The following is a 57671-nucleotide window of genomic DNA, read 5'->3' as shown; positions in this document are numbered from 1 at the left end:
GGGTTTCAGATAAAGGACTATAGGGAATAACGTTACTGAATGATTAGAAAAGGAAATGAGGGATTTATATGACAGATAATGGCAAGCTTTCCTACATAGATACCGGGAAAGGAAATGAAACATTGTTGTTTATTCATGGATTTTGCGGAAGTCATGAATATTGGAGTGACATCATTGCTGAATTAAAGGCTGAATTCAGGGTTATTGCCGTTGATTTACGGGGGCATGGTGCAAGTGAGGAAATAGGGGAATCTTTCTCGATTGAAGATATGGCTGCTGATATTGCGTCATTACTGGACGAACTGGAAATCGGAAAGGTAAATATGTTTGGTCATTCGCTTGGGGGATATATCACCTTGGCGTTTGCAGAAAGGTTTCCTGGGAAATTGTCTGGTTTTTCATTGGTACATTCTACAGCTTTGCCGGATGATGAAACTGGAAAGGCTGGGCGCTTAAAATCTGTCGAGAAAATCAAAAGTGAGGGAATTCCTGCTTTCATTGACGGACTTATACCAAAGCTTTTCGCTAATCCCGAAGATTCCAATATTGAACAAACTAAGGAAATCGGATATAAAACAAGTGAAAGCGGTGCGATAGGGTCTTTACATGCCATGAGGAACAGAATAGACAGAAATCATGTACTCAAAGATACAAAGTTGCCTGTCTTATTGGTTGCAGGTGAAGAGGATAAGCTAATTCCCGTTGAAAAAACCTTTTCTGTAAAAGGAAGCCATATCCATGAAGTTATACTCAAGGGCAGCGGCCATATGGGAATGCTTGAAGCTCCAAGCAGATTACTCGAAGAAATCATTCGCTTTGTCGAAAAGAATTAATTGATAAAAGACCGAGCTGGAGACGGGATGTTGCCGTTTCCAGCTTTTTTTTTGAATAGGAAATAGTTTCCCTTTTGCATAGAACGTTCATTCGGTAGAATAGGAGTATGAGGTGGTTATATGAAACTGCGAAAAAATTTACAAGAAGTTATTAAGGATTTAAAAACTAATGAGGATTTTAAAGATAACATCGTACATTGGCAAGTAATTGATGCGAAAGAGGCAAAACATGTCCCTTTTCCTGCTGCAATGAATGATAAGATCAAGCATGCTCTTGAAATACGGGGGATAAATGGATTGTACACCCATCAGGCAACTGCATTTGATACTGCTGTCAGTGGCAATAGCCTTGTAGCGGTCACACCAACAGCTTCTGGTAAAACATTATGCTATAATTTGCCGGTCCTTCAAAAAATACTGGAAAATGAAAAAACCAGGGCGCTTTATATATTTCCGACAAAAGCGCTGAGCTATGATCAAAAAAGCGAATTGAATGAAATGATTGATGAAATGGATGCTAAGATAAATAGTTATACATACGACGGGGACACACCTTCAAACATCAGGCAAAAAATCCGCCAGGCCGGGCATATCGTTATCACCAATCCTGATATGCTCCACTCCGGAATCCTGCCCCATCACACGAAATGGGTCTCTTTGTTTGAAAACTTGAAGTTTGTGGTCATTGATGAACTTCATATTTACCGCGGCGTTTTCGGAAGTCATACAGCCAACGTCATAAGAAGGTTAAAAAGGATCTGCAAGTTTTATGGAAGCGACCCTGTATTCATCTGTACTTCCGCTACGATCAATAACCCAAAAGAGTTAGCAGAAGAGCTTACGGAAAAACAAATGGTCCTTATCGATAATAACGGAGCACCAAGTGGGAAAAAGCATTTTGTATTTTATAATCCCCCAATAGTCAATAAACCGCTCAACATACGAAGGAGTGCGGTGTTGGAAGTCAGGAAGCTGGCAAATGAATTTTTGAAAAATAAAATACAAACCATCGTTTTTGCGCGAAGCAGGGTTCGAGTGGAAATTCTATTGACGTATTTACAGGAACTTGTGTCAAAGCAATTGGGGCCAAAATCGATCAGGGGCTATCGCGGCGGATATCTGCCAACACAGCGTAGGGAAATTGAACAAGGCCTCAGGGATGGTTCCATTTATGGGGTGGTTTCCACAAATGCACTTGAGTTGGGTGTCGATATCGGCCAGCTTCAGGTTTGCATAATGACCGGTTACCCTGGATCCATATCGAGTGCCTGGCAACAGGCTGGTCGAGCAGGAAGAAGGCATGGTGAAGCATTGATCATCATGGTCGGCAGTTCCAGTGCCCTTGATCAATATATCGTACAGCATCCCGATTATTTCTTTACCAGAAATCCAGAAACTGCAAGAATCAATCCAGATAATCTTTTGATCTTGGTTGACCATGTAAAATGTGCAGCATACGAGCTGCCATTTAAAAAAGGCGATACATTTGGGAAAACAGAGATTATGGACGTTTTGGAATTTCTTACGGAAGAAAGGGTCTTACACTTAAATGGTGACAAATGGCATTGGATGAATGATGCTTTTCCAGCAAGCAATATCAGCCTGCGTTCAGCGGCACAGGAAAATGTCGTGATCATCGACCAAACGAATGCACCGGTTAATCGGGTCATAGGGGAAATGGATACATTCAGTGCAATGACCCTTCTTCACGATGAAGCCATTTATTTGCACCAGGGAATTCAATTTCAGGTGGAAGAACTTGATTGGGATGAAAAGAAAGCATATGTACGTGAAGTCAATGTGGACTATTATACGGATGCTAACCTTGCCGTTCAGCTGTCTGTATTGGAAGTCGATAAACAGCGCACTTTCGCTTCCACAGCAGCTGCTTTTGGTGATGTCGCAATCCGGGCGATGCCTACGATATTCAAAAAAATCAAATTCGAAACTCATGAAAATATTGGTTCAGGTCCAATCAGTCTCCCTGAGATGGAACTGCACACGAGTTCGGCCATGCTTTCCATGGATCCTGATATATTTAAGTGGGACGAAAATCGAATAGAACAAGGAATGATAGGTGCGTCGCATGCGCTTAATTACATGATTCCGCTATATGTTATGTGCGATCCGCATGATATTCATGTTTATCCGCAGGTTAAGGCAGCGCATAATGAAAAACCGACCATTTTTATCTATGATAGTTATCCGGGAGGCATAGGGTTAAGCGATAAAGTATATGAAAACTCTGAAGTCATTCTGCTGGAAACAATATCAATGATCGAAAATTGCACTTGTGAAAGCGGCTGTCCTTCCTGTATCGGGACGGAATCCGCAACGAAAACAGCCAAGAGTGATGCCAAACAATTATTAGGTCAATTTTGTAAGCAAAAACATTAATAGATTGCATTGATAGGTGAAAAGAGGTGTAATTTCATGTCTTTAAAAAATAAATTGAACCGTATGAAAACGCATATGAACCTAGGGAAACAACCTTCTCCTGTAGAAGAAAATGACCAGACAGTGAATGAAGAAATTCCTTACTTTGAAAAGTGGCTGGAGAACGATACCGATTCCTTTCATTTCGACGGTGACTATTGTTTCATTAGGGAAGTCCGCTACCCTATAAATCACAAACACGGGTTATATGAATTTTCCGAGCTGAAAAAGGTCGTCAAAGAATGGAATCAAACTTCATTGGAGCATCCACTTTCCGCCAAGGGCGTTAAAAGTGAAGATCTGTTTTTCTTCGATACGGAAACGACAGGGCTAGGAGGCGGAGCCGGCAATACCATTTTTTTACTAGGGTATGCCTATTTAGAAGGTGAAGAAGTAGTCGTGAAGCAACATATCCTTCCGCAGCCTGGAAGTGAAATACCGCTTTATCAAAGCTTTCTGGAAAACATCAATTACGAAACGCTTGTCACATATAATGGTAAATCCTTTGATTGGCCCCAGCTAAAAACGAGACATACCTTGATAAAGGAACATGTACCAAAACTACCGGAATTCGGACATTTCGATTTGTATCATGCTTCAAGACGCCTATGGAGAAACAAATTGGAACGAGTGAAATTATCAGCTGTCGAAACAGATATTCTAGGTGTACATAGGGAGGATGATATTCCTGGATATTTGGCACCGATGATTTATTTTGATTTTGTTGAGAGGAAGAATCCGGAAATACTGTTTGGAATCATGAAGCATAATGAATTGGATATCTTATCATTGATCACTTTGTATATTCATTTGTCCCGAAAAATCCTCCAAATCGATGGATATACGGAAGAGTCCATGGAAATTGCACGATGGCTTGCTTATTTGGGGAAAAAAGAGGAGTCAGTTGAGACATATCAAAAAATATTGGAAGCGGGTAATGAGGAAGATCGGATAATAGCTGGCCATGCATTAGCCTTCCAGAAAAAGAAGCAAAAACAATTCGATGAAGCTTTGGAAATTTGGAAGGAAGTCGCCTTAAAAGGGAATGTGCAAATTAGGATACAGGCACAGATTGAATGTGCAAAATTATACGAACATCAATTTAAGGACATCGGTCATGCTCTAAAATGTTCGATAATCGCGCATCAAGAGATGGTTAGGGAAGGGACCGCCCTGGGGAAAAAACAGTTGGAATTGGAAAAGAGGATCCGGCGGCTCGAAAAGAAAGAGGAATCAAAGGATATTTCTGTATAAGATAAGGGACCGAGAATCTTCTTTTAGTGCAAAAGGCCGAAAATAAAAAATATGTATACAATTATTGTAGCCTTCAACTATTGTGTGTAAAATGGAAAGAGTTGAGGGTGAAATTCCGAAGCGTTATTTCAGGCCTTTACATCATATAAAATTAAGGTGAAAGCGGAGCGGAGAAATGTATAAAACGACTTTATTTCTATTTTTTGTAGTCCTTTGTTTAACGATAGTTTTGTTTACTTCATTAAAAGACAGTCTCTATTCCTTTTTATAGAACCCTCATTTCATTTGAAGGTTAGCCAGATATAATAATGATAGTGTACTTATTGACACCATACATCGTTTTATACTTATTCTGTATAAATAGGTCATTTCATCAGTACACGTATCCCCTTTTTCTCATAGTCTGTAATGGTAAGACTAAACTTATCATGATGAAAGGGGACGTATTATAAATGTATTTTCGTAATTGTGGAGGAAATAACCCCCATGTAATGGGCGCATCCAACAATGTAATGGGCGCATCCAATAACGTAATGGGCGCATCCAATGTAATGGGAGCATACGGGAACGCACCAGGAGTAATGGGCGCATCAACTGGTAAAAACTCCAACGTAATGGGAGCGTCAACTGGTAAAAACTCCAACAATGTAATGGGGGCGTACTCTAATCCAATGCCAACTGCTGTGTCTCCAGCGCAATATGGTCCAACACAAACATCTCCATCTCAAGTTGCCCCAGCGCAAGTCTCTCCAACACAGCAATATGTCAATACGAATGTATCGAACACAGTGATTCCTGTCGTTCATCCATCACATACTACAAATGTGAATAAACATGTGAACACGTTTAAGCATTACTTCCCGCATACTCAATCCGTGGTGAATGAGTGCTATAATCAACACTTGATTTGTGGAAGGCCGCCGCAAAACCCATGCTGTCCGCCTAGGCATTTCGGATACTGAAAAATAAGGGCTATTAAGCCCTTGTTTTCTTACATAATCATGTTAAAAGGAGATTAGTCTAGCGATGAAGGTTTTGTATATGACGGGCTACAAAGCTTTTGAATTCGGGATATTCAAAAATGACCATGAAGCCGTAAAATATATAAAGAAAGCGATGAAGGAGCGTCTCCTGCCATTGGTGGAAGACGGGCTCGAATGGGTGATCATCTCAGGTCAGTTGGGTACGGAACTATGGGGTGCCGAAGTGGTGTTCGAATTACAGGAAGAATATCATCAGCTTAAATTAGGGGTGCTTACCCCTTTCCTGAAACAGGAAGAGTCATGGAACGAGACGAATCAAGATTATTACCGATCCATATTGGCCCGTGCCGATTTTGTTGAGTCCATTTTCAACAAACCATATGAAGGGCCACAACAGCTGAAAATCAAAAATAGGTATATGGTCCATAAAAGCGATGCCATGCTCATCATTTTCGAAGCTGAAAAAGAAGGATCAGCCCGATATCCTTATTTCGAGGCGATGAAAAAGGCGGAAACACAGCCATACCCCATCTTTCAGATAAACTTTGATGATCTGCAACTGGCTGCGGAAGAAGCCAGCTGGTCCGAAGAATGATGGAGTGAAAATAATTATGGATTAAAAGTTGTTTCTAAAGCATAATCATATTATGATGAAATTTAGATACAGATTTAATGGTAATACATACCGTTCTCTGAAACAGTAAGCTTACAAAATGGTGTTTCGTTGACAAACCCAAGCAGATTTGAAAAAATAATAAAAAGTCGATTGTATTGGCGAAAGTATTGAGGTGAAGTCTTATGCTATCCGATAAGATAAAATTAACGGCTAAAGATATTCTTGAAAAAGATTTTAAAACAGCCATGCGCGGTTATAAACCTGAAGATGTGGATCAATTCCTGGATCTGATCATTAAAGATTATGAAGTGTTCCATCAGGAAATTGAAGATCTAAAACAAGAAAATCTTAAATTGAAAAAACAAGCCGAAGAGAGTACAAAACGTCCAAATCAACCTGCTCCAAGTGCCACTCCGGGAACCACTAACTTTGACATCCTTAAACGGTTATCCAACTTGGAAAAGCACGTTTTTGGTAACAAGCTTTTTGACTGAGATTTTGCATTGTAAAAGTGAAAATGATTTTGGTATTGTGTTTTCGTGAATAATGGAGTATAATCAATTGTGTTATGTTAACGTTTGGGTAATTGCTGCTGCATTTATGCAGTAGAGGAAAGTCCATGCTCGCACGGACTGCGATGTCCGTAGTGTTCGTGCCTGGCGAAAAAATAAGCTTGGGCAGCAATCTTGGATTGCTGACGGCTGGGAAAATGCCTAAGTCCTTTTGGATATGGCATGAATACCTATAAAAGTGCCACAGTGACGGAGCCTTTACAGAAATGTAAAGGGTGGAACGAGGTAAACCCCACGAGCGAGAAACCCAAATTAATGGTAGGGGCGCTTTCTTCCTTGGAATTGAACGAGGAGAAGGACAGAAGCACTTGCTTCTGTAGATAGATGATTACCGCCGAAGTACGAGACGCGAGTCGCTTGCAGTACTGAGGAACAAAACATGGCTTACAGAACGTTATCATATAACACCAAAAGCACAACTCTCCTTTTAAAAGGGGAGTTTTTGTTTATGGAGAATGCCCTATTATAAAAAGATTGGGCATTTCCATTTATTTTTCGTTTTCTGAAACGCGGCTGTGTTAAACTTAAAACTTGGCAAGTTTTTCATTGCGTTCGAATGATTAGGAAAATGACTTAAATGAAGTCTGTCGGTAACGTTTTTAAAAATAGTGTTGGAATGTTAAGCATTTCTTTGATTCTGGGTATCCTATTTATAAAGGTTCCTTAACTCTTCTGTTAGCCCTAAAATGAAGGTATCAAGACAGAATTTCAAACTTCAGGATAATGGATGGGAAGCATACATAATTGGTTGGATGATTTAATTGCAGCGTGTATCCTAAGGTACATGGATAATTGAGAAAAGCTTTAGTTCACGGTGATTAATACGCAACATGATCATGATATAAGCTAGGCAAACAATGGCTAACTGAAATATAAAAACGCGGTGGACCATAAGGTTTACATGTAAAAAATCAATGCCTGATTCTAAATACATAAATAAAAGAAATTCGGGAAAAGGTGCCATTGATTTGGATTAATGGAAAGAAGGTGCAGGATTAATGAAACAATTCGATATAATTGCAACATCAGCAATGGGATTGGAATCAATTGTTGCCAAGGAGGTGCGGGATCTTGGTTACGATTGCCAAGTAGAAAATGGTAAAATCACCTATAAAGGGGATCAATCCGCCATTGCCCGCTCTAATTTATGGCTGCGCAGTGCCGATAGGGTAAAAATTAAAGTCGCGGAATTCAAAGCATATTCATTTGATGAGTTGTTTGAAAAAACTAAGGCCTTGAATTGGGAGGATTACTTATCAGCCGATGTCGAGTTCCCCGTGAGTGGAAAATCCGTTAAGTCAAAGCTATACAGTGTCCCTGATTGTCAGGCTATTGTAAAAAAGGCGATTGTTGATAGATTGAAAAGTAAATATAAGCAAGTATCTTGGTTTGCAGAGACAGGCCCTTTGTTTAAAATTGAAGTGTCTATTTTAAAAGATGTAGTGACACTTACCATAGACACTTCAGGTGCAGGTTTGCATAAAAGGGGTTATCGGACAGGGCAGGGAGAGGCGCCCCTAAAAGAAACATTGGCTGCTGCGTTAATCATGCTGACCAATTGGAAACCGGATAAACCTTTCATAGATCCATTTTGTGGATCTGGAACGATTCCCATCGAGGCGGCCTTAATTGGGCAGAATATAGCACCTGGGTTTAACAGGGAATTCGTTTCTGAAACCTGGTCATGGATGGACAGCAAGGTTTGGGATGAAGCGCGGATTGAGGCTGAAGATTTAGCTGACTATGATCAATATTTGGACATAACCGGTTGTGATATTGACCATCGAATGGTCGATATAGCTAAAGCGAATAGTTTTGAAGCCGGTCTTGGTGATCTGATTGAATTCAAACAAATGCAGGTAAGGGATATCTCGACCAAGAAAGAGTATGGTGTCATTGTCGGGAACCCGCCTTATGGAGAACGTCTTGGTGAGAAAAAAGCGGTAGAGCAGATGTATAGGGAAATGGGCCAAGCCTTCAAGAAGCTTGATACATGGTCGGTATACATGATTACCTCCAATCCTGACTTCGAACAGCATTACGGTAAGCCTGCAACGAAAAAAAGGAAATTGTTCAATGGTTTCATCCGTGCTGACCTTTATCAATATTGGGGGAAAAGGCCGCCAAGGCAGCCTCAAGGTGAATGAGTAGGTAGAATATAATGGAGGATTTTGCTAGTCAGGACGATTTATTCATAATAGGTTCCAGTCTTGCTTATCATTTCCTTTTCTGTTATTCTAATAATGAATTATTTTTGTTCAGATTTAAGGAATACCTTAATATTATTTTGAGCAAGGATAGTAATATAATGTGTGGAGAACACACTAGGAGGCAACAAAAATGGAACAAGGTAAAGTAAAATGGTTTAACGCAGAAAAAGGTTTTGGATTCATCGAACGTGAAGGTGGAGACGATGTATTCGTACATTTCTCAGCTATCCAAGGCGAAGGTTTCAAAACACTTGAAGAAGGCCAAGACGTTACATTTGATGTAGAACAAGGTCAACGTGGACCACAAGCATCAAACGTAAACAAAGCTTAATTCAACCCTATATTATTTACAGACAGGCTCTCTTGGAGCCTGTCTTTTATTTTACGAATCGGGCAACCAGATAGCATACATACATATTACCTTTCATTCTGATAATAGGTAAATATCTTGACTACTAATGTGAAATAAAGGATAATATACTTTTGCCTAAGATAATAATGATTCGGATTCTATATAATGATGATAGATAAAAGGGGAGACCATGATGCTTAAAACACTGCCTTTTTCGGTAACAAAGGAAGATTCTTTTTACGATAAGCTTTCAGAATGGATCGGTGATGTTTTTTACGATATTCTTCCCGAAAAAGGATTTGAGCTGCGTGACGAACAAATCTTCATGGCTTTTCAGTTAGAAAAGGCCTTTAAAGAAAAAAATGTAAGTTTTGCTGAAGCAGGGGTAGGGACCGGTAAGACTTTGGTCTATTTACTATATGCGATTTGTTATGCGAGATATACGAATAAACCGGCAATTATTTCATGTGCAGATGAAACGTTGATTGAACAGCTTGTCAAAGAGGAAGGCGACATCCAGAAAATCAAGAATGCTTTAGGTATTGAAGTGGATGTTCGGCTTGCCAAATATCACGATCAATATGTATGTCTTAAGAAATTGGATTATGCTGTGAATCATGAGGATTCAGAGGGGATAGATCAGCTCTATGATGAACTTCCCAAGTTTGTTCATGATAACTCATCCATGAACGCCTATACAGCATATGGGGACCGTAAACAGTATCCATATTTAAATGATGAAGACTGGTCTAAAGTTGGCTGGGATCAGCTTCAAAACTGTTTTACTTGTGATAAACGCCATCGTTGTGGGCAAACCCTATCACGGGACCACTATCGTAAATCAAGTGATTTAATCATTTGTTCACATGACTTCTTCATGGAGCATGTATGGACTAAGGAAAAGCGTAAGCGTGAAGGACAGTTACCATTACTGCCTGATCATAGCTGCGTTGTCTTTGATGAAGGTCATCTTTTGGAATTTGCTGCTCAAAAGGCTTTAACTTATAAAGTTGGGGAACAAACCCTTGCTTCGGTTCTGGAATTGCTTACAGCAAATCAGGTTCGTGAAGAAACCTTATACATCATCGAGGACTTAATTGATATCAATGAAGAATTTTTTGATTTGTTGGATGAAAAAGCGATACATGTCAGCGGATCTAATCGTTATGAAATCCCGATGTCAAAAGAAATAACAAGCTTTGCCCAAAAGCTTCATAAAAAGGTTGAAGAGTTAGAGGAGAACCTTGTTTTTGAAGCGGAAATGTACACGATTAATGATTATGATTTAAAAGTGACGGAAGAGTATTTAGAGCAGCTGGGCTACTCCCTTTCTCTATTTGTGAAGGATGAACAGGCCGTTTCCTGGTTTGAAGAAAATGAAATGACCAAAACATTGGTGATCATGCCAAGGCTAGTGCAGGATATCTTGTCTGAACAGGTATTCTCGAAAAAAATCCCTTACATTTTTTCATCGGCAACATTATCGGATAATAAATCCTTCCAATATATTGCAGATAGTTTAGGGATAGAAAAGTATGACAGCTTTTCCGTTGAATCACCATTTGATTACGATGAAGTCATGAAAATGAACATGCCGGTCTTCGAAAATGGAGATCAATTGGCAAAACTACAATATACAATGAAGACAATTGAGGAAAATGAAGGTCGAACACTAGTGTTATTCCATTCAAAAGAAGAATTGCAATGGTTCAAGGAAAACTGCCCAATATCATCCTATCCATTTTATTTTGAAGGGGAAGCGGAAATCAGCGAGCTTGTTAAGAAGTTCCAAGAGGATGAGCAATCTGTCCTTTTCTCCTATCATTTATGGGAAGGTCTTGATGTTCCAGGACCTTCATTACAAAATGTAGTGATACACTCGCTTCCATTCCCGCCTCGCGATCCGGTTTTCGAAGCCAAACGTAACTCGGTTACCGATGCATTCGAAGAAGTGGATCTTCCATACATGCTTCTTCGATTGCGCCAGGGAATAGGGCGTTTGATCAGGACGAGCAATGATTCGGGAACCGTCCAGATTTTGATTGAAAAGGATCTTTCGGAACATGTGAAAGAGAAGATTGTATCCATTCTTCCTGTAACGATTTAAATAAAACCCAATCCAAAATGAGAGCCAAGGGAACCCCTTGGCTCTTATTTATTTGAATTTATTAACCGGAGTGGTTCTGATATGAAAGACTTTTGTATAATATGGTAAAGTGTAGTTGGAAGGAGCAGTGAATATGAAAAAAAAGGGTATAGATCTGATAGAAAAAGAGTTTAAAGAATATGTAAAGAAAATCTCGGCTTATAATGAAGCTCTCGCGTTAATTTTTTGGGATTTGCGTACAGGTGCACCTAAAAAGGGAGTTGAGCAGCGTTCCGAAGTTATCGGTATGCTTTCCTCCGAAGTGTTTAATATGAGCACAAGTAAGGAAATGGAATCCTTCATTGCAGAACTTTCGATGGATAAAGCCATTCTTAGTGAATCGACGAATAAAATGGTACAAGAGTGTAAAAAAGAGTTTGAAAGGAATAAGAAAATTCCTGCGAACGAATATAAGGAATTCGTCATTTTACAATCGCGTTCTGAAAGTGCATGGGAAGAGGCAAGGGAAAAAGCTGATTTTTCTTTATTTCAACCTTATCTGGAGCAAATTGTAGCATATACCCGCAGGTTCGTAGAGTACTGGGGATATGAAGGGACGAAATATAATACCCTTTTAGACATATATGAACCAGGCATGACTGTGGATATACTCGATGGCGTATTCAGTGAGCTTCGGTCGAGGATCGTTCCCTTGGTAAAACAGATTGCAAAAAGCGAACATAGACCGGAAACAGCGTTCCTATATAAAGAATTTCCAAAAGAAAAACAGCATCAACTCAACTTGGAGATTTTAAAACAGCTAGGATACGATTTCAAGGCTGGCAGGCTTGATGAAACAGTTCACCCTTTTGAAATTAGAATAAATAGGGGTGATGTCCGGGTGACGACCCGATACGATGAAAATGATTTTAGGGGGGCAATCTTTGGTACCATTCATGAATGTGGACATGCCATTTATGAGCAGAATATCGCCGAAGAGTTAACCGGAACACTTCTCGATAGCGGGACATCAATGGGGATCCATGAATCACAATCTTTGTTTTTCGAAAACTTCATTGGACGGAACCATAGCTTTTGGAAAAATAAATTTTCCTTATTAAAAGAATATGCTCCCGAACAATTCCAAGATGTGACGCTGGATGAATTTTACCGGGGCATTAACGAATCAAAACCATCGTTCATCCGTATTGACGCAGATGAACTTACGTATCCTCTACATATTATGATTCGGTATGAACTGGAAAAGGCCCTCTTTAATGGGGAACTTGAAGTGAAGGATTTACCGGAAGTCTGGAATGAAAAATACAAGGATTATTTGGGAATTGTGCCTGAAAATGATGCAATGGGCGTGTTGCAAGATGTACACTGGGCAGATGGCAGCTTTGGTTATTTCCCTTCTTATGCATTGGGATATATGTATGCAGCCCAAATCAAGCAATCGATGCTTAAAGATTTGCCTGATTTTGATGAACTATTGGAAGCGGGTGATATTGAACCAATCAGGAAATGGCTTAATGAAAAAATACATAAATACGGAAAAACAAAAAAGCCTCTGGAGATTTTGAAAGAAACGACAGGGGAAGGCCTGAATGTTCAGTATTTAATAAAGTATCTTGAAAATAAATATAAAGAAGTTTATAAAATCAAATGAATCAAAGAAGAAGGACTTGGATTAAATCTCAAGGCCTTCTCAGTTTGTGAGGGTTCGGAATTAAAAAATTCCGGACCCCTTTTTAAATTCCATTTAAATTTCCGCTTAAAGTTATGAGATTAGGGCTCAGTGGCTCAAAGATATGACTGTTAGCTGTATTCCCAGGTGTTACAATCGTATCCCAACACAAAATCGATGCGGTCTGCAGCCGCGTGAAATGCAAACTGTTTTATTCGTTCATCTTTCTCATAGTAGTCACTCTCAGAATCAGTTGTACTTTCTTTAATTTCTTTGGTTTCTCCCTTATCAATTTTTTCAGGTGGAAAAAGCTTCTTCCCAAGGTTTGTCCGATCTTGATTTATTTTATCTTGAAGGCGTCCTTGATACACTCGTGTTTCCTTAAGAACGATTTTCTTTTTAAATTTCTGCTTATTCGCGCTAGCTTTCACATGTGTGGAATCGACGAATACGTGCTCTTAATAACTTTCTTTCACAGCTGTCATCAAGATACGATAAAAAATCTGTTCAAACAGGTCTGTATCTTTAAAGCGTCGTTCATAATTCTTCCCGAATGTTGAGAAATGAGGCACTCATAGAATCCATTGCCTAATAACCAACGGTAAGCCATATTTGTTTCAACTTCTTCAATTGTTTTACGCATGGAACGAATTCCGAAGATATATTGAATGAAAGTCAGTTTAACTAATATAACTGGATCAATACTTGGGCGCCTACCTCTGAATACATATCTTTCACCAAATCATAAATGAAAAAGAAGTCAATGGCAGCCTCAATTTTATGAACCAAATGGTTCGCTGGGACCAGTTATTTAAAGTAATCATTTCCAGTGGATCTCGCTGAATAGAATCATGTTTAGAAAGCATCCTCATCCCCTCAAGTTTTATTAATTTATTATCTAAAAGGTAAAACAAAGTTGATTGGAGCGGGTGTGCGAGACTCCTGCGGGAAAAGCGAGTCCAGGGGAGACCCCGCAGACGCAGGCGCCGAGGAGGCTCCCGGACCGCCCGCGGAAAGCGAGTGCCTGAAGAGGAAATCAACGGTCAAATTGACAAACCATAAAAAAGAAGAAGGACTTGGATTAAATCTCAAGCCCTTCTTCTTTTTTATGGGTCGCTACAAAAACGCATGGTATAATACCAGTAAAATGGAATATGATGTTTTTTTGATAGGAAATCCAAGTTATTTAGGTTTGGTGATTTCGCAATTTTCTAATAATACGAATAATAATTTATTTTTTTAATTTAAAGTTCGGTTTTTTATGGAAAATTACTTTTCAAAAAGAGCCAGCGTTGGTATAATTCATATATTAATAAAATATAATGTTTCACTCGTATAATAGCAGGGATAAGGCCTGCAAGTTTCTACCGGATTACCGTAAATAATTCGACTATGGGTGAGTAATAGATCTTGTTGCGTAAATGAAGGCTTTTGCTGATTCATTTTTCATTCATGCCCAAGAAGTATTGCTTCACTCCAAAAAAGTGCCGCAATGTTTCTTGGGCTTTTTTATATGCCGGGAAATAATAGTGTGGTTTATGGATCAATAAACATCCAAGATTGGGAGGAACCTTCATGCAACTTTTAAAGGAAAAAATCTTGTCCGAGGGTCAAGCTTTATCAGAAGATATTTTAAAAGTAGATTCATTCTTAAATCATCAAATGGATCCTATGCTAATGAAAGAAATTGGTAAAGAATTCGTTAAACGTTTCGAAAACAAGGAAATCACGAAAGTGCTGACAATTGAATCATCAGGCATTGGTCCTGGTTTGATGGCTGCTTTGGAATTGGAAGTTCCGCTTATTTTTGCCCGTAAACGTAAATCACTTACTTTAACAAATGATTTAGTGACGGCGTCCGTTCATTCCTTTACAAAAAAAGAAACGAATACCATTACGGTTTCCAATAAATATATTGAAGCTGGAGATAAGGTCTTGATCATCGATGACTTCCTTGCGGTCGGACAGGCAGCCAGGGGCTTGGTGGAAATCTGTAAGCAGGTTGGAGCAGAAGTGGCCGGAATTGGGATCGTGATTGAAAAAGCATTTCAAAGTGGTGGTAAGGATCTTAGGGAACAAGGTTTCCAAGTGGAATCACTTGCACGAATTGCTGAGTTGAAATTCGGTGAGATAACGTTCGCTGAGGAAAAGGAAGGAGCAGCCGTCAATGTCTAATCAATCACCATTAAAAGTTGCTTCGTTAGGATTACAACATGTTCTCGCCATGTATGCCGGTGCAGTCGTCATTCCATTGATTGTCGGTGGGGCGCTGGGATTGACTGCAGCGCAGTTAACTTATTTAGTTTCGATAGACATTTTGATGTGCGGGATAGCGACTTTATTGCAAGTGTGGAAAAATAAATTCTTTGGAATTGGGCTTCCGGTCGTCCTAGGCTGCACATTTACAGCAGTTAGCCCGATGATTGCAATTGGTACGCAATATGGAATCAACTCCATTTATGGATCTATTTTGGCGTCGGGATTGATCGTCATTATCATTAGTAAGTTCTTCGGAAAACTGGCAAGGTTCTTCCCGCCCATTGTCACTGGATCGGTCGTATTGATTATTGGCATTACGCTTATTCCTGTTGCCATCAACAACCTTGGTGGAGGCCAGGGAGCTGCTGATTTCGGAGACTTGAATAATGTAGCTCTTGGTTTTGGAACTTTGTTATTCATCATATTCATGTATAAATTCTCGACGGGATTCGTACGCTCCATTTCTATTTTATTGGGGCTGTTAGTCGGAACCTTTGCGGCTTCCTTCCTTGGAAAAGTCGATTTTAGCTCAGTGGTCAGTGCCAATTGGCTGCATATGCCACATTTTTTCTACTTTGGAACTCCGACATTTAACGTCACGGCAATCATTACAATGACATTGGTGGCGATCGTCAGCTTGGTGGAATCGACTGGTGTTTATTATGCCCTTGGTGAAATCACGGACAAAGAGATTTCAGAAGACGATCTAGCTCGCGGATATCGTTCTGAAGGACTTGCCATCATGATTGGCGGTTTGTTCAATGCGTTTCCGTATACAGCTTTTTCACAAAATGTCGGCTTGATTCAATTGTCAGGCATTAAAACAAGAAATGTCATATACACAACAGCCGGCATTCTCATTTTCATCGGTTTTGTTCCGAAAATTGGTGCATTCACGACAATTATCCCTTCATCCGTGCTTGGCGGTGCAATGGTTGCGATGTTCGGGATGGTAATTGCCGCTGGAATTAAGATGTTGAGCAAAGTGGATTTTGCCTCTCAAGAAAATTTATTGATCATCGCTTGTTCAGTAGGTATGGGACTTGGAGTGACGGTCGTTCCTGAGTTATTTGCGCAAATTCCGGAAAGCTTTCAAATCTTAACGGAAAACGGTATTGTAGCCGGAAGTTTGACAGCCATTTTCTTGAATATCGTCTTTAACATCGTCCCTACAAAAGGCAAAGTGAAGGAATCGCGTATTGAAGGGCAAAATGTAGCCTGATTAAAAATAGTTTCGGTAAACTTGATAGATTCACCCATTAAATGCCCAAATTTCTCAGGTGATGAGGATTTTGGGCATTTTTTCATTTAGGCCGAATAATATTATTGATAATGAAATTGGCGTTTTGTCAGATAAAAGGAAACTCTCTTCACTTTTTGAATATATTGATAGTATATGTTCAGGAAAGTAGTGATAGGGATGGAGAAAAAATATTGTATTCATTGTCGGACCATTCTAAGCCAGGAGTATAGGTGCAGTGTGTGTGGAAAAGAGGAGTTTCAAAATATCATTATACAAGTGCAAAATCAATCTTCAGTAAAGAAGGAAGAATGAAAGTGCCCCCTTACCGATTATAGGTAAGGGGGTTTTATTGTTTCGTGATTAAATTTCGATCATTAAGATGATCTGAAGAGTTCCTACGCCTTCCAATGAAATGGGTAAATGGATTGCTTCATGAAACCCATACATTTTGGTATTGTCCACAATGACGGTAGGCAGTATCCATGCTCTCCTGCTAAAGAGGTGGCAATATTACCGGCAAGCATGTTACCGAATGCTGCTGCAAAAGATTCAAGCATTTCACCTTCTAACGGCATGCCAAACATGCTTTCACCTATATTACTCATGCATCCGTTAATCCCCTCAATCATTATTCTCCCACGGATATCCCCTGCCATGTCAATAAGGACGCTAATGGATTCCTGTTCGAAAGGCTGTCTTATGAGGTAAGGCTTTTGAATGTCCAAAGTGAAAGGAATAACGGACTTAACGGCCAGGATGGTTCCATTTAACAATTTTGTGATTATAGTGTTGATTTCCACTCGTTCCTCCACTTGTCTGGTTATGTTCTCTATATTTATCAAATTTATAGTCTTTTTTACTTATTTTTTAAGAAAAAAAGAAAAAATATTATAAAATCCCGATAAATATAACCATTTAGCTATAAAGCATAATTGATATCCTGGTGGGTATATTAACCATATCATGAATAATCAGGGGTGGAATCATGCCATATTTATTATCTGCATCACATATAAAGCTGCCATATTTACTCTCACAGGAAAAGATCATGGAATTTTCGAGAGAAATATTTGGAGCATCATTTAAAAATATAGAACGGTTACTAAAAGCCTTTAAGAATGGGCAAGTGGAAAATCGATATTTTTCAAATGATCTTGATTGGTTTAAAGAGGATCATTCTTTTGCCGATCGTAATGATTTATATATTGAACAGGCAGTCAAGTTTGGGAAAGAAGCTATAGAAAAATGCTTAGCCAACAGAGAATTTTTAAAAGAAGAACTGCAGGCAAACGAGCTAGATGCTTTCTTCTTTATTTCAAGCACGGGGATTGCTACCCCGACCATTGATGCCAGGATAATGAATGAAATTCCATTTAACCCGCATACTAAAAGGATTCCGATTTGGGGGCTTGGCTGTGCAGGGGGAGCGAGTGGCCTATCACGTGCTTTTGAATATTGCCAAGCATACCCGACGGCGAAGGTCATTGTTTTAAGTGTGGAGTTATGCAGTCTGACATTTCAAAGGAACGATATCTCCAAAAGTAATTTAATTGGAACTTCCTTATTTTCTGATGGAGTAAGCTGTATTTTGGTTTGCGGTGATGAAGTGCCGAATGAACAGTTTTCAAAAAAAGTAAGACATTTGCAATTTTTGGATTCTCAATCTACGCTTATGCCGAATTCATTGGATGTAATGGGTTGGGATGTTAAAAATCAAGGATTATACGTCATTTTTTCGAAGGATATCCCTACAATCATCAAGGATTGGCTTAAACCGAATGTTCAAGAGTTCTTAATGGAGAATGGATTTGATCTAAGTGACATAAAAGATTTCATCGCTCATCCTGGAGGCAAAAAAGTAATCGATTCTTATCACGAAGCCCTCGGATTCGATGAAAGCATGACGGCAGAGTCAATGAGCGTATTGAGGGAATTTGGAAATATGTCCTCAGCAACTATTTTGTACGTCTTGGAGAGGTTTATGCAGCGGGGCGGGAATAAAGGTGAGGTGGGCTTGGCTGCTGCATTAGGGCCTGGGTTTTCATCTGAACTTGTGTTAATGAGGTGGAAGTGATGATCTTTGCCATTTTCATTATCTTGATCGCTATACAGCGCCTGGGTGAATTATATATCGCCAAACAAAATGAAAAACAGCTGAAAGCTGCAGGAGCAGTGGAATACGGTGAGTCCCATTACAGATGGATGGTTCTAATGCATCTTAGTTTTTTTATTGTTCTCATTATTGAAGTGGTCGTGCTTGAAAGGAATATGTCAGGACTTTGGCCAATTTGGCTGACCCTTTTTCTAATTGCGCAGTCAGGCAGGATTTGGGCAATCCGTTCATTGGGAAAACATTGGAATACAAAAATCATAGTGGTTCCTGATGCCGATGTAGTCATTAAAGGTCCTTATAAATATTTCAAACATCCGAACTATATCATAGTCGCAACTGAGATTTTAGTTATTTCCTTATTATTCAATGCATATTATACTGCTATCATCTTTAGTTTATTGAATGTTTGGATGATGACGGTAAGAATCCCGCTGGAAGAGAAGGCATTAAAGGAACATACGGAATATTCTACGGTTTTTAAGGGAAAATAATAAAAAAAATTAATTTCTTATTGAAAATGATTATCGTTCGTGATAAGATTCTAAATGAAGATGAAAATTATTCTCATTCGGATCTCGATAATTTTGTTTAAATAACTAATAACTAATAACTAATAACTAAAAGCTAAACAATATAAGAGGATGGTGTTGGTAATGGTTTGGGTATTCATTTTATTGACAATCGCTACATATGGTTTTGTGATGAAACATGTATTGAATAATATTCAAAAACCGGAAAAGGCAGTAAAACCTTATACCGAGTCACCAATTGAAAACCGAGCTGCTTTTAACCCCACCCCTACAACCAGGTAAACATCCTGGTTTTTTTTTCATTCCAAGCCAATATGAATCAAACTGCAGAATCCACCAATCGGTGGTTTTTTTTTTGAACATGGACTGTAATGAATCATATAGTAAAAATAAAGCTGATGGTATGAATAACAAACGAAATCGTTTACAATAAGAATATCAAAATGACGATAGATTAAGGGGTATGGATTCATGATTCAAGAAACATTAAAGCAACAGTCCCAATTGGGGATTTTGACTGCCATGTATGAGAAATTTCAATCGGCAGGTGATACAGGCAATGCCGATAAACTGAAACAGTTAATCATGAAAGTGAATAATGAGGAGTTCATCATTGCTTTTTGCGGGCATTTTTCAGCGGGGAAATCCAGTATGATCAATTTTTTCCTTGGTGATCAAGTACTGCCTTCAAGTCCGATTCCAACGAGTGCAAATACGGTAAAAGTCCAAAAAGGGGAAGACTATGCCAAGGTCTTTTACCATCATCAGCCACCAGTATTATTTCCTGCACCTTATGATTTTAAAGAGGTCAAGAAATTTGCCAAGGATGGAGACTCAGTATCGGCAATAACGATAAGTTCGAATGATTTTTCACTGCCGGATTCATGTGCGATCATGGATACGCCAGGAATTGATTCAACAGATGATGCACATAGAGTTTCTACGGAATCTGCTTTGCATCTAGCTGATGTCGTCTTCTATGTCATGGACTACAATCACGTCCAATCAGAGGTGAACTTCCTATTCACGAAAGAATTGTTAGAGGCTGAAAAACCGACATACTTAATTATCAATATGATTGATAAGCATGATGAGAACGAGCTTAGCTTTCAAGACTTCAAGCTTTCCGTTTCTGAAGCATTTGCAAACTGGAATGTTTATCCTGATGGGATTTTTTATACTTCCGTAAGAGACTTGAACAATAGTGAAAATGAAATAGAAGTGGTCAAGCAATTCATATATGAAATGGCTGGCAAAGGTTTAAATGATGGGAAAGATGCCATCATGCAATCGGCTAATGCCCTTGTCGAAAGGCATCTTAATTGGCTGAAGGAGCAGTATGAAGAGGACCATGCCGATGATTTTGAAGTATTGTCAGAACTTCCTCATGAAGAACGAGTACACCTGACGAATCAAGTGGACAGCCTATTGAAAGAAAAAAAATCATTAACGGGACGCATAGAGGACATCAAGGTCCAATATGCTGATGCATTAGAAACGATTTTGAAAGGTGCGTACATCATGCCCGCGGCAACACGGGACCTAGGTAAATCTTTCTTGGAATCCGCTCAGCCTGACTTTAAAATGGGATTATTATTTGCCAAGAAAAAAACGGATGCCGAACGTGAGGCACGTATCAAGGCGTTCTTGAACGATTTACAAGAAAAGGTGAAAACCCAGCTTGAATGGCATCTTAAAGAATTAGCCGTTAAAATGCTTAATCAAGCGGAGATCCATGATTCAACACTTGAAGGTAAGGCTCAGGCACTTCAGATCGAGGTAACGGAATCTTACATAAAAAATTCTTTGAGGCCTCAAGTCGATATTACGGGTGAATACGTTTTAAACTATACGAATGATTTGGCATCAGCCATCAAAAAGAAAGCACGTGATGTATCTGAAGGATTTTTGAATGAAATGGTTACCGTTATGGAAGGAATAGTGGAACAGCAGTCCATATCCATCGATAAGGAGCTAGAAGGTTATTCTGAATTTGCGGAAGCCCTTAAAGTTACTGCTGCGATGAACGCGGAAATCGTTTACCAAACGGAGCGTTTAGAGGCCATTGCAAATCAAACTGAATCATTAGTCGATGAACGCGATATTGATATGCTTTTAACTCAATGGAATGAAGAGGAAAAGAATATTACAGTCGAAATCATGAAAACCGATAAAGGAAGTAATTCAAGGTACGTCAACGAACAACCTGAAAGTAATCATGATAAAGAAAACAAGGAAGCTGTACCTTCCGTGACAGTTTCTTCATCTGATGCTGCTGATTTACGCGGAAAAGAAAAGCTGATGGAGACTGCAGCGAGTTTACAACAGGCGGCCAAGCTTATCCAACCTTTGAGAGGATTTCAATCACTTTATAAGGAATTGAAAGAGAAGGCAAATCGCTTGGAACAGCAGACGTTCACGGTTGCCCTCTTCGGTGCATTCAGTGCGGGCAAATCTTCCTTCGCCAATGCGTTGATGGGAGAAAGCGTCCTTCCTGTTTCACCAAATCCGACAACTGCGGCAATCAACAAAATCATGTCTTCGGACGCTGAGCATCCACATGGAACGGCAACCGTCAAATTAAAGACCGAAGCGATGCTGCTGGAAGATGTAAGCCTGGCCTTGGCAGCTTTTGATAAATCGGCAAAGACTCTAGATGAAGCCCTCCAACTAGCAGGGCAAATCATTGCGAAGGCGGGAGAAGTCGATAAGGGGAAGACTCATTTATCTTTTCTAAGGGCTTTTCATCAAGGGCTGCCTGAGTACCAAAATGATCTAGGAAATGTGGTTACGGTAGATCTTGAAGGATTTAAACGTTTTGCTGCAGAAGAGTCCAAGTCATGTCTTGTTGATCTGATTGAATTGCGTTATGACTGTGAAATGACTAAGCAGGGGATGGTCCTTGTTGACACGCCTGGGGCGGATTCGATAAATGCACGACATACAGGAGCAGCTTTCGAATATATTAAGAATTCGGATGCCATTCTTTTTGTGACCTATTATAATCACCCATTCTCACGGGCGGACAGGGAGTTCTTGATACAACTTGGACGTGTGAAAGATTCATTCGCTATGGATAAGATGTTTTTCATTGTCAATGCCGTCGATCTGGCACAAACCACTGACGAATTGGACGAAGTGATGGATTATGTCACAGATCAATTGAATGGTTTCGGAATCCGTTTTCCAAAACTGTTCCCGCTTACGAGTAAGGGAGCGTTGATGGAAAAACAAACGCCTGGTTCATTTAAGCATTCGTTCCTTCCTAATAGCGGAATCTCGGAATTCCAAGGCCAATTCGATTCTTTCATAGAAAACGATTTAACTGGGCTTGCAATTGAATCGGCTCAAGCGGCTGTAAAAAGAACGGAAGAACTGCTAAGAGATGTAATTACAGCTTCAAGGCAGGATGAGAAAGCGAAACGAAATGCCCTGGAGACCCTTTCTAAAGAGGCACAGTCCATTTCGGAACTCCTCTCAGTCATTAAAGGGGATGCGGAAAGGCAACGTTTGAAAAAAGAAGTCGACGAATTGACTTTCTATAGTAAACAACGAGTCTTCTTCCGGTTTAATGATTTCTTCAAAGAATCGTTCAATCCGGCTGTTTTAAAAGATGATGGAGGCGATCTGAAAATTGCCCTCAAGCAATCGATGAAGAACTTGTTGGATGCGTTAGGCTTTGACCTCGCCCAGGAAATGCGGGCAACGGCATTAAGGACGGAAATGTTCGTAAATAAATTACTGAATGAGAAACAAAGCAGTTTGCTTTTGCAAATGCAAAAAGTAAGAAGAACCCTTTCATTGCAGCCATATGAACCTAATGAGAGGGAGTCCATTGAATTTACAGGAGCTTTTGCCCAATTGGATACGGGGGAATTCAAAAAGGAATTGGCATTATTTAAAAATCCAAAATCTTTCTTTGAAAAAAATGAGAAAGCGAAAATGAGCGAAGGGCTTCAGAAGCGTTTGGATGAACCTGCCCTTATATATGTTAAAGAACAGGGTGAGCGGATTTTTGAAATGTATAATGAAGTCCTCGATCAAGAGTTACTCGCGATTCAAAAAGAGTTTAAGACGGAAATATCGGATATCTTTGCAGGCTTACGTGCAGCATTGGAGGAAACGGTCGATTTACCGTATTATGAAAATGCTGTCGCTGAATTGGCAAAAATGCATTCGAAATAGAAACGAGGTTCATTCATGAAAGAAAACCTTATTTCAAGATTGAGATACCTGGAAAAGAAAGACGATATGACCATTTTGATGGCTGCTGTTACTGGCAGCCATTCTTTTGGTTTATCATCCGGCCAATCTGATTATGATGTTCGATTTATATATGTTCATAATGATAAGCGATCATACCTCAGCTTAAGTCAGCCAGTTGAAGTCATTCAAATGAAAGAAGGCCAATTTGACATGGAAGGCTGGGATCTTTTTAAATCATCACGTCTTACCTTAAAGAGTAATCCTGCTCTATTTGAATTATTTCAGTCGCAAATCAAGTTGATTATGCATCCGGATTATTATAGGAAGATGAATGGTTTGATAGCGGATTGCTATTCCAAAAAGGCACTTGGGCATCATTATTATCGGATGATGAGCGACAATCTTCAACAATTGACAAAAACAAGGGAATCCAAAAGAAAAGAACTAAAAATATGGGTACAAGTATGCCGTTCATATTTAATCTTGGAATATATCATCCAACGGGGTTCGCTGCCACCTTTATCGGTATGGGAATTACTTGATTTGGTTTCAATTGATCAAGAATTGAAAACCGGGATGACCCGGATATTCAAGGCAAAACAAATGGAAGAATGTATAAGCAACAATGAAAGTGAAATGAATCTTTCGCTATTAGAAGGGAAATCACTTTCCTTAAAGAATGAGATAACTAGGCTACATCAAGGGAAGAGCATGGAAACGGAGCTTAATGAATTAATTTGGGCCATTTTAAAGTAGGGGGTTATACTGATGAGTTTTATAATAGAAAAAGAAGAGCTGTTGCCGTTGTTGAATTCCAATGATATCAGAATTTGTGACTGCCGCTTTCAGCTAGGCACTCCTGATGCAGGGTATAAGGCATACAAAAAAGACCATATTTCCGGCGCTGTTTATTTCGATCTAGAAAAGGACTTATCGGGTCAGGTTAAAGAACATGGCGGAAGACATCCTCTTCCTGACCTGGAAACCATTAAAGGTAAACTGGAATCAAATGGAATCACCAATGATACTGTACTTATTGCTTATGATGGCGGCGAAGGTTCTTTTGCTTCCAGGTTTGCGTGGCTGCTGAGCTACCTTGGGCATCGGAAAGTTTTTGTTCTTAACGGGGGATATCGCGCCTGGAGGGATGCGGGCTATCCCATTGACTCGAATCAAACGAATTATGTGCCAGCAGAATATCATATCGATTTAAATGAGTCCGTTTTTGCTTCTTTTCAAATAGTAAAGGATTACACAATGAATAGGCCAGACGATGTCATTTTAATCGATTCAAGGGAATCTAAACGCTACGACGGGATAGAGGAGCCGATTGATAAAAAAGCCGGCCATATACCTGGTGCTCTAAATAAGGTGTGGACGAACGTTCTGGATAATGGCTATTTTAAAAAGAAGGAAGATCTTCAGTCGAATTTCACAGGCATCGGCATTGATAAGGAAATCATTGTGTACTGCGGTTCAGGTGTAACGGCATCACCAAATTATATCGCCCTGAAAGAAGCGGGCTATAAAGATGTGAAGATTTATATTGGCAGTTTCAGTGACTGGATCTCCTATGATGATAATCCAATTGAATAATAATTTTTCCAATTAAACGATCCTTAAAAAAGGGGACGGTTATGTTAAAATGGAAGTACATCATGATAGAGGTGATAATGTGTTATTGAAAGAAAACGAGCAGCACCCTTCCTTTATGCTTGTCGATGGGATGGCGCTTTTATTTAGAGCTTTTTATGCAACGGCTGTTACTGGTCAATTCATGATTAACTCGAAAGGCATACCAACCAATGCCGTTCAAGGTTTTTTGAAGCATATGATGACGGCTGTGAATCACTTTTCACCCAGTCATGTAGCGGTTTGTTGGGATATGGGCAGCAAGACCTTCAGAAATGAATTATTTGATGGATACAAGGCTAATCGATCAGAAGCTCCAGTCGAAATGATTCCTCAATTCGACCTGGCGAAAAAAGCGGTTGAAGCATTTGATATCCCTAACATAGGGCTCTCTGGATATGAGGCGGATGACTGTATCGGGACAATTGCCAAGGCATCTGCCCAACATAGCCGGGTGGGTATATTGACTGGCGATCAAGATATGCTTCAGTTAATAGATGAAAACATTTCCGTACTTTTGTTAAAAAAAGGGTATGGTAACTATGAGGTGCACAATCCCGATAGCTTTTTTGAATGGAAAGGGATCACACCAAGACAAATGATCGATTTAAAAGCTTTAATGGGTGATACAGCTGATAACTATCCCGGAGTTAAAGGAATAGGGGAAAAGACAGCGTTGAAATTATTGATTCAGTATCAAAGTATCGAAGGGATTCTTGAAAATGTTGCTTCATTGACGAATGGGCAGAGGGCTAAAATTGAATCCGCCGTCGATATGCTTCATTTATCCAGAAAGCTAGCAGAAATAAAATGTGATGTACCAATTTCATGTTCTTTGGACGATGCGGTCTATCAGTATGATCGCGAGAAGGTCAAAAATCTGGCTAGGGATCATGAATTCAGGGCTTTACTGCGAATGATCTAATCAAACAAGCGGAGCTTCCCAATGGGAGCTCCTTTATTTTGTACGATGATTTTTTTGTCGAAAAATGGATAGTCAAAATCTTTGATATACGGTAAGATGAAAATAAGGCATGAAGTATGGAGTGGATGCAGAAGTGGCGAAATCAACTGAAGAGTATGTTAGTTTTTTAGAGGGTAAAGGTTTCACTTTTGGTAATGACGCTATTGGTTTTATTTATTTTGGTAAGCGCTACACGGATGCAAGTGATATTTTAGTCAATGCAGCAATAGAATTGACATTGAAGGTACAAAAGAATTTTGATGGCAGCTTTTATATCTCTTTTTTGGAAAACTTAAAACAAAATGGCATTGAAACGCGTAGTGCAGCGGTATCGTTTGCAAAAGAACAGGGGCTGCTAAAATAAATCGGACTTCATAACTTAGAAGTCCGATTTATTTTATTGGGCTTTTTAAGAAAGCTCCTGTGTCACCGGTTTCTTTTTCTTAACAGGCAGTTCAGCGAAAATCATTCCCAGGAAAATGAATGCGCAGCCGATGATGGAGGCGGTAGTCAATTTTTCCCCTATCAATATGTATGAGGATAACGCAGCAAAAACAGGTTCCATCGAAAAGATCAGCGCCACTCTTGTAGGTGTCGTATAGGCTTGGAAGAAGGTTTGAGCGAAAAAGGCGAACGCCGTGGCAAGGGCTGCAGTAACCAATAAAGCAGTCCATACATCCTTCTTTAACATGACCTCTGAGCTGAAGATGACGGAATGATTCTCGTTGAAAATGAAGGCTGAAACAAATGATAATAAAGATACGGTCGAAACCTGAATCAGCGTCAACGGTAAAGCGGGTAGGGTCTTGGCATATCTAGCGGTAGTAATGATCTGCATGGCAAAACTGATTGCGCATAAAAATACCAGTAAATCACCGATATTCAAATTGGAGCGGTCAGCGAAAGTCATTAGATAAAGCCCAATGGTTGCCGCTGCGACACCGATCATTGTATTGCGGGAAAGCCGATGTTTTAAAAGCAGCAAGGAAAAAACAGGTACCATGACGACACTTAATCCTGTTATGAAGCCTGTCTTCGCAGGAGTCGTATAATTCAATCCGATCGTTTGAAGCCCATATCCCAGAAAAAGCCAAACCCCAATATGAAACCCGGCTATAATGAGGTCCTTATTCCAAGTTTTCCCCTTTTTGTGTAAAGTCGATATATAAGGAATGAGCAAGAAAACGAAGGCCATGAAGAAACGGACGGCATTAAACGTGAATGGGTCAAGAAATGATAGGGCATTTTGAACCATGACAAAAGTGACGCCCCAGATGAATACAACGAATAATAACGAAAAATCAGCTGTCTTGTTCATGAATTTCCTCAGCCTTATTCATGCGAATGGCCCGTCTTGCCAATTCATCCGCGGACTTGTTTTCGAGGTTTGGAATCCATTTCATGAAAAATAATTCAAGCTCGTCGGAAAGCTTTAGCGCCCGTTCCAGCAATATCGCATACTTATTTTTTGCAAATCTTTTTTCAATGGCCTGGTTGATGGCTTGGGAGTCAGTACGGAAAGAAACGATTTGATACTTATTGGCTACACAAATTTCCAATGCTTTGATTAAAGCATGGTACTCCGCTTCATGGTTTTCCATATTTCCAAGCGGAAATGAATGCCTCTCGACCACACCGTTATTATTTATGAAAACACCTGCGCCGCTCGGCCCGGGATTGCCCGCACTGGCACCATCAATATACACTTCGATCAATATATGCTCCTCCTCGAGTTTAACTGTCAATATGCCTTTATAAAAAACGTTTCATATAAAATAAGATTGAAACATGAGAATTTCAGGCTGATATGGGAACTATAATTAAAAAGAATGATTCAAATGCTTACAATATATTATAAAGGGTATGACGAAAAAAAGGTATGAAAATTGTAAGCTGTTCTGCATGAATGGTGAATGGATAAGGAGCTGGAAATCTTTGAAGGTAATTATGCAATGGACATATCATGCTTCAAAAAAACCATCTGCCAATTTCGTTTCGGATTGGCTTGATGCCGGGACTGCACTGGTCATTACGGAAGATCTTGAAAAGGCAGGAAGGCTGAAAGAAGTGGAATTCAAGGATGAATTCGATACAACATGGACGAAGAAAGAGCTAAAGAAACTCCTGACGGAAGTTGAGGAAGAGCCGCAGGATGTGACGGTTTTTTTTGATGGCGGTTTTCAAAAAGATGAAAAGGTGGCAGGACTTGGTGTAGCGATTTATTTTCGTCAAGGTAAGAAGTTCTGGCGGTTACGCACCAACGTGAAATTGGACCAATTCGAATCCAATAATGAAGCGGAATATGCGGCCTTTCATGAAGCGGTCAGGCAGATGGAGGAACTTGGGATCCACCATCAAAGCTGTGTATTTAAAGGGGATTCTCTAGTTGTCTTAAATCAACTTTCCGGTGAATGGCCCTGTATGGAAGAAAACTTAAATAAATGGCTGGACCGCATTGAAGCGAAACTGGATAAATTAAAGATCATTCCGGTCTGCAAGCCAATTTCTCGGAAGGAAAACCAGGAAGCTGATCGCCTGGCAACACTTGCACTGCAGGGAAAAGCCATTTTCAGCAAAATAGAGATTGCTGAGTCAAAGGAGCCATAACAACAATGAACAGGAAAAAAATATATGAAGAAGTGGAAGATGTTCTCGCTTCATTTTGCCAGGATTGTTTTTTACGAAAGCATTTTCGAAAAGAGAAGGGGCGTACGTATGCCCATCAGTTTTGTATTTCAGAATGTACGGTTGGTGAAAAATTAAAACGCCTGGGCAATGAACTTAGTGACCGAACTTAAGTGCCAAAAAATTGTTTTCATTAAGACACAATGTCATGAAGGGTATGGTATTATAGGTGAAAAATAGAGAAAAGTGTGAGAGCAATGAAAAATAGAAGAGGGATGCTGATTAATAAAGGGAATCCGCCTCTTACCATACCTGAAATTGATTTCATAATGGAAGAATTGAAAAAAGGTGAATCTACTTTAACTGAAGATCATGTACAACCTAAAGTAAAGATTCATGAAAGAATCAACAAAGCTTCTATTCAAATCAAAAACATCTTTCAAGATATACGTAAAGAAGGAAAAATACAGCTTGAAAAGGTTGAAGTGATTAAAGCGGAGGTAGCACCTGTCATTGCAGAAGCTGCAAAGAATCCTAATGTTTATTGCCTATTCGAAGAGATGCAAGCAAACAACGAGTACACGTATAAGCATAATATCGGTGTCGGAATCATTGCCACTTATCTAGGGATGAAGCTTGGATTATCGAAAGAAAACCTTTCAGCACTGACACTGGCAGCCACGCTGCATGACGTTGGTAAAACAAGGATTTCGGAAAGTATATTGGAAAAGCCCGGTAAACTGACTGCGGCAGAATATGAAGAAATGAAACGCCATGCCATTTATGGTTATGAATTACTTAAAAATATCCCTGGAATCCCACCATCGATTGCATTGACAGCCCTTCAGCACCATGAGCGGGAAGATGGGAAAGGCTATCCACTTGGTCTGATGGGGAATGATATCCATCCTCATTCGAAAATTGTCGCAATAGCCGATGTATTCCATGCAATGTCTTCAAATCGTGTATATCATCAGGCCATGCCGTTTTATAAGGTGATTGAGCAAATGAACAGCGATATGTTCGGTAAATTCAATCCAGAAATACTGCTGGAGTTTGTAAACCGATTAATGTCCACTTTGGTCGGAAAAGAAGTCACGCTTACCAATGGACGGAACGGCACGATCATCATGATCAATCCATACGATCCCCTTAAAGTCCTATTGAAAACCAGTTCAGGGATCATGGATTTGCGAATGGAAAAAGAATGGCAGATTGAACGAATCATCGGTTAATGAAAAAGAGCCCGATTATAAAAACTCGGGCTTTTCGTCATTCTGCTTTACTGAATCGAAGTAAGTTTTGAGCATCACTTTATTTTCGCTGAAGTCTGCAATCGTATATTGATCAAGGACCTTTAAAAAAGCATCCAAGGCATTATTAAGGACAAATTTCAATGAACAAACGGGAGAAATCACACAGTTATCGTGATCTTTAAAACATTCCACTAAATAAAAATCTTCTTCGGTTCTCCGTACCAGTTCCCCTACATTTATATCAGCAGGTGATTTTGCAAGCCGGAAACCGCCATTTCTTCCACGTATCGTCTCAATATAGCCTAATTTACCTAGATTATGAACAATCTTCATCAAGTGATTTTTAGACAGTTGGTAAACTTCAGATATCTCTTTAATATTTGACAATTTGCTTTGGTCGTGGGAAGCCAGGTAAATCAACACTCTAAGTGAGTAATCGGAATAACTCGTCAACCTCATGTTTATCGCCTCACATTCTATCCCCATTAGACTATATCATAAATGTGAACATTTTATAAACATGAAAACTTATTATTTAAAAAGATGTATAAAAAATATTGCTTTTAATGCATTTAAGTTCTAATATAAACATGTATTTAAAATACTTGTTTATGAAGAGGGGTTTACCTATGCTATCCCAGAAAACTATCGATGTTATCAAATCAACTGTACCCGTATTAGAAGTGCATGGTGCAACTATCACAACTGTATTCTATAAAAATCTTTTCGAAGCACATCCTGAATTGTTAAATGTCTTTAATCACGCCAATCAAAAAAAGGGGCGCCAGCAAACTGCACTTGCCAACACGGTTTTGGCAGCGGCTAAACATATAGATCAACTTGAAACGATCTTACCTGCCGTGAAGCAAATAGCACAAAAACACAGAAGCCTTGCAGTTAAAGCTGAACATTATCCCATTGTTGGAGAATATCTATTAGGTGCAATCAAGGAAGTGTTACAAGATTCGGCTACAGAAGAGATCCTCCAAGCTTGGGGAGAGGCCTATGGAGTCATTGCAGGTGTTTTCATTAGCATCGAAAAGGAAATGTACGATCAAGCTTCCAATCAGGTCGGCGGATGGTCTGATTTCAAACGATTCACAGTGGTGGAAAAAGTACGGGAAAGTGACGTAATCTCTTCCTTTTATTTAAAGCCAGCAAATGGAGACAAGGTTCCATCATTTCTTCCTGGACAATATATTACCGTTCGCATCGAGATACCAGGTGAACGCTATTTATTCAACCGTCAGTATAGTTTGTCTGATGTTCCGGGAAAAGATTACTTCCGGATTTCCGTTAAAAAAGAAAAGCCTGGAACCTCTCCTGATGGAAGGGTCTCTAACTACTTGCATGAATCCATTCAGATGGGTGACAGTATAGACGTAACGGCTCCTGCAGGTGATTTCACCATTGATTTAGGAAAACGAACTCCGGCAGTATTCTTGAGCGGAGGCGTTGGCATAACGCCTTTCATGAGTATGGTTCATGCAGTAGCTGAACAAGCACCTGAGCGTGATGTCCAATTCATTCACGCATCCGATAATGGCAATTTACAGCCGTTCAGAACGGAACTGACGGATCTAACGCACAAGCTTGCCAGCTATCATTTATCCTTTGTCTTTAAAAATCCGAGTGAGGATGATAAGAACCTGCCGAATTTTGTAAAGCAAGGGTATGTCGATAAGGAATTATTGAGCAGTATTGTTAAACCTGAAGCTGATTATTATGTGTGCGGCCCTGTGCCTTTCATGAAGGCCATCATCACTTACTTGAAAGAGCTTGGGGTAGATACGGATAAAATTCACTATGAATTCTTCGGCCCAGCCATGGCACTATAAGGTCCATTCATCGAAGGAATGTTATTGACATCAAGAAGATAATTTTGCATACTATATTAAAACAATGAACGTTGAGAGAAGATTAGTATGCGAGAATCACTGTGACAGAGAGCGGCGTCAATTGCTGGAAGACCCGCGACAGGAAAGCGCAGAACCTGCTTCTTGAGTCCTATGCAAAACATAGGCGCAAACCCTGGCGTTATCAGGCAAAGTGGAATGCATGAACTTGCATTCAATGAAGGTGGTACCACGGAGAGCAGCCCTTTTCGTCCTTATTTCGAGGATGAAAAGGGCTTTTTTTCATGTCTTAGATATTTATTGGAGGAAGTAATCGATGGAAAAGAAACGGATCGTTGTAAAGATAGGAAGTAGTTCTTTGACCAACACACAAGGTGAAATCGACCAGAATAAATTTTCCGATCATATCCAGGCAGTGGCAGCATTAAGGAAAGCGGGCCATGAAGTTGTCCTTGTTTCATCAGGTGCTGTAGCGACAGGTTTTCGCAAGCTTGGCTACCCGACGAGACCTGTCACTCTCAAAGGAAAGCAAGCTGCTGCAGCTGTAGGTCAAAGTCTATTGATTCAATCGTATATGGAACAATTAGGGCATTTTGGAATCGTTCCGGCGCAGATTTTATTAACAAGGAAAGATTTCTCGAAAAAAGATAGATATAAAAATGCATATGCCACATTGATGGAATTGCTTGAACGCGGCATCCTTCCGATTATAAATGAAAATGATACAGTATCGGTCGAGGAGTTGACTTTTGGTGATAATGATATGCTATCAGCCTTAGTAAGCGGGCTGGTCCACGCGACCAACTTGATCATATTAACGGACATTAATGGGCTTTATGATTCCAATCCACAGACAAATCCAGGGGCTAAACGATTTGAAAAGCTATCCGAAATAACGGAGGATTTATTGCAAATGGCAGAAGGTGCAGGATCCAATGTCGGAACCGGTGGGATGAAATCGAAGCTGATTGCAGCGCAAACTGCATTGTCTCTAGGGGTGAAAGTATTCATCGGTTCTGGTTTGGGGAGTGATAAACTTCTAACAATCCTTGAAGGCAATGGTGATGGCACGTATATTGGGAATGATGTCTTGACGACGGTAACGAAAAACAAACAATGGATATCCCTTCATTCACAAGTATCCGGGAAAATTTTCGTTGATGAAGGTGCCGAAAGGGCCTTAGTTTCAAATGGCAGCAGTCTGCTGCCAGCTGGAATTTATGAAATTAAAGGAGTCTTCAATAAGGGTGATGTTGTCGAAGTCTTTGGTGCAAATGGATTATTAGGGCGGGGTGAGGTCCTTTATTCCGACGAAGAATTAAAACAGGCGATGGGAAAGAGGACATCCGAGCTTATAATCACTTCCATAGAAGTTATCCATCGCGATAAATGGGTGAAAGCATAAAAAATCAATTTCAAGAAAAAGGGGGAATTTGGAAATGAGTGAAGTGACGGTGAAAGGAAAGGCAGCCCAAAAAGCCAGTTATCAGCTAATCGGTTTGAGTACGGAAAAGAAGAATGAGGCACTTGGGAAAATTGCTAAACAACTTATTATTGATAAAGATTTTTTGATAAAGGAAAACCAAAAGGATCTGGAAGATGGCAGGAAAAAAGGCATCAGCGAGTCTATATTAGATCGAATTATGTTGAATGTTAACCGTATTGATGACATGGCAGCGGCCATTATGCTTTTAATCGATTTAAATGATCCGATTGGGGAACAATTGGAGACGATCGAAAAAGAGAATGGTTTATTGATTAAAAAGCAACGGGTGCCGATCGGGGTAATCGGGATGATTTATGAAGCAAGGCCTAACGTGACCATCGATGCAGCTACATTATCCTTGAAAACGGGGAATGCTGTCCTATTAAGAGGCAGCTCGTCAGCCAAATACTCCAATATGGCACTAGTTTCTTCCATTCATAAAGCATTAGAGAATACGGAAATCCCTGTAGAAGCTGTTCAGTTGATCGAGGATACGAGTCGTGAAACAGCTAAGGAACTTTTTCATCTTAATGAGTATTTAGATGTTTTGATTCCGCGCGGCGGAAAGAATTTAATTGAAACGGTCATTAAGGAGTCCACTGTTCCCGTCCTTGAAACAGGAGCAGGCAATTGCCATATCTTCATCGATCAGACCGCAGATATCACGATGGTCGAGAAAATTGTCTTAAACGGTAAAACTCAGCGCCCATCCGTATGCAATGCTATTGAGGGGCTTCTAATCCATGAAGAATGGTTTAAAGAAAATGGAATGCGTATTCTGGAACTCCTGGACGAAAAGGGGATTGAATTATATGGAGATGAAGCGGTGTGCAGCTCCTTTCCGAGAGCGAAAACGGCTACGGAGGAAGATTGGTCAACTGAGTACCTGGCTTTAAAAATCAGCGTGAAAACTGTAAAAGGTGTATCCGATGCCATTGATCACATAAACCGATACGGTTCAAAGCATTCTGAAGCAATCCTAACGAGAGATGAACAAAACGCTTCCGCATTTTTGAATAAAGTAGATGCCGCAGCAGTTTATCACAATGCTTCCACCCGTTTTACCGATGGCTTTGAATTCGGTTATGGCGCAGAAATCGGCATTTCCACACAAAAGCTGCATGCACGTGGACCAATGGGGTTACCGGCCTTAACATCAAGCAAGTACTTCATATACGGCCAGGGGCAAATCCGGGAATGAAATTCATTTATTCCATGAAAGGTTATTAAAGCTCAATTAAGGGTATTGTACAATACATTACTTTTAAAGGAGCAGATACCATGGACAAGAGGTTTATAGCAATATATGAAAATGAAAATGAAGCGACTTCAGCAGTCAAAAATTTAAAGGAACAAGGATATACATCCGATCAAATATCAGTAGTGGCAAAAAACATCGATAAATTACCAACTGAAGCCGAGGAAGTCAGCCCGGCAAAAACTGATGGATTAGTAGCTGGGGCAGCAGCCGGCGGAGCTGTCGGATTGACAGGCCTGCTTATTGGAATGAGTGCATTAGCCGTACCAGGAATTGGTCCGATATTGGCAGCAGGACCGATTTTCACCACTTTTGGCGGAGCCGCAGCCGGGGCAGCATCGGGAGCAGGCGGATTGAGGAAGCCATTATTGGATCTTGGACTGGAGGAAGCCGAAGTCGATCAATATATGGAGGATATTAAAGCAGGGAAAATCCTTGTCATAGCCGATCCTTTTTAAGTTCGCAAGTAAAACCACCTTGAACGAACAGACTTACGATGTTTGACAACTAAACTCAATAAAAACTCAAAATTAAACAGGTCTTATTTATTGAAAAACCCCGTTCAGGATTTCTTGGACGGGGTTAATCTGTTTGTAGGCTAACTTTATTGTCACTAACGATAAAATCAAAAGGAATTCCACATTGGTATGAAGAATAAAGGAATATAGTCCTATTAGCGGGGAAGGGAGGGGAATTATGGTGAAAAAGTAGAAGCTGATGCCACTTTAAGAAATTATAGATGATTTTATTCATGATGATTTTCCCCTTGAGAATCATTATACTGATGATAATGTTAAAAAGCGTTTTTCAGTGATGAAAAGCAAGTATTATTGAGAAGAATTGAATGACCATTCTTTTTGTGATATTTAATACCAATCGAAATCCATGTGATGAAAAAACCCACGATAACAGGGTTTTTTATTTTTCAAAGTGAATGATGGAATATCTTAATAAAACGGGTAATTAATCTCAAGCGTACTTAAGGCATTTACTTTTCATATTCCGGCTTTGAATGAAATACTTTGGGGCATCCTTAGCTAACTCGAATTTATCAAGTCCCTGTATGACCAGGGCCTTGTGCTTATATCCAATAACTAAAATGATTTTACGCTGGAGGTGGGTGTTTTGATAAAAATAAAACTCGTTGTTCCTCGAAAAGGGTATATTACGGACGCTTTTGAAAGATTTGAGGAATTCAACAAGTTGGAAGCATCGGAAAACAATGATAACGGATCGGTGAAGTTTGTATTAGAGGAGGTAGTTGAGGATGCCGATAAGATTGGGAAGCTGAAGCTTGATGCTGATGTAATCATCTCAAGGGGATTAATCACGAAACTTTTAAAAGAAAGCAATGAATTCATTCCAATCGTTGATATACCAGTACAAGGTATTGATCTCATTCGTTCCCTGTATGATTGCAAGGCTCGTTTTGGCAGTAAAAAAGTGGCTGTCATAGGTGCGTTAAATATGATTTATGGTGTTGAAAACCTTTCAGATATCGTTGATTTGCCAATTCAGTCCTATATATTAAATGATATCGAGTCCTCAGTCAGTTTAGTGGATTTAGCAGCCAGAGATGGCTGTGAAGTTGTGTTAAGTGGTTTAAGTACATGTAAATATGCCGAAGAAATAGGGTTGGGAGCCATTCTGGTTGATACTGGAAAGGAATCATTTCGGCAGGCGTTGATTGAGGCGAAGCGAGTAGCTCTTGTCAGCAGAAGGGAACAGGAGAAGACCAAGCGTTACCAAACGATTCTTAATTATGCTTATGAAGGGGTTATTGCTATAGATTTAAAGGGACAAATATCCGTATTTAATACGGCGGCTCAGGAGATTTTGTCCATTGCCAAAGGGAGCTTAATTGGAAATTCTATATACGATATAATAAAGCCCGGGAAATTTCGTAATATGCTTTTAAGCGACGATGAATACGAAAAAGATACGGTTGCTTACCAATCTATTCAATTATCTGTAAAAAAAGTTGGGATATTTTTAAAAGGTAAAAAAGTGGGGGATATGGTCGCCTTTCAAGATGTTACCCGCATTCAGGAGATGGAAGGGAAGTTCTTTAGAAAGCTTCATTCACGCGGACATGTGGCGAAGTACACATTTGATGATATATTGTATCGGAGTTCGGAAATCAAGAGGACGATTGAAACGGCTCAACGTTATAGTGAAGTAGATTCAAACATTCTTATAATTGGAGAAACTGGAACGGGCAAGGAAATATTCGCCCAAAGCATACATAATCATAGCAACCGTAAAAATAACCCGTTTGTAGCCATTAATTGCGCAGCCCTTCCCGAAAATCTATTGGAAAGTGAGCTTTTCGGATATGCAGAAGGAGCTTTCACGGGAGCCATGAAAGGCGGAAAGCAAGGATTTTTTGAACTGGCCCATAGAGGTACGATTTTTTTAGATGAAATAGGAGAAATCTCCCCAAAAATGCAAAGCCGGCTGCTACGTGTCCTGCAGGAGCGGGAAATCATGCGCATCGGAGATGATAAAGTAATTCCGGTTGATGTGAGAATTGTGTCGGCTACGAACAAAGACCTTATGCAAATGGTAAAAAGTAATGACTTTCGGGAGGATCTGTATTATCGCTTGAGTGTGCTGGACCTTGTATTGCCTCCTCTTCGGGAACGCAGAGAAGATATTCCGTTATTGGTGAATGCTTTTATTCGGAAGAGTCATTCGGATCAAAAACAAATCAAGATTACGGATAGTGCCATGAAAAAGCTGAGTGAAGGGAATTGGGAGGGGAATATTCGCCAATTACAAAATTTTTGTGAGCGATTATGTGCTCTTTATAAGAACAAGTTAATTGATGTGTACGATATCGAAATGTATTTTCCGAATAGAAGTAAAAAGAAAATACCGCTGTCGCAACAAGACGGAGAGAGCGATATGTCACCTGGAATACATTTATCCGAGCGTGAAAGAATTGTTCAAACGTTAATAAAGGTGAATTTTAATAAAGGAAAAGCTGCCTTTGAGTTAGGCATGAGTCGCACGACATTATGGAGAAAGATGAAAAACTTGAATATTGAAACAAATTGAAACGTAATGAAACAAATTAATTCATTTTGAAACAATTTGTTTACTTTATTTATGTCTTAATTTGAGAACTAATTCGCTTCTTTCTTAAATAAACGGATGTTTTTTATGTTGGCACAATAATTGTATATAAACAATGGAGTAGAACAGATTTTTCCTTCAAGGTTAACATGAAAGGTTGGTGGGAATGTGAGTCATTTAGTGTATATTCCTCAAGATATTGAGAAGGAGGGGAAAAGTTATTTAGTAGAAAAAGGCTTTAAGATTAAAGTAGGGTCTGATCTGTCGCAAGAAATTCTTATGGAAGAAATCAAGGGTTGTGATGCAGTATTAACGAGATCAACGGCTGTAATAAATAGAGAAGTTATTACAGCAGCTGAAAACCTCAAAGTAATAGCTAAGTATGGAGTGGGCTTGGACAATATCGATATCGAAGCCGCTACAGAGCGGGGCATTTATGTAACAAATACCCCAGAGGCGAATGCGAATTCTGTAGCTGAACATGTAATGGCATTAATTTTATCATTGTCCAAAAACTTAAGTTTGGCTGATAAAGAGCTGCGCAGCGGGAATTTTGCTATCCGTAATCAACTTTTTGGCATGGACTTGGAAGGCAAGACTTTGGGGATTATTGGACTGGGGAGAATCGGTAGAATACTGGCAAAAAAGGCTTCCGAAGGCTTCGATATGAAAGTGATTGGCTACGACCCCTATGTTACAGCCAGCCCGAATTCTGATCTGGAGATAGCAACAGATTTAGAATGGGTATTCAGAAACTCTGATGTTATTAGTCTACATCTGCCGTTAACGAAAACAACAAAAGGAATAATAGGAAGCCGTGAGTTTTCCTGGATGAAACCTTCCTCCTTTTTTGTAAACGCTTCCAGGGGCGGTGTGGTGAAGGAAATTGATTTAGTAAACGCTTTGCAAGCGGGCGAGATTGCCGGCGCTGGAATAGACGTATTTGAAGTTGAACCTCCTGATAAATGGAATCCCCTTTTTAAATTGGGTAATGTGATTGTCAGTCCTCATAATGCGGCATTGACGAAGGAAGGTTCGATACGAATGGCTGTACATGCAGCAATGCAAGTGGAACAAGTTCTTACTGGCGTGAAACCGAACTGGGCTGTAAATGAGCCCTTAACTAAAGGGGTGTCAATGTAATAATACAGCGGTAATTATCTGTTTTTTCTGATAAATAAGGTTTGAAAGATTCGAGTTTCGCATTTGTTGATAAGGATGGTGAACAAATGAAGAAAATAATCTATGTGATAAGTGCAATACCGGCACTTGGCTCAATTCAATTCGGCTGGAAGAGAAAAAACAAATTTCCGGATTGGAAAAACTTATTAAATGATAGTGGGAATGAGTTCAATTAATATAATCATAAATTACTAGACAAACACGTACTTGAAAGCGGGAGGCTTGATTATGAAAGTCAGTGGAGGAAGAGCAGTAGTAGAAGTAATGGCAATAGAAGGGGTAAAAAAAGCTTTTTGTGTACCAGGTGAAAGTTATCTTAGTGTAATGGATGCACTATATCAACATCCTGAAATAGAACTTATTTCCGCCAGGCATGAAGGAGGTGCCTCTTTTATGGCGGAAGGGTATGCCAAGGCTTCAGGGGAGGTAGGAGTTTGTATGGCAACGCGTGGAGTGGGGGCTACAAACTTAGCTATCGGCATTCATACTGCTGCTCAAGATTCAACCCCTTTGGTTGCGCTTATTGGCCAAGTCGAACGCCCTTTTAAAGAGAAGGAAGCATTTCAGGAAGTGAATTTGACGGGTTTTTTCAGTCATTTATGTAAATGGACGGTAGAGATCGATAGTGTGGAAAGAATTCCGGAATTATTGCAACGGGCTTTCCATATTGCGCGATCGGGTCGTCCGGGCCCTGTATTAGTGGCTTTGCCGCATGACATGTTAGAAGATGAGGCAGAGTTGAACATTAATCCTTCTTATCGCTCGCTTCCTCCTCAACCACATATGGAAGATGTGAAGCAGGCGATGGATACGATACGAAACGCGGAGAGCCCCGTATTGATTGCAGGCGGAGGTGTGATTCATGCTAAGGCCAACAGGCTGCTTGTACAATTTGTGGAGACAATGAAACTTCCTGTCGTTACAGCTTTCCGTCGATTTGACGCGTTTCCGAACTCACACCCTAGCTATGCAGGATGGCTTGGGTTTGGGACACCTCAATATTTACTTGATGCAATCCGTGATGCAGATGTAGTTTTGGCATTAGGGACACGATTCTCTCAAGTAGGAACCCAAGATTACACCTTGCTTTCTAAAAATACAAAACTGATCCATGTGGATATTTGTCCGGAAATTTTTGGTAAAGTGTATGCTCCTTCCCTTGCCATTGAAGCAGATGCCAAGAGCTTCTTGGAACAAGCACTGCTAACGCCAGAATCAGAATCATTTATTTCAAGCGAGGATCATTTGAAGGAATTGCACGATAAATATATGGAATTTTCTGAACCCAAGGCCGACTATACAGAAGATTTCGTGGATATGGACGGATTGATGCATGATCTTGCCGTCGGTCTGCCGAAGGATACCATCATTACAAATGATGCAGGAAACTTTTTTGGGTGGCTATCCAGATATTATCGTTTTGAACAAGAAAACACATACGTGGGGCCAACGTCGGGTGCGATGGGATATGGACTGCCTGCTGCTATTGGGGCAAAGCTGGCGCAGCCTCACAAACATGTTGTTTCTATTTCAGGAGACGGCGGCTTTATGATGACTCTCCAAGAGATTGAAACCGCTGTACGGTATAAAATTCCGACTATATCAATTGTTGTGAACAACAATATTTACGGAACAATTCGTGTACATCAAGAAAGGCATTTTCCAAATCGGGTCGTTGGAACTGACTTGTCTAATCCTGATTTTGCTGAATTGGCGCGCTTATTTGGAGCACATGGTGAAAAGGTTGAAAAAAATAGTGATTTTGCGCCAGCGCTGCAAAGGGCGATTGCTTCAGGGCTGCCTGCTGTAATCGAAGTTGCAGTCAATCCAAAGATTCTATCTGTAGGCCAAGACAAGAAGGAAGTCCACGAAAAGCTAGTGTCGAACAATTAACATTTGAAGTTAGCAGGAACCAATAAAATGAAAGTATTAAGGGAGGTTTCATAGTTGTTAAAACCATATTTAGTTGTGGAATGGAATGATACGGAAACAGATGCTAAAGGCTGGCTGGTCGTCCATAATTTTGTCAAAGGTTACACAGGCGGCGGTACTAGAATGCACCCAACGGTTACAAGAGAAGAGGTCGAGAGGTTGGCCGAGGCTATGGCTTATAAGTATGTAGCCTGTAAGTCTGAGACGACTGGCGGTTGTAAAGCGGGCATTGCCTATGATTATAAAGCGCCAGACGCATATGCAGTGTTAAGGAGATTTCTGATTGCCATGATGCCTTATATAGATATAGGGGTATCGTTAGGCAGTGATTTAGGTACCAAATATGAAGATGTGCTCAAAATATTTAATGAATTTGGCATTGATATCCCCCTAACGAAATCAATGAAGCAGAATCCGAATGTTCTGCAAGGGATAAAAGACTTCGATGAACTGCTGACGACAAAAATCGACGGGTTGTTTTTAAACGATGTCGTAACAGGCTATGGTGTGGCTTTTTCCGCAGATGAGGCATGGAAATTTAAAAGCGGAAAAGGTGGAGCGAGAGTTGTCATTCAAGGATTCGGCTGTGTAGGGGCAAGCTGCGCATTGAAAATGTCCCAGTTAGGTTATAAAGTTGTGGGAATTTCCGATGCAGCCCTTTTGGTTACGTGTGAAGAAGGATTAGATGTCCAAAAGCTTATTGATCATAAGAATATGTACGGGGAAATGGATAAAGCCTTTTTTGAACCGCATTATGATGTAAGGCCAAACACGGAATGGCTCGACATAGATTGCGACATTTTAATTCCGTCCGCATTGGAGGATGTCATCCACATATCCAATGCCAAAAGCGTAAAAGCGAGCTTGATCGTTGAGGCGGCGAACATTCCCCTTTCTTCCGAGGGAGATGAAATCATAAAACAGAGAGGAATAGATGTTGTCAATGATTTCGTTGCCAACCTTGGGGCGATAAGATTTTATGATGTGGTTATTTTCGGACTAGTTAAACCAAATCCACAAGCTGTCGTTGATGATATAGAAAAACTATGCAGGAAAAATACGTATCATTTGTTTACACAAGCTAAAAAACAAAAAAAATATCAAAGAGAAGTAGCTTATGAAATATTTAAACCGACAATCAGCGACCTTCCAGAATATGCAGTGCCTTCCGAAGCGTTATCGTGAAAATCTCGTTAACTTGTGTCAATCATAAAAGTGTTCAGGCAGTTTATCGATCAGAAACGGGGGGGACTTCATGCAAACAGAACATGAAAATCAGCCAAAAGAATTACAGCGTTCAATGAAGAGCAGACATTTATTCATGCTCTCCTTAGGTGGGGTAATTGGTACAGGTCTTTTCCTGGGCTCAGGATATGCAATCGGTGAAGCTGGACCCTTAGGAGCGATTGTTGCCTATTTGGTCGGTGGTTTATTAATGTACTTGGCAATGATTTGTCTCGGTGAATTATCGGTAGTGATGCCGGTATCCGGATCCTTTCAGGTCCATGCAACGAAATTTATCGGTCCCGCCACTGGATTTGTCATTGGCTGGATTTACTGGCTGAGCTGGGCTCTTTACGTAGGCCTGGAATTTGTAGCGGCAGGTTTGCTCATGACTAGATGGTTTCCCGATACACCAGTATGGATATGGTGTGTGATATTTACGGTACTTTTATTCACTATAAACGCATTAACAACGAGAAGTTTCGCTGAGACAGAGTATTGGTTCTCCGGGATTAAAGTACTAGCCGTCATACTATTCATAATTATCGGTGCTGCAGCGATGTTTGGATTGATTCATATGGAGGATGCACAACCTGCCCCGTTCTTTTCCAATTTTATAGGAGATGGGCTATTCCCTACAGGATTCACGGGTGTGTTCATATCGATGATGACAGTTGTGTATGCTTTCCAGGGATCGGAAATCATGGGTGTTGCAGCAGGAGAGACGGAAAACCCGCAAAAAAGCATTCCTAGAGCGATTCGAAATATCGTAATACGTGTACTGCTTTTCTATGTACTAGCAATCTTTGTTCTATCGGCAATCGTTCCGTGGAAAGAAGTTGGGGTACTGGAAAGCCCATTTGTTACCGTGTTTGAAATGGTAGGCATTCCTTATGCAGCTGACATTATGAATTTCGTAATTTTGACGGCGGTCCTCTCTGTAGGAAACACGGGTCTGTTTGCTTGTACAAGGATCCTTTTCTCCCTTTCTCAAAACGGTATGGCACATTCTTCATTTGGAAAGCTCAATCGGCGCGGTGTACCTATGAACGCCTTACTCGTCACGATGGTCTTTGCCTTGCTGTCTTTACTTACTAGTGTAGTAGCGGAAGAAACGTTATTCGTTGTACTACTTTCCATAAGCGGGGTTGGAGGGGTGCTTACTTGGATGGCGATTGCGTTCGCACAGTACAGATTCCGTAAGCAGTATATCAGAGCAGGCGGAAAGGTTGAAAATCTGAAGTTTAGAGTACCTTTTTTCCCGTTTGCCCCGATTCTTTGCATCATTATGTGTCTTGGTATTTTCGTGTTCACCGCTTATGATCCGACACAGCGAACTTCGTTGTATTGGGGATTAGGTTTCGTCGTTGCTTGCTATATATTTTACTATTTTAGATATGCGAGAAGGAAAGTGGAGGTGCCAGCCTTAACAAATGAACAGCCCAACGATTTTATTCAATGAGATTATTCTTAATATGCCAGACTAAAGAAAACGTTCGGGTATGCAGGAATCGTTGAAGTATCCATTTAGAAGTTTCCGGTTATAAGCAAACCTATTATTTAAAAGTAGAAAAATAGAATACGGAGGAAATCGTATGCGTTACTTAAATTATATTAATGGAAAATGGAAAGAACCCACTACAGGGGAGTATAAGGAAAATCTTAGTCCCCATAATGGTGAAAATTTAGGGGATTTTCCATCAAGTGCCGCGGCTGATTTACATGATGCAGTGGCAGCCGCAAAAAATTCATTTCCTGACTGGAAAAAGCTGTCGTTTCAGCAACGGGCTTCATACTTGCAGAAAGCAGCTGATATTTTGAAAAAGAATATTCAGGAAGTGGGTCAAGATTTGATAAAGGAAGAAGGGAAAACATTCTTGGAAGGGATGGGGGAAGCCAATCGTGCTGCCAGCATACTTGAATATTATGCTGCTGAAGCCCGGCAGCCAATCGGGGAAGTAATTCCTTCAGCAAATGCCAATACATTTTTATACACTATCCGAACCCCGCTAGGTCCGGTGGGGTTGATTACACCATGGAACTTTCCTATCGCCATCCCTGTATGGAAATTGGCGCCGGCCCTGATTTACGGGAATACAGTCGTGATTAAGCCGGCTGATCTTACACCTAAGTCGGTCTATCATGTGATAAAAGCATTTGATGAGGCGGGTCTTCCGCCTGGTGTCATCAATTGTGTATTCGGAAGGGGTTCCGTCATTGGTGCTGCGTTAGTGGAACATCCGGATGTGAAGGCCATATCTTTTACCGGCTCGAATCAAGTAGGTCAGCAAATTCAAAAACAAGCCATTGAGCATGGAAAGAAAGTGCAAGCGGAAATGGGAGGGAAAAACCCGCTTGTCGTCCTCGCCGATGCTGATCTTGAAAAAGCAGTGGAAATAGCTATAGGCGGAGCTTTTAAATCCACAGGGCAAAAATGCACAGCCACTAGCCGGGTGATTGTGGAAGAAGGAATTTATGAAGTATTTAGGGAACGACTTGTCGCGCGTACGAAAGAACTAAAAGTGGGCGACCCGTTCAAAGAAGAAACATATATCGGTCCCGCTGTATCTAGATCACAACGCGATGGCGTGCTTGAAATGATCGATGTTGGGAAATCAGAAGCTACGCTGTTGTGTGGAGGGGAGATTCCGGCAGAAGAAGAATTGGCGAACGGTTTTTATGTCCGGCCGGCTATCTTTGAAAATGTTCCACAACATGCCCGCATTGCACGTGAAGAAATCTTCGGACCAGTCATCGCACTTTTTAAGGCCGGAAATTATGAGGAAGCAGTTAAGATGGCAAATGATACAGAGTATGGATTGAGCGCAGCAATTTGTACAAACAATTTAACGTTGGCTCAACGGTTTATTGAAGATGTGGAGGTGGGTCTTGTTCATGTCAATTCGGAAACAGCAGGAACCGAACCGCAAATGCCATTTGGCGGATGTAAAAATTCAAGTGCAGGCAGCCGTGAACAAGGGAAGAGTGCCGTTGAATTCTATACAGAGGTCAAGACAGTCTATATGGATCGGGTATAACTGAAATGGTACCAAGCATTTTTTAAACTTTTAAATTAGATGATAATCTGGAGGGATTTTCAATATGTCTATTAAAGAAAATGTACAGTTCAGCCCTACACTCCCTTATTCACGGTATGTCGAACCAGAGGTATTCAATGAAGAAAGAAAAAAAATCTTTAGAAAGAGTTGGATATTAGCTGGCCATGCAAGCCAAGTTGAAAAAGTAGGCGATTTCATGACAATAGACATCGCCGGAGAGCCTATTATCGTTTCCCACGGTACTGATGGTGAACTGCGTGCTTTTTACAATATTTGCCCTCATCGCGGAATGAAAGTGGAAAACTCCGATAAAGGAAATAAGAAAATTTTACAATGCGGATACCATGGATGGACGTTCAAATTAGATGGAAGTGTGCATAGAGCTCCTAATTTTAAAACGAATGAACTGGGAACACACAGCTGTATGAAATCCATTCGCTTAGAAGTTCAGAATGCTATGATATTTGTCAATATAGATAAAAATGCACCTTCTATGGCAGAAGCATATCAGGAATTTTTAGAGGAAATGAAAGAGTATCCCTTCTTTGATTCACTTAAACTAGTTAGGGAAACCAGGCGTGTAGTAAAAGCTAATTGGAAAGCCGTTGTTGACAATTACCTTGAATGTGATCATTGTTCCATTGCTCATCCTGGTTTTGCAAAATCCTTTGATTTATCAAACTTTTGCACAACGACACACGACAAATTCACCTATCAATATATGACAGCAAGTAAGAATGGCGAAGGTGATCAAGCGCGTTTTTATTGGGTTTGGCCAAATATGATGATTAACGTTTATCCAGGAGACGGGAATGTGAATACCATCCAAGTAATTCCTGTTGATGCCGTGACGTCGTTAGGTATTTATCGTGATTATTCCCTCAATGAAAAAACAACCATAGAAAAAGAAGAATATTTTAAATTTGTTGATCAAGTACGGCAGGAAGATTTTGAACTGGTGGAAAAACTGCAAAAAGGATTAAGTTCCGAGGCATTTACAAATGGTATCTTTTCTCCAACTGAACATGCTGCAGTCTATTTTCATGAACTTATTGATAAAAAGCTCCAGACTAACAACTGAGCTGCCAAATGGAATGCACTTAATAAAGAAACGTGATACAGAGAATTCTTGAATTTAATAGCCTAAGCAACCAACCAGTGTGATTCGGCAGTTTAGCGGATCACACTGGTTGAGTTGTTTTTTAGTGCTGAGTTTTTTGCTTATTCCAACCGTCATTATTCCGGGTGTGAGGATTTGTTCTTCCATTGTTGTTCTTCAGCAAGAAACTCCAAAAAAACATTCATGGCAGTAAGCGGATGCTCATTTACTCTTTTAAAGTAATTACTTTTTTTGGCATCTGTTAAATAGCTGCTTTTTTTGATTCTATCCAACATATATTTTTGACTCATTTTCACTATTTCTTTTTGGTTGTGTTTGTTTTCTTTTAATAAGGCAAATCCTACAGCTCCCACCAATGCATAGATTCCAAGTGCGATTTTCGAGATGGGTAAAGATTCGTTCTTAAATAAAAGGAAAAAAAGATTAATGATGGAAAAGCCTATCATCACCGTCGAAAAAAAACCGTATTTCATATTTTTCTTCAACAAGGGGGACAAATTTGATTGAAGTTGTTCGATTTCGGCTTGCATGAAACTCGGTATATTATTTATTTTAATATTCATTGTATCCTCCTTAATATTGTTCAAAAATGGCACTGAGAAATCGTACCTATTCAATGAAACAGGAAAAGGAACCTAATACTATATATCTTATCGTTTGGAAACGTGTTTGTCATTTAATATAACCCTTGGACTCTTTTAAAGGGAAAAGTACAAGCAGTGATGTGAATAAGAATGCCATTTATACTTTGATAACCCAGTTAGACAGCGTTATAGCAGTATGTTGCCTTAATATACTAACAATGGTATTAATGATGAATGAATTATGGTAAAATAGTCCTCAAATGGAAGATATATTTTTCGTTTTTTGATTATTAATAGTTATGGATGGCCTTGCTGCGCCTTTTTTTGTCATAAATACGTGACTATTGTGGTATTTAGTACTTTTAAATCGAGTTTTGGAACAAATCAATATATAATTAGAAAGCGAGATATTAGATTCAAAGATTAAGGAGGGACATGAAATGATGGAATGGGCTCTGATCATTTTGTTTGCTGCCGCAGTATTACTGTTCATTTTATCGTTTATTAAAAAGGATTCTGCAAAAGTGGACAGTCAATTGGAACAGCTTGCTATCACTTTTGGAGATGAAATGAATGTATTACAGGAAAAAATCAGGAACATCGAGATAGATGCTGAAATTACGGTGCAAGAGGCAGGCGTTCTAGCCATGACTTCCGAAAAGCGGAACTTGTTGCGTGAAGTACTCGATCTACATAAGCGAGGCTATTCATTTGAAAGCATCGCACTGAAGACAAAACAACCGGAAGAAGAAATTGAAAGCATGCTTACTCCTTACATAAAAACGAAGAATGAAAGGAGAAATGTGGCCAATGACATCTAAATCAATGCGCAGCTTTGCCGGAGGCCTTGTTGTTGCAGCAGGCTTATGCGGTGCAGTGTACTTCTTTGGTCCAGGAGAAGCGACCGGCACATCAGAGAAACTATCAGAAGATGAAATAAAAGAGTCTCTGGCTTCAGAAGGGTATGTCATACATTCCGAAAAAGAATGGGAAGATCAGATTGCTGAAGCACAGTCGGTTAAAGATAAAGCTGAAGCGGAAAAAGAAACGGTAAAAGAACCAACAGAAAAAATCACATACCGTACAGTTCTTACTGTGTCTAAAGGCTCGACAAGCATCGATGTGGGTAAAAACCTACAAAGGGCAAAAGTCATTAAAAATGCCAATGAGTTTTCTGACGCGGTTGAAAAGAAAGGCAAGGCCAACGGGTTACGACCTGGAACATATGTGGTGGATAGTGCGATGACGACGGAAAAAATAATTTCCATCATATTTAAATGAACATAAAAACGACCATCGAAAAGAGGGTCGTTTCAGACTGTAGACAAACTCGATGAAAATCGAGTTTGTCTACAGTTTTTTTATGGTTTATACAATGAACGTTGCCTCCAGGCATTCGCTTTTCCAGCAGGAGTCTCGAACACCCGCGCCAATCAACTTTGTTTTAAAATTTAGATAGAACCCCTTATGTCGACAAATGGGGTTCAAATGCTTTCACGCCGAACATGATTTAAAAGAAAACTTGGTTATCCTTCATATTTTTTTGTTTATACGGATGAAACCCTCTTTAGATTAAAGAAATTTGCAACACTCCTGCCGAATTACTGGCTAGCCGTGACCCGGAGAAGTTTGCGTCGAGGAGGCTTGGCAGACAGTCGGCGGAAAGGGAGCGAATTTTTTCAATCAACTGGAACTTTTTTTATGTTTTCTTTAACTTAATCGTTGTCCGCACTCCGGCCCACACTGCAATGATAAGACCTCCAATAGTATCTGCGATTAGATCTATCATTGTATCTTTATTTCCCCCGCCTTGCAGTGTCATTCCGAATAATTGATCAGAACTAAATTCGTAAATCTCCCATATGACACCACCAAGTGCTGAGAAGGAGAGGGTAAACAAAAAGACAAACCAAGGGGATATTTCTTTGCCTGCATTTCTGTATACCAATCGTTCATATAAAGCAATTCCCGTAAAAGCGAGAAGGGAACCGCTTAGTAAATGTAAGAATGTGTCCCACCACCCCAGTCCATACCAACCTAAAATAGATCCTAAATATTGTGAACCGAATAAGAAGATTAAATAGGAAATGATAATTGGCAGATTGAATTGAAGCTTGGTAAATAGGGCCAATAAAAGGGGAATTGCTCCACATACCACACCGCCTATCGAAACGAGTGATTTAAAAGTTTCATCGGCTGTATAGTAAAAAATAGATAAAGCTGCCATGAAAAGTACATACACTGAACTTAATGAAATAACTAGCTTACGATTCATATGAATACCTCTATAAATTATAATTTTGATTTTTGTACAATAGAATAAATGGAGATAAGCAGGCCGCCCGTAAGACCGAAAATTATATCGTACATGGTGTCTTTGTTACCGCCTCGCTGCATGGTATGAGTAAAAGTGAGATCTCCTACGAACTCATATATTTCCCAAAGAACAGTGGCAATGACTGAAAGTGAAAGAACAAAAAGAAAGATGATCCACCTTGAAACATCTTTTCTCGCTTTTTGAGGAATGAATTGTTTATAAAGAGCTATTCCAACAAAAGCCACGAAAATACCTTTGTAGAAGTGAAGGCCAGAGTCCCACCATTTAAAATCCACATAAAAATTTGCGATGGATCCTAAAAATGTCGTACAGAAAACAGAAACATAGTAACCGATTATGATTGGAATGTTAAAAGGATTATTTTTTACAAACAGTAATAAAATGGGCAAGGCACTTACCAATATTCCCCCAAGGGCTACCATCCATCGGGAAGAATCATCTTTTATGAGGTAAAAGATGAGTAAGCCAGTCATGAATGCTATAAAAACCAGACTGAAAATGATGATTATTTTATGTTTCAATATACTCACCTCATTCGTAAATATTCATTAACCCCGACAATTTCGGACTTCTGGAATATTTTTATCATGTTCTTTAAATCTTTTTGTTATTATCATTGTTGGCTGCCATGGTTTTTAATGGTGTTTTTAAATTTAACCGTGATAAACAATAATAAAGGCATGACCAGACCATATCCAGCATGATAACTAAAATGATTCCTCCGATCAATGAAAATAAAAAAAGCTTTACCCCCTTTTTTATTTTCATTGACTTTTGAAGGGAAAATCATTAAAAACATAACAGGAGACAGCGTGAACACGCTGATGAAAAAAGTGTCGCACGTATGACAGGTTTGGCTCCATTTTCAAATACTGGCTGAATGTTTTGGATATTGGCTTGAGGAATGATGGATACCAAAAAAATAATCAGAAATATTAATACGGTATGAAGTATATTTCCAACGTGCGTGTAAAAGTTTTAATACCAAGGCGAACTGTAAAGGTCACTATTGCAGCTAACATTAAATTTAATGCTGCAAGTGGAGTATCCGGCATCCAACAAGTTTCAATGAAATTCCCCACATAATAAATAGTCTCGGCAGCAGTTGAAAAAGACCAGATAAAAAACGTGAAATTGATCATCTTTCCGACTAACTTACCGAAAACCATTTCATTTACATCCTGCTTTGCAAAACTAGTTAAAGGAGAAGGAGTATGTAAAATAACCGTTCCTACCGAATACAAAAGGATTAAAATCATCATTTGATGTGATGAAATTTTGAAACTACCAGGCATTATTTTTCACCTTTAAGTTTGTTCCTTCCTTCTTAATACTCCTTAGTTTTGACTATTCATGTACAAGTTATTCACACGGAAATAATTTGAATCGTCATGGCTTTTTATTCTTATTTCTTATTCCGGAATCAAAATTTAAAATAAACAACCTGTATTTGAAAAAAGTGTAAACCTCCTTATCTAAAGTGTGTATGGCCGTTTCTCAAATCCGAGACAAAATATTCAATTGTCAAACACATAGGAAGATAATTTATAAACGAGTGATGGGTAAATTCGCGGGACAAAACATGGCGTATTATAGAAGAATAATTTTACTTGTCCCACTTCTATTATGTAGCTTCTCCTAATGGTCCAAGAGAAAGTGTTTAAATTCCCCCACATCATAGGAACTGAATATTTGATTTAACTAAAACCTAATTTTCACCAAATCATCATTTGGTGAGATTTTCTGATTAACCTGCTTCATTACGTCAATTAAGGTAAATATGCAACAATATTTTGATTTGTAATAGATTTGAGTTGGCGCGATTCTTGCATATTATATGTGTATATCTTTGTGTGTATTTCTAATAAATATGGAGAAAGGAGAAGAATGGGAAACTGTTAGACACACAATTATTGAAAACATTTATTTGATATTTAATTTGCCCTTGGTTATATGTCAGAAAAAAAACTAATCCGGATTCATAAAGGGAAGGCGAAGCCATTAAACTTAAAAAAGGTAGGGGAATTTTAGAATGAAAATACCAGTGGAAAATATAGTAGAGTTAACTGTAGAACATCAATTCTTACAGGCTTATCCTATATTAAGTCAGTTGCGTACTGATTTGACTTTTAAGGAATATCTAGAATTATTAAATGATATGCGTAATGAGGGGAAAAAGTTATTTGCTTTATATCATGATACGAGCATCGTAGCGTTAGCAGGTATTAGCTGGCGTGAAGATTCATACAATGAACGCTATGTTTATGTGCAAGATTTGGTTACTGATGTAAATCACCGTCCTAGTGGCCTTGGATATAATCTGCTAAGTTATATACATAATTGGGCAAAAGACCAGGGAGCTGAATATATTACATTGGAATCTTGAATTCGGCGCTTTGTTACCATATATAGTTCGTCGCCATTCGCCTATTCAAAGGCAAGGCGCCCTGCAGCCAAAAAATTAGTTGAAAGCTATAGAAACTCTGTGGAGAGTAATCTCTGCAGGGTTTTTCTTCATTTATCTTTTTCGTGCCCCTAAACCATCCAACTTCATTCCACTTTAGTCCAACAAGCAAAAATTAAAATCGTTAATAGATTATGCGAATATTGGCAATCTATGCATTTACTCATAGGATACTTTTAAACATAACTTCAAATAAATTTGATTAGTTGTGCTTCAGAATGCCTATAAACGATTAGGTAAGGCAACTGTCGCAAAAGGTAAGAAAGTTGAAGATTAATAAAAGACACATCGGGGTTGTCAAAGAAAATCCATTTTTAATGTTATCCTTCTGAGCTGACTCCTAAAGAGAAGTCGCTTCCGAGTTTGCAGTGATGGCGGAAAGTGGTTAATGTAATTCAATTTTGTAGAAAAAGCAGGTCCAAAAAGGTTAATATCCGAGCCATCTTCAGCAACCTTTAATTGAATTTTGCTCTTGAAAATTAATTCCAATTTATTTTACTTAGATGGATATAATTGCAGCCAAGGTGAAAACATAATTTTGACAGGCTTTTGGTTATGAGGGGGTTAGCATTGAAATCTCGAGTTCCTATTCCGTTGAGGAAGTTAATTGAAGATAAACAATCAGTGAAAAATAAAAAACAACAAGAAGACCTAAATCAAAGCGGAAATCCAAACTCCAGCAAAACTAAAAATCAAACCCAAAATCCAGTTCAAAAAGCCCAAAACAGAAGTAAAGACTCAAAGAATCATCAAACAAAACTTATCTCTTCTGACCTTCAGTTTAATTTAGACCATATTAAGAAAACGGTAGGAAATAGTTCAGACATAGTTATAAGGGATTTTCAAGCAGGTAAAAATGGGCAAATTAAATTAGGTATCGTATTTACCGATGGATTAACGGATTCAGCTTCCATCCAAGATTTCATCCTCGACACTTTAATGGTTGAAATTCGGAATTCGGAGTTGGACGTAGCAGTCCTTAATCACACTGACTGTTTTGAAATGATAAAATCACATATTCTTCCTGTAGGGGGAATAGTGGAAATAAATGATTTTCAAAAGCTTTTTAACCATGTTCTATCGGGAGACACGATGTTATTGATGGACGGCTCCCCAAAAGGAATGGCACTCGGCTCAAGAGATTGGGCCGATCGCGGAGTTCAGGAACCTTCCTCCCAAACAGTTGTAAGAGGACCTAAGGATGGATTCACTGAAACGCTGCGAACAAATACTGCTTTAATACGACGTAGAATAAAAGATCCTAACCTATGGCTTGAAACAAAACAGATTGGTGAAAAAACGCAAACAGACGTAGCGATTATGTATTTAAAAGGTGTTGCCGATGATAAAACGATTTCAGAATTGCAAAGCCGGATAAATCGAATCAATATAGATGCGGTTCTTGAGAGTGGTTACATTGAAGAGCTTATTCAGGATGAAGTATACACTCCTTTTCCAACCGTTTATAATACGGAACGTCCTGATGCTGTAGCCGCCGCCATTTTAGAAGGGAGGATTGCGATACTAATTGACGGAACTCCGTTTGTCCTTATCATTCCAGCACTGATGGTGCATTTTTTTCAGTCCAGTGAAGACTATTATCAACGGGCAGACATTGCAACATTAATTCGAGTATTACGGTATTTATCCTTTTTCCTTGCTTTGCTTACACCGTCACTTTATATTGCTGTCTCAACCTTTCATCAAGAAATGCTTCCTACTCCCTTACTCATAAGTCTAGCCTCACAGCGAGAGGGTGTTCCTTTTCCAGCTTTTGTAGAGGCGATGCTGATGGAGGTAGTATTTGAAATCTTGCGTGAGGCAGGTGTGAGGATGCCTAGGGCAATCGGTTCATCCATTTCCATCGTGGGTGCATTAGTTATTGGACAGGCTGCTGTCGAAGCAGGGTTCGTTTCAGCAACAATGGTTATCATCGTGTCCTTAACAGCCATCTGCAGCTTTGTGTTCCCAGCCAATAGTATGGCCATGGCTTTTCGTATGCTTCGATTCTTGTTTATGATCCTTGCCGCTACATTTGGGTTATACGGGATCATTTTGGGGCTGATTGTGATGGTCCTGCATTTAAATAGCATACGATCTTTTGGTTTACCATATTTAGCTCCAAATGCACCATTCATTTTACAAGATCAAAAAGACAACATCATTCGTATGCCGCATTGGTCATTATTAAAGCGGCCTCGTTTGATCAGTAAAAATGATACAGACAGAGGAGAAGTAAGTTCTCCTAAACCACCTAGATAAAATGATGAGATTATGAGGGTTCACGATGAAAAAAATGCTAAAGGTATTTTTAATGTTACCTATAATTTGTTTATCCGGTTGTTGGAGCAGCATTGAGTTGAACGAACTTGCCATCGTTACTGCCATGGGAATTGATAAAACGGAAGATGGGTATCTTGTAACCGTCCAAGTTCTAAATTCGAGTGAGCTGGCAGGTGATGCCAGGTCTGGCCGCACGGAAGTTGTAACCTTCAGGAAAAGCGGTGCAACCATTTTTGAAGCAATTAGAAGCCTATCAACTGATGTACCAAGGAGGTTATATGTCGCACATCTTCGTGAAATTGTCTTTGGTGAGGAAATGGCCAGGGCAGGAATTGCAAAACCTCTGGATGTCCTTTCCCGGCAAAAGGAGTTGCGTTCGGATTTCTATATGATCGTTGCGAAGGGGGCAACTGCTTATGAAACGCTTAATGTGCAAACGGCCCTTGAAAAAATACCGGCAAATAAAGTTTTTGATGCCTTGGAAAATTCAGAGAGAAGGTGGGCACCGACAAGGACGGTCACTTTGGATGAGCTGGTCAGCAGTATCGTCAGCAAAGGCAGACAGGCCATGCTAACGGGGATTTACGTTTATGGTGATCCCGAATCAGGAAGCAATGTTACGAATGCACAAAATATCTCCCCGAAATCCGGCTTGCGTTTGGATTATCTTGGAGTATTCAAGAAGGATAAACTTGTCGGCTGGTTAAACAGGAACGACAGTAAAGGTGTTAGTTACATTACAGATCATGTTAAATCCACTGCGGTAAATATTCCATGTGAAGGTGAGCAAATTACGGTCAACACGACTAGTTCAAAAACGAAAATCAAGGGGGAAATGGAAAAAGGAAATCCGAAAATTGATATTAATGTCACGTCAGAAGGGAGTATAGGTGAAGTAGAATGCACAATCGATTTAACTAAACCTGAAAAAATCGAAGAATTGAATAAAAGATACGCAAAAGACATTAAAGATAAAATAGAAGGATCGATAAAAACGCTTCAAGAGAAGTATCAAAGTGACATCTTCGGTTTTGGTGAAGAAATTCATAGAACCGATCCTAAAGCATGGAAACGTTTAGAAGGAAATTGGGATCAGGAATTCGCAAATTTGGACGTGAATGTAACCGTTAAAGCAAAGATTCGCAATTTAGGCACAATATCAGAATCCTTTCAAAAAGAAATCGAGGAGTAAAGATCAATGTGGGCAATTATTGGAACAGTGTGTACTGGAGCTATTATTTCATTTTTCGAAATACCACCCCTTATTAAAAAGAAATGCTGGAAGGAAATTGTCATTTTCATTTTATTGCTTTTAGTTGGCATGACGTTGAGTATTTTAATTATCAAGGATATTACCATTCCCACTCCTATAGACTGGATAACGAAAATATATAGTCCACTCGCTCATTTCATGGATCGTATTTTATCCTAGGGAGGTATCGAATATGCTTGAAAAAGGAAAAATCAGCTCTGGTGAATTTCTTATAATGGTCATCATATTCACCATAGGAGGAGCGATACTTACTTTACCTTCCGTACTTGTCTCTTTAGCAAAGCAGGATGGCTGGATTGCCTATATCTTAGCTACTCTCATCGGTTTATGTTTCGTTTTCCTATTTACCCGGCTCGCATCACTTTACCCATCCATGACTTATATAGAAGTTAATGAAAAAATATTTGGAAAATGGATCGGGAAGATCTCGGCACTGCTATTCTTATTTTATTTATATTACCTTTCTTCAGCGTTACTTAGTGAAATTGGGAATTTTTTTTCATCACAGGTTCTGGTTGAGACACCTATGGAAATGATTATGATCTTGTTTATAATAACAAGCTTATTTGGTGCACGGCTAGGATTGGAAGTTATCTGCCGGACTGCATTAATCTTTTTTCCTTGGCTTGTACTGCTGCTTTTCATATTATTCGTATTTCTTATCCCGGATATCAAAATCGAAAATTTGCAACCTATATTTGAAGAAGGCATGAAACCGATAATGAGGGGATCATATCACTCTTTAGCTCTGCCTTATGTTCAGCTTGTTTTCTTTTTGATGATCACTCCATATGTAAACGAAAAGGCTAAAGTGAAGAAAAACTTTTATTTAGGGACTTTGTTAGGTGGCGGCGTTCTTTTCTTAGTGATCCTTTTCAGTATCCTCGTATTGGGTGCTGATAATACAGCGAGATTGACCTATCCTTCTTATAAATTGGGGATGAGGATAAGCATCGGTAATTTTTTTGAAAGGGTCGAGGTCATTGTGGCCTTCATTTGGGTTTTTACAGAGTATTTTAAGTTGACCATATGCTTTTATGGACTCGCTTTAGGAATAGCTCAATTGCTAGGGTTAAAAAATTACAAAATTCTTCTATTCCCATTAGCTTTTCTAATTCTCACTTTTACCATCTTTTCGCATCCCGATATCGTGCATTATCAAAACTTTATGGCTACAGCTTGGACACCATTATCCTTAACGATTTGTTTTATTCTGCCATTGTTATTATTAATGGTTGGGAAAATCAGGAAAAAATAAGAAGTGTATCATATTAGATGTTCAAGTGGACGTATTACATCTGTAAATAAATAAATTTTCATGAAAATCTTGATGGTAAAAAGAACTGAGATATAGTACCTAACTGATTCAAGGAAAAGGAATAAATAAAAATATTCTGACAATGCATTGACTAAAGAAAGCTCATGATTTAATATAACAATATATAACATTACATAATGTTGTATATCAAATATTGAAGGAGTGGGAAAATGAGTAAATCGGTTATTAATGTAAAAAGTAATGTAAAAACAGTATTGGATCAATTAAAGGGTAGGAAAATCAACAATATTTATTTTGTAGCATGCGGGGGATCTTCTGCCATCATGTATTCAGCTAAGTATATACTGGATCGTGAAGCTGAAAATATAACATCCGATCTATATAGTTCAAATGAGTTTATACATCGTAATCCACAACAACTAGGGAAGGAATCATTAGTAATTTTATGCTCTATGTCTGGAACAACTCCCGAAACGGCTGAAGCGGCTAAGTTTGCAAAAAGTAAAGGTGCGTTTACTGTGGCATTAACGAATGAACCAGGATCACCATTAGCCCAAAATGCGGACCTTTTCATTAAATATGAATGGGGTAACGGTGTAAACGCCTTTGATACAAACCTGAGTGTGTTATATCAACTAGTTTTTGGTGTACTTCATATAGCGGAAAACAATGAGAAGTTTGGAAAACTAGTATCAAGTTTAGAGAATTTACAGCCAGTGTATGAAAAAGCCCTGGAGCAAGAAGCTTCTAATGCAAGAGTATTCGCCCAATCTCATGCAAAAGAACCTGTTATCTATACAATGGCAAGCGGTTCTAACTACGGGACAGCCTATTCTTTCAGTATTTGTATCTTAATGGAAATGCAATGGATACACTCACATGCCATTCATGCTGGCGAGTACTTCCATGGACCATTCGAAATTATTGACGAAAATGTACCGTTTATCATTCTATTGGGATTGGATGAAACAAGACCATTAGAAGAAAGAGCGTTATCTTTTTCTCAGCGTTATGGCAAAAAGCTAACGGTGCTAGATGCAAAACAGTATGATCTTGATGGTATCGATGAAGAAGTAAAAGGATATATTGCGCCGCTTATCTTAAATCGTGTATTGCGTCAATATGCAGAAGAATTAGCGGAAGCGCGTAATCATCCTTTAAGCAAAAGGCGTTATATGTGGAAAGTAGAATACTAATAATTGAAGAAAACTTAATATTCTGTATATTATTTACGAATTATACTATAATGTTTTATAACATTATAGTATAATTTCCTGATGATAAAAGCATTTATAATAAGGAGGGTATTCATGAGAAAAACAAAACTTATAATCGCATCATTTTTAAGTTTATCTTTAATGCTAGGGGGATGTTCTGGTGAAAAGACATCTTCAG

General features: G+C 39.4%; 52 protein-coding genes, 1 other RNA gene, 2 pseudogenes and 1 riboswitch (1 of these 56 only partly in view). Of the genes and pseudogenes, 46 read left to right on the top strand and 9 right to left on the bottom strand.

Going from position 1 to position 57671, the window contains the following annotated elements; all coding sequences use genetic code 11:
• Positions 1-68 precede the first annotated feature (68 nt).
• From ACIQZD_RS00835 to ACIQZD_RS00785, 11 genes are all read left to right on the top strand, one after another.
• Positions 69-833 carry an alpha/beta fold hydrolase gene (locus tag ACIQZD_RS00835; RefSeq protein ID WP_402897329.1) on the top strand — a complete coding sequence of 255 codons (765 nt, stop codon included), beginning with the start codon at positions 69-71 and terminating at the stop codon, positions 831-833.
• Between the two features lie 120 nt (positions 834-953).
• Entirely contained in the window at positions 954-3230 is a 2277-nt protein-coding gene (locus tag ACIQZD_RS00830; protein WP_402897327.1) for a DEAD/DEAH box helicase, read from the top strand.
• Between the two features lie 36 nt (positions 3231-3266).
• Complete coding sequence (locus ACIQZD_RS00825) at positions 3267-4523, top strand: ribonuclease H-like domain-containing protein (protein ID WP_402897325.1); 1257 nt, start codon at positions 3267-3269, stop codon at positions 4521-4523.
• A 452-nt stretch (positions 4524-4975) separates the two neighbouring features.
• A complete protein-coding gene (locus ACIQZD_RS00820) occupies positions 4976-5485 on the top strand; it encodes a CotD family spore coat protein (protein ID WP_402897323.1) in 510 nt (169 codons plus the stop codon).
• 64 nt (positions 5486-5549) lie between these two features.
• Positions 5550-6101, top strand: coding sequence for an SLOG family protein (locus ACIQZD_RS00815; RefSeq protein ID WP_137020775.1), 552 nt, complete (start codon positions 5550-5552; stop codon positions 6099-6101).
• A gap of 203 nt (positions 6102-6304) precedes the next feature.
• Complete coding sequence (gpsB, locus tag ACIQZD_RS00810; RefSeq protein WP_061463822.1) at positions 6305-6616, top strand: cell division regulator GpsB; 312 nt, start codon at positions 6305-6307, stop codon at positions 6614-6616.
• 80 nt (positions 6617-6696) lie between these two features.
• Positions 6697-7086: RNase P RNA component class B (gene rnpB / locus ACIQZD_RS00805), an RNA gene on the top strand.
• 606 nt (positions 7087-7692) lie between these two features.
• Positions 7693-8841 carry a THUMP domain-containing class I SAM-dependent RNA methyltransferase gene (locus ACIQZD_RS00800; protein WP_402897320.1) on the top strand — a complete coding sequence of 383 codons (1149 nt, stop codon included), beginning with the start codon at positions 7693-7695 and terminating at the stop codon, positions 8839-8841.
• Positions 8842-9034: 193 nt separating this feature from the next.
• Entirely contained in the window at positions 9035-9235 is a 201-nt protein-coding gene (locus ACIQZD_RS00795) for a cold-shock protein (RefSeq protein ID WP_034307871.1), read from the top strand.
• A 211-nt stretch (positions 9236-9446) separates the two neighbouring features.
• A complete protein-coding gene (locus ACIQZD_RS00790; protein ID WP_402897317.1) occupies positions 9447-11363 on the top strand; it encodes an ATP-dependent DNA helicase in 1917 nt (638 codons plus the stop codon).
• Positions 11364-11496: 133 nt separating this feature from the next.
• Positions 11497-13014 carry a carboxypeptidase M32 gene (locus tag ACIQZD_RS00785; RefSeq protein ID WP_402897314.1) on the top strand — a complete coding sequence of 506 codons (1518 nt, stop codon included), beginning with the start codon at positions 11497-11499 and terminating at the stop codon, positions 13012-13014.
• Between the two features lie 112 nt (positions 13015-13126).
• Here the strand turns inward: ACIQZD_RS00785 and ACIQZD_RS00780 are convergent.
• Positions 13127-13898: pseudogene (locus ACIQZD_RS00780) on the bottom strand (transposase); the annotation flags it as partial.
• Positions 13899-13948: 50 nt separating this feature from the next.
• On the opposite strand from ACIQZD_RS00780, the gene ACIQZD_RS00775 reads away from it, so the two are divergent.
• The 3 genes from ACIQZD_RS00775 (at position 13949) to ACIQZD_RS00765 (ending at position 16513) form a co-directional block, all read left to right on the top strand.
• A complete protein-coding gene (locus ACIQZD_RS00775; protein WP_402897312.1) occupies positions 13949-14275 on the top strand; it encodes a hypothetical protein in 327 nt (108 codons plus the stop codon).
• 68 nt (positions 14276-14343) lie between these two features.
• Positions 14344-14445: riboswitch (purine riboswitch) on the top strand.
• A gap of 162 nt (positions 14446-14607) precedes the next feature.
• The gene (locus ACIQZD_RS00770) at positions 14608-15207 is read left to right on the top strand and encodes a xanthine phosphoribosyltransferase (RefSeq protein ID WP_402897310.1); all 600 of its coding nucleotides are present in this window, start codon (positions 14608-14610) and stop codon (positions 15205-15207) included.
• Positions 15200-16513, top strand: coding sequence for a nucleobase:cation symporter-2 family protein (locus ACIQZD_RS00765; protein WP_402897308.1), 1314 nt, complete (start codon positions 15200-15202; stop codon positions 16511-16513). The genes ACIQZD_RS00770 and ACIQZD_RS00765 overlap by 8 nt, the downstream gene beginning before the upstream one ends.
• Before the next feature lie 416 nt (positions 16514-16929).
• On the opposite strand, the gene ACIQZD_RS00760 is transcribed toward ACIQZD_RS00765, so the two are convergent.
• Positions 16930-17334, bottom strand: coding sequence for a chemotaxis protein CheX (locus tag ACIQZD_RS00760; RefSeq protein WP_402897306.1), 405 nt, complete (start codon positions 17332-17334; stop codon positions 16930-16932).
• Between the two features lie 185 nt (positions 17335-17519).
• On the opposite strand from ACIQZD_RS00760, the gene ACIQZD_RS00755 reads away from it, so the two are divergent.
• The 8 genes from ACIQZD_RS00755 (at position 17520) to ACIQZD_RS00720 (ending at position 26343) form a co-directional block, all read left to right on the top strand.
• Positions 17520-18608, top strand: coding sequence for a type III polyketide synthase (locus tag ACIQZD_RS00755; protein ID WP_402897304.1), 1089 nt, complete (start codon positions 17520-17522; stop codon positions 18606-18608).
• Positions 18608-19138 carry an isoprenylcysteine carboxyl methyltransferase family protein gene (locus tag ACIQZD_RS00750; protein ID WP_402897302.1) on the top strand — a complete coding sequence of 177 codons (531 nt, stop codon included), beginning with the start codon at positions 18608-18610 and terminating at the stop codon, positions 19136-19138. The genes ACIQZD_RS00755 and ACIQZD_RS00750 overlap by 1 nt, the downstream gene beginning before the upstream one ends.
• 156 nt (positions 19139-19294) lie before the next feature.
• Positions 19295-19459 (top strand): hypothetical protein, encoded by a 165-nt coding sequence (locus ACIQZD_RS00745; RefSeq protein ID WP_402897300.1) that lies wholly within the window; start codon positions 19295-19297, stop codon positions 19457-19459.
• 189 nt (positions 19460-19648) lie between these two features.
• The gene (locus tag ACIQZD_RS00740) at positions 19649-23362 is read left to right on the top strand and encodes a dynamin family protein (protein ID WP_402897298.1); all 3714 of its coding nucleotides are present in this window, start codon (positions 19649-19651) and stop codon (positions 23360-23362) included.
• Between the two features lie 15 nt (positions 23363-23377).
• Positions 23378-24139, top strand: coding sequence for a nucleotidyltransferase domain-containing protein (locus tag ACIQZD_RS00735; RefSeq protein WP_402897296.1), 762 nt, complete (start codon positions 23378-23380; stop codon positions 24137-24139).
• A gap of 12 nt (positions 24140-24151) precedes the next feature.
• Positions 24152-24979, top strand: coding sequence for a sulfurtransferase (locus ACIQZD_RS00730; RefSeq protein WP_402897294.1), 828 nt, complete (start codon positions 24152-24154; stop codon positions 24977-24979).
• Between the two features lie 49 nt (positions 24980-25028).
• Positions 25029-25940: a 5'-3' exonuclease gene (locus ACIQZD_RS00725; RefSeq protein ID WP_402897292.1), complete on the top strand. Its 912-nt coding sequence runs from the start codon at positions 25029-25031 to the stop codon at positions 25938-25940.
• Positions 25941-26049: 109 nt separating this feature from the next.
• Positions 26050-26343: a DUF6123 family protein gene (locus ACIQZD_RS00720; protein WP_048688421.1), complete on the top strand. Its 294-nt coding sequence runs from the start codon at positions 26050-26052 to the stop codon at positions 26341-26343.
• Positions 26344-26388: 45 nt separating this feature from the next.
• Here the strand turns inward: ACIQZD_RS00720 and ACIQZD_RS00715 are convergent, their stop codons facing one another.
• Together ACIQZD_RS00715 and ACIQZD_RS00710 are read right to left on the bottom strand one after the other, a co-directional pair.
• Entirely contained in the window at positions 26389-27297 is a 909-nt protein-coding gene (locus tag ACIQZD_RS00715) for a DMT family transporter (protein ID WP_402897290.1), read from the bottom strand.
• On the bottom strand, positions 27281-27694 hold the full coding sequence (locus ACIQZD_RS00710; protein WP_230176921.1) for a reverse transcriptase-like protein: 414 nt from the start codon (positions 27692-27694) through the stop codon (positions 27281-27283). The genes ACIQZD_RS00715 and ACIQZD_RS00710 overlap by 17 nt, the downstream gene beginning before the upstream one ends.
• A 220-nt stretch (positions 27695-27914) precedes the next feature.
• On the opposite strand from ACIQZD_RS00710, the gene ACIQZD_RS00705 reads away from it, so the two are divergent.
• From ACIQZD_RS00705 to ACIQZD_RS00695, 3 genes are all read left to right on the top strand, one after another.
• Positions 27915-28586: a ribonuclease H family protein gene (locus ACIQZD_RS00705; protein WP_402897288.1), complete on the top strand. Its 672-nt coding sequence runs from the start codon at positions 27915-27917 to the stop codon at positions 28584-28586.
• 5 nt (positions 28587-28591) lie between these two features.
• Positions 28592-28777, top strand: a complete 186-nt coding sequence (locus tag ACIQZD_RS00700; protein ID WP_101222353.1) for a zinc-finger domain-containing protein — start codon at positions 28592-28594, stop codon at positions 28775-28777.
• 84 nt (positions 28778-28861) lie between these two features.
• Positions 28862-29839 carry an HD-GYP domain-containing protein gene (locus ACIQZD_RS00695; RefSeq protein ID WP_402897285.1) on the top strand — a complete coding sequence of 326 codons (978 nt, stop codon included), beginning with the start codon at positions 28862-28864 and terminating at the stop codon, positions 29837-29839.
• A 15-nt stretch (positions 29840-29854) separates the two neighbouring features.
• On the opposite strand, the gene ACIQZD_RS00690 is transcribed toward ACIQZD_RS00695, so the two are convergent.
• Positions 29855-30319, bottom strand: a complete 465-nt coding sequence (locus ACIQZD_RS00690; RefSeq protein ID WP_402897283.1) for an RrF2 family transcriptional regulator — start codon at positions 30317-30319, stop codon at positions 29855-29857.
• A gap of 170 nt (positions 30320-30489) precedes the next feature.
• On the opposite strand from ACIQZD_RS00690, the gene hmpA reads away from it, so the two are divergent.
• The 12 genes from hmpA to ACIQZD_RS00630 all read left to right on the top strand — a co-directional run bounded on the left by hmpA (position 30490) and on the right by ACIQZD_RS00630 (position 46016).
• Complete coding sequence (hmpA, locus tag ACIQZD_RS00685; RefSeq protein ID WP_402897281.1) at positions 30490-31698, top strand: NO-inducible flavohemoprotein; 1209 nt, start codon at positions 30490-30492, stop codon at positions 31696-31698.
• A gap of 334 nt (positions 31699-32032) precedes the next feature.
• Positions 32033-33121, top strand: a complete 1089-nt coding sequence (gene proB, locus ACIQZD_RS00680) for a glutamate 5-kinase (RefSeq protein WP_402897279.1) — start codon at positions 32033-32035, stop codon at positions 33119-33121.
• 34 nt (positions 33122-33155) lie between these two features.
• Complete coding sequence (locus ACIQZD_RS00675; protein WP_402897277.1) at positions 33156-34403, top strand: glutamate-5-semialdehyde dehydrogenase; 1248 nt, start codon at positions 33156-33158, stop codon at positions 34401-34403.
• An 80-nt stretch (positions 34404-34483) separates the two neighbouring features.
• Positions 34484-34918, top strand: coding sequence for a general stress protein (locus ACIQZD_RS00670; RefSeq protein WP_402897275.1), 435 nt, complete (start codon positions 34484-34486; stop codon positions 34916-34918).
• A 667-nt stretch (positions 34919-35585) separates the two neighbouring features.
• Positions 35586-37520 (top strand): sigma 54-interacting transcriptional regulator, encoded by a 1935-nt coding sequence (locus ACIQZD_RS00665; RefSeq protein WP_402897273.1) that lies wholly within the window; start codon positions 35586-35588, stop codon positions 37518-37520.
• Between the two features lie 186 nt (positions 37521-37706).
• A complete protein-coding gene (locus tag ACIQZD_RS00660) occupies positions 37707-38681 on the top strand; it encodes a hydroxyacid dehydrogenase (RefSeq protein ID WP_402897271.1) in 975 nt (324 codons plus the stop codon).
• Between the two features lie 86 nt (positions 38682-38767).
• Entirely contained in the window at positions 38768-38896 is a 129-nt protein-coding gene (locus tag ACIQZD_RS00655) for a hypothetical protein (protein WP_402897269.1), read from the top strand.
• 52 nt (positions 38897-38948) lie between these two features.
• Positions 38949-40613 carry a thiamine pyrophosphate-dependent enzyme gene (locus ACIQZD_RS00650; RefSeq protein WP_402897267.1) on the top strand — a complete coding sequence of 555 codons (1665 nt, stop codon included), beginning with the start codon at positions 38949-38951 and terminating at the stop codon, positions 40611-40613.
• 54 nt (positions 40614-40667) lie between these two features.
• On the top strand, positions 40668-41837 hold the full coding sequence (locus ACIQZD_RS00645; protein ID WP_402897265.1) for a Glu/Leu/Phe/Val family dehydrogenase: 1170 nt from the start codon (positions 40668-40670) through the stop codon (positions 41835-41837).
• A 70-nt stretch (positions 41838-41907) separates the two neighbouring features.
• Positions 41908-43338, top strand: coding sequence for an amino acid permease (locus tag ACIQZD_RS00640; protein WP_402897263.1), 1431 nt, complete (start codon positions 41908-41910; stop codon positions 43336-43338).
• A gap of 133 nt (positions 43339-43471) precedes the next feature.
• Complete coding sequence (locus ACIQZD_RS00635; RefSeq protein ID WP_402897261.1) at positions 43472-44914, top strand: aldehyde dehydrogenase family protein; 1443 nt, start codon at positions 43472-43474, stop codon at positions 44912-44914.
• A gap of 64 nt (positions 44915-44978) precedes the next feature.
• Positions 44979-46016: an aromatic ring-hydroxylating oxygenase subunit alpha gene (locus ACIQZD_RS00630; RefSeq protein ID WP_402897259.1), complete on the top strand. Its 1038-nt coding sequence runs from the start codon at positions 44979-44981 to the stop codon at positions 46014-46016.
• A gap of 155 nt (positions 46017-46171) precedes the next feature.
• Here the strand turns inward: ACIQZD_RS00630 and ACIQZD_RS00625 are convergent, their stop codons facing one another.
• Positions 46172-46618, bottom strand: a complete 447-nt coding sequence (locus tag ACIQZD_RS00625) for a DUF5392 family protein (protein WP_402897257.1) — start codon at positions 46616-46618, stop codon at positions 46172-46174.
• A 461-nt stretch (positions 46619-47079) separates the two neighbouring features.
• On the opposite strand from ACIQZD_RS00625, the gene ACIQZD_RS00620 reads away from it, so the two are divergent.
• A complete protein-coding gene (locus ACIQZD_RS00620; protein ID WP_241663317.1) occupies positions 47080-47460 on the top strand; it encodes a hypothetical protein in 381 nt (126 codons plus the stop codon).
• Positions 47450-47920 carry a hypothetical protein gene (locus tag ACIQZD_RS00615; protein WP_402897255.1) on the top strand — a complete coding sequence of 157 codons (471 nt, stop codon included), beginning with the start codon at positions 47450-47452 and terminating at the stop codon, positions 47918-47920. Before ACIQZD_RS00620 ends, ACIQZD_RS00615 begins: the two co-directional genes overlap by 11 nt.
• Positions 47921-48338: 418 nt before the next feature.
• Here ACIQZD_RS00615 and ACIQZD_RS00610 read toward each other — a convergent pair whose 3' ends face one another.
• The 3 genes and pseudogenes from ACIQZD_RS00610 to ACIQZD_RS00600 form a co-directional block, all read right to left on the bottom strand.
• Positions 48339-48914 (bottom strand): DUF2238 domain-containing protein, encoded by a 576-nt coding sequence (locus ACIQZD_RS00610; RefSeq protein ID WP_402897253.1) that lies wholly within the window; start codon positions 48912-48914, stop codon positions 48339-48341.
• Positions 48915-48931: 17 nt separating this feature from the next.
• On the bottom strand, positions 48932-49507 hold the full coding sequence (locus ACIQZD_RS00605; protein WP_402897251.1) for a DUF2238 domain-containing protein: 576 nt from the start codon (positions 49505-49507) through the stop codon (positions 48932-48934).
• 259 nt (positions 49508-49766) lie between these two features.
• A pseudogene (locus ACIQZD_RS00600) lies at positions 49767-50119 on the bottom strand (GerAB/ArcD/ProY family transporter).
• Positions 50120-51009: 890 nt separating this feature from the next.
• Here ACIQZD_RS00600 and ACIQZD_RS00595 point away from each other — a divergent pair.
• The 7 genes from ACIQZD_RS00595 to ACIQZD_RS00565 form a co-directional block, all read left to right on the top strand.
• On the top strand, positions 51010-51363 hold the full coding sequence (locus ACIQZD_RS00595; RefSeq protein WP_402897249.1) for a GNAT family N-acetyltransferase: 354 nt from the start codon (positions 51010-51012) through the stop codon (positions 51361-51363).
• A gap of 648 nt (positions 51364-52011) precedes the next feature.
• The gene (locus ACIQZD_RS00590; protein WP_402897248.1) at positions 52012-53703 is read left to right on the top strand and encodes a spore germination protein; all 1692 of its coding nucleotides are present in this window, start codon (positions 52012-52014) and stop codon (positions 53701-53703) included.
• A 25-nt stretch (positions 53704-53728) separates the two neighbouring features.
• A complete protein-coding gene (locus ACIQZD_RS00585; protein WP_402897246.1) occupies positions 53729-54916 on the top strand; it encodes a Ger(x)C family spore germination protein in 1188 nt (395 codons plus the stop codon).
• A 6-nt stretch (positions 54917-54922) separates the two neighbouring features.
• Positions 54923-55156, top strand: a complete 234-nt coding sequence (locus ACIQZD_RS00580; RefSeq protein WP_053535516.1) for a hypothetical protein — start codon at positions 54923-54925, stop codon at positions 55154-55156.
• Positions 55157-55169: 13 nt separating this feature from the next.
• A complete protein-coding gene (locus ACIQZD_RS00575; RefSeq protein WP_402897244.1) occupies positions 55170-56255 on the top strand; it encodes a GerAB/ArcD/ProY family transporter in 1086 nt (361 codons plus the stop codon).
• A 230-nt stretch (positions 56256-56485) separates the two neighbouring features.
• A complete protein-coding gene (locus ACIQZD_RS00570) occupies positions 56486-57472 on the top strand; it encodes an SIS domain-containing protein (RefSeq protein WP_402897242.1) in 987 nt (328 codons plus the stop codon).
• A gap of 114 nt (positions 57473-57586) precedes the next feature.
• Positions 57587-57671, top strand: partial view of an ABC transporter substrate-binding protein gene (locus tag ACIQZD_RS00565; RefSeq protein ID WP_402897240.1) — the start only. The gene runs 1202 nt beyond the window's last position; 85 of the gene's 1287 nt are visible here — the first part of the coding sequence; its start codon is at positions 57587-57589; its stop codon lies off the right edge, out of view.

This window comes from Peribacillus sp. NPDC096447 (assembly GCF_044762725.1).
Taxonomy (GTDB): Bacteria; Bacillota; Bacilli; order Bacillales; family DSM-1321; genus Peribacillus.
The sequence above is the reverse complement of the archived record's forward strand: the minus strand, read 5'-3'. Positions and strand labels throughout refer to the sequence as shown.

Excerpts from the sequence above, each read along its gene's own strand:
- ACIQZD_RS00835 (WP_402897329.1), top strand. The coding sequence starts at position 69 with ATGACAGATAATGGCAAGCTTTCCTACATAGATACCGGGAAAGGAAAT.
- ACIQZD_RS00830 (WP_402897327.1), top strand. The coding sequence starts at position 954 with ATGAAACTGCGAAAAAATTTACAAGAAGTTATTAAGGATTTAAAAACT.
- ACIQZD_RS00825 (WP_402897325.1), top strand. The coding sequence starts at position 3,267 with ATGTCTTTAAAAAATAAATTGAACCGTATGAAAACGCATATGAACCTA.
- ACIQZD_RS00820 (WP_402897323.1), top strand. The coding sequence starts at position 4,976 with ATGTATTTTCGTAATTGTGGAGGAAATAACCCCCATGTAATGGGCGCA.
- ACIQZD_RS00815 (WP_137020775.1), top strand. The coding sequence starts at position 5,550 with ATGAAGGTTTTGTATATGACGGGCTACAAAGCTTTTGAATTCGGGATA.
- gpsB (WP_061463822.1), top strand. The coding sequence starts at position 6,305 with ATGCTATCCGATAAGATAAAATTAACGGCTAAAGATATTCTTGAAAAA.
- ACIQZD_RS00800 (WP_402897320.1), top strand. The coding sequence starts at position 7,693 with ATGAAACAATTCGATATAATTGCAACATCAGCAATGGGATTGGAATCA.
- ACIQZD_RS00795 (WP_034307871.1), top strand. The coding sequence starts at position 9,035 with ATGGAACAAGGTAAAGTAAAATGGTTTAACGCAGAAAAAGGTTTTGGA.
- ACIQZD_RS00790 (WP_402897317.1), top strand. The coding sequence starts at position 9,447 with ATGATGCTTAAAACACTGCCTTTTTCGGTAACAAAGGAAGATTCTTTT.
- ACIQZD_RS00785 (WP_402897314.1), top strand. The coding sequence starts at position 11,497 with ATGAAAAAAAAGGGTATAGATCTGATAGAAAAAGAGTTTAAAGAATAT.
- ACIQZD_RS00770 (WP_402897310.1), top strand. The coding sequence starts at position 14,608 with ATGCAACTTTTAAAGGAAAAAATCTTGTCCGAGGGTCAAGCTTTATCA.
- ACIQZD_RS00765 (WP_402897308.1), top strand. The coding sequence starts at position 15,200 with ATGTCTAATCAATCACCATTAAAAGTTGCTTCGTTAGGATTACAACAT.
- ACIQZD_RS00755 (WP_402897304.1), top strand. The coding sequence starts at position 17,520 with ATGCCATATTTATTATCTGCATCACATATAAAGCTGCCATATTTACTC.
- ACIQZD_RS00750 (WP_402897302.1), top strand. The coding sequence starts at position 18,608 with ATGATCTTTGCCATTTTCATTATCTTGATCGCTATACAGCGCCTGGGT.
- ACIQZD_RS00740 (WP_402897298.1), top strand. The coding sequence starts at position 19,649 with ATGATTCAAGAAACATTAAAGCAACAGTCCCAATTGGGGATTTTGACT.
- ACIQZD_RS00735 (WP_402897296.1), top strand. The coding sequence starts at position 23,378 with ATGAAAGAAAACCTTATTTCAAGATTGAGATACCTGGAAAAGAAAGAC.
- ACIQZD_RS00730 (WP_402897294.1), top strand. The coding sequence starts at position 24,152 with ATGAGTTTTATAATAGAAAAAGAAGAGCTGTTGCCGTTGTTGAATTCC.
- ACIQZD_RS00725 (WP_402897292.1), top strand. The coding sequence starts at position 25,029 with ATGGAAGTACATCATGATAGAGGTGATAATGTGTTATTGAAAGAAAAC.
- ACIQZD_RS00720 (WP_048688421.1), top strand. The coding sequence starts at position 26,050 with ATGAAGTATGGAGTGGATGCAGAAGTGGCGAAATCAACTGAAGAGTAT.
- ACIQZD_RS00715 (WP_402897290.1), bottom strand. The coding sequence starts at position 27,297 with ATGAACAAGACAGCTGATTTTTCGTTATTATTCGTTGTATTCATCTGG.
- ACIQZD_RS00700 (WP_101222353.1), top strand. The coding sequence starts at position 28,592 with ATGAACAGGAAAAAAATATATGAAGAAGTGGAAGATGTTCTCGCTTCA.
- ACIQZD_RS00695 (WP_402897285.1), top strand. The coding sequence starts at position 28,862 with ATGAAAAATAGAAGAGGGATGCTGATTAATAAAGGGAATCCGCCTCTT.
- ACIQZD_RS00690 (WP_402897283.1), bottom strand. The coding sequence starts at position 30,319 with ATGAGGTTGACGAGTTATTCCGATTACTCACTTAGAGTGTTGATTTAC.
- hmpA (WP_402897281.1), top strand. The coding sequence starts at position 30,490 with ATGCTATCCCAGAAAACTATCGATGTTATCAAATCAACTGTACCCGTA.
- proB (WP_402897279.1), top strand. The coding sequence starts at position 32,033 with ATGGAAAAGAAACGGATCGTTGTAAAGATAGGAAGTAGTTCTTTGACC.
- ACIQZD_RS00675 (WP_402897277.1), top strand. The coding sequence starts at position 33,156 with ATGAGTGAAGTGACGGTGAAAGGAAAGGCAGCCCAAAAAGCCAGTTAT.
- ACIQZD_RS00670 (WP_402897275.1), top strand. The coding sequence starts at position 34,484 with ATGGACAAGAGGTTTATAGCAATATATGAAAATGAAAATGAAGCGACT.
- ACIQZD_RS00655 (WP_402897269.1), top strand. The coding sequence starts at position 38,768 with ATGAAGAAAATAATCTATGTGATAAGTGCAATACCGGCACTTGGCTCA.
- ACIQZD_RS00650 (WP_402897267.1), top strand. The coding sequence starts at position 38,949 with ATGAAAGTCAGTGGAGGAAGAGCAGTAGTAGAAGTAATGGCAATAGAA.
- ACIQZD_RS00640 (WP_402897263.1), top strand. The coding sequence starts at position 41,908 with ATGCAAACAGAACATGAAAATCAGCCAAAAGAATTACAGCGTTCAATG.
- ACIQZD_RS00635 (WP_402897261.1), top strand. The coding sequence starts at position 43,472 with ATGCGTTACTTAAATTATATTAATGGAAAATGGAAAGAACCCACTACA.
- ACIQZD_RS00630 (WP_402897259.1), top strand. The coding sequence starts at position 44,979 with ATGTCTATTAAAGAAAATGTACAGTTCAGCCCTACACTCCCTTATTCA.
- ACIQZD_RS00625 (WP_402897257.1), bottom strand. The coding sequence starts at position 46,618 with ATGAATATTAAAATAAATAATATACCGAGTTTCATGCAAGCCGAAATC.
- ACIQZD_RS00620 (WP_241663317.1), top strand. The coding sequence starts at position 47,080 with ATGATGGAATGGGCTCTGATCATTTTGTTTGCTGCCGCAGTATTACTG.
- ACIQZD_RS00615 (WP_402897255.1), top strand. The coding sequence starts at position 47,450 with ATGACATCTAAATCAATGCGCAGCTTTGCCGGAGGCCTTGTTGTTGCA.
- ACIQZD_RS00610 (WP_402897253.1), bottom strand. The coding sequence starts at position 48,914 with ATGAATCGTAAGCTAGTTATTTCATTAAGTTCAGTGTATGTACTTTTC.
- ACIQZD_RS00595 (WP_402897249.1), top strand. The coding sequence starts at position 51,010 with ATGAAAATACCAGTGGAAAATATAGTAGAGTTAACTGTAGAACATCAA.
- ACIQZD_RS00585 (WP_402897246.1), top strand. The coding sequence starts at position 53,729 with ATGAAAAAAATGCTAAAGGTATTTTTAATGTTACCTATAATTTGTTTA.
- ACIQZD_RS00580 (WP_053535516.1), top strand. The coding sequence starts at position 54,923 with ATGTGGGCAATTATTGGAACAGTGTGTACTGGAGCTATTATTTCATTT.
- ACIQZD_RS00575 (WP_402897244.1), top strand. The coding sequence starts at position 55,170 with ATGCTTGAAAAAGGAAAAATCAGCTCTGGTGAATTTCTTATAATGGTC.
- ACIQZD_RS00570 (WP_402897242.1), top strand. The coding sequence starts at position 56,486 with ATGAGTAAATCGGTTATTAATGTAAAAAGTAATGTAAAAACAGTATTG.